61 protein-coding genes and 4 tRNA genes (1 of these 65 only partly in view) are annotated in these 56169 nt (G+C 57.9%); 52 read left to right on the forward strand and 13 right to left on the reverse strand.

Features of this window, described 5'->3' with window-relative positions; all coding sequences use genetic code 11:
• Positions 1-155 precede the first annotated feature (155 nt).
• The 50 genes from birA (at position 156) to bfr (ending at position 36729) form a co-directional block, all read left to right on the forward strand.
• Entirely contained in the window at positions 156-1115 is a 960-nt protein-coding gene (gene birA / locus CF161_RS16965; protein ID WP_020297842.1) for a bifunctional biotin--[acetyl-CoA-carboxylase] ligase/biotin operon repressor BirA, read from the forward strand.
• Positions 1105-1854 (forward strand): pantothenate kinase, encoded by a 750-nt coding sequence (locus CF161_RS16970; RefSeq protein ID WP_020297843.1) that lies wholly within the window; start codon positions 1105-1107, stop codon positions 1852-1854. The genes birA and CF161_RS16970 overlap by 11 nt, the downstream gene beginning before the upstream one ends.
• 7 nt (positions 1855-1861) lie before the next feature.
• Positions 1862-2308, forward strand: a complete 447-nt coding sequence (locus CF161_RS16975) for a hypothetical protein (protein WP_020297844.1) — start codon at positions 1862-1864, stop codon at positions 2306-2308.
• 142 nt (positions 2309-2450) lie between these two features.
• A tRNA-Tyr gene (locus CF161_RS16980) sits at positions 2451-2535 on the forward strand.
• A gap of 25 nt (positions 2536-2560) precedes the next feature.
• A tRNA-Gly gene (locus tag CF161_RS16985) sits at positions 2561-2634 on the forward strand.
• A gap of 26 nt (positions 2635-2660) precedes the next feature.
• Positions 2661-2736 (forward strand) — tRNA-Thr (locus tag CF161_RS16990).
• Positions 2737-2821: 85 nt separating this feature from the next.
• Positions 2822-4015, forward strand: coding sequence for an elongation factor Tu (gene tuf / locus CF161_RS16995; RefSeq protein WP_010467251.1), 1194 nt, complete (start codon positions 2822-2824; stop codon positions 4013-4015).
• A 54-nt stretch (positions 4016-4069) separates the two neighbouring features.
• Positions 4070-4145: transfer RNA gene (locus CF161_RS17000), tRNA-Trp, on the forward strand.
• A 45-nt stretch (positions 4146-4190) separates the two neighbouring features.
• Positions 4191-4559 carry a preprotein translocase subunit SecE gene (gene secE, locus CF161_RS17005; RefSeq protein ID WP_016968680.1) on the forward strand — a complete coding sequence of 123 codons (369 nt, stop codon included), beginning with the start codon at positions 4191-4193 and terminating at the stop codon, positions 4557-4559.
• A 9-nt stretch (positions 4560-4568) separates the two neighbouring features.
• On the forward strand, positions 4569-5102 hold the full coding sequence (gene nusG / locus CF161_RS17010; protein ID WP_003317113.1) for a transcription termination/antitermination protein NusG: 534 nt from the start codon (positions 4569-4571) through the stop codon (positions 5100-5102).
• Positions 5103-5220: 118 nt separating this feature from the next.
• Positions 5221-5652 carry a 50S ribosomal protein L11 gene (gene rplK / locus CF161_RS17015; protein WP_003210097.1) on the forward strand — a complete coding sequence of 144 codons (432 nt, stop codon included), beginning with the start codon at positions 5221-5223 and terminating at the stop codon, positions 5650-5652.
• A complete protein-coding gene (rplA, locus tag CF161_RS17020; protein ID WP_003176434.1) occupies positions 5652-6347 on the forward strand; it encodes a 50S ribosomal protein L1 in 696 nt (231 codons plus the stop codon). Before rplK ends, rplA begins: the two co-directional genes overlap by 1 nt.
• Positions 6348-6546: 199 nt before the next feature.
• Positions 6547-7047: a 50S ribosomal protein L10 gene (gene rplJ / locus CF161_RS17025; RefSeq protein ID WP_020297845.1), complete on the forward strand. Its 501-nt coding sequence runs from the start codon at positions 6547-6549 to the stop codon at positions 7045-7047.
• 79 nt (positions 7048-7126) lie between these two features.
• Positions 7127-7492 carry a 50S ribosomal protein L7/L12 gene (gene rplL, locus CF161_RS17030; protein ID WP_020297846.1) on the forward strand — a complete coding sequence of 122 codons (366 nt, stop codon included), beginning with the start codon at positions 7127-7129 and terminating at the stop codon, positions 7490-7492.
• 220 nt (positions 7493-7712) lie between these two features.
• Positions 7713-11786: a DNA-directed RNA polymerase subunit beta gene (rpoB, locus tag CF161_RS17035; RefSeq protein ID WP_020297847.1), complete on the forward strand. Its 4074-nt coding sequence runs from the start codon at positions 7713-7715 to the stop codon at positions 11784-11786.
• A 64-nt stretch (positions 11787-11850) separates the two neighbouring features.
• A complete protein-coding gene (gene rpoC / locus CF161_RS17040) occupies positions 11851-16050 on the forward strand; it encodes a DNA-directed RNA polymerase subunit beta' (RefSeq protein WP_020297848.1) in 4200 nt (1399 codons plus the stop codon).
• A gap of 202 nt (positions 16051-16252) precedes the next feature.
• On the forward strand, positions 16253-16624 hold the full coding sequence (rpsL, locus tag CF161_RS17045; protein ID WP_002555494.1) for a 30S ribosomal protein S12: 372 nt from the start codon (positions 16253-16255) through the stop codon (positions 16622-16624).
• Between the two features lie 119 nt (positions 16625-16743).
• Positions 16744-17214, forward strand: a complete 471-nt coding sequence (gene rpsG, locus CF161_RS17050; protein WP_002555493.1) for a 30S ribosomal protein S7 — start codon at positions 16744-16746, stop codon at positions 17212-17214.
• A gap of 30 nt (positions 17215-17244) precedes the next feature.
• The gene (fusA, locus tag CF161_RS17055; RefSeq protein ID WP_020297849.1) at positions 17245-19347 is read left to right on the forward strand and encodes an elongation factor G; all 2103 of its coding nucleotides are present in this window, start codon (positions 17245-17247) and stop codon (positions 19345-19347) included.
• A 30-nt stretch (positions 19348-19377) separates the two neighbouring features.
• Complete coding sequence (tuf, locus tag CF161_RS17060) at positions 19378-20571, forward strand: elongation factor Tu (RefSeq protein ID WP_008145495.1); 1194 nt, start codon at positions 19378-19380, stop codon at positions 20569-20571.
• Positions 20572-20722: 151 nt separating this feature from the next.
• The gene (rpsJ, locus tag CF161_RS17065; protein WP_003186070.1) at positions 20723-21034 is read left to right on the forward strand and encodes a 30S ribosomal protein S10; all 312 of its coding nucleotides are present in this window, start codon (positions 20723-20725) and stop codon (positions 21032-21034) included.
• An 80-nt stretch (positions 21035-21114) separates the two neighbouring features.
• On the forward strand, positions 21115-21750 hold the full coding sequence (rplC, locus tag CF161_RS17070; protein ID WP_007253310.1) for a 50S ribosomal protein L3: 636 nt from the start codon (positions 21115-21117) through the stop codon (positions 21748-21750).
• A 12-nt stretch (positions 21751-21762) separates the two neighbouring features.
• The gene (gene rplD / locus CF161_RS32320) at positions 21763-22365 is read left to right on the forward strand and encodes a 50S ribosomal protein L4 (protein WP_020297850.1); all 603 of its coding nucleotides are present in this window, start codon (positions 21763-21765) and stop codon (positions 22363-22365) included.
• Complete coding sequence (gene rplW / locus CF161_RS17080; protein WP_002555488.1) at positions 22362-22661, forward strand: 50S ribosomal protein L23; 300 nt, start codon at positions 22362-22364, stop codon at positions 22659-22661. The genes rplD and rplW overlap by 4 nt, the downstream gene beginning before the upstream one ends.
• A 14-nt stretch (positions 22662-22675) precedes the next feature.
• Complete coding sequence (rplB, locus tag CF161_RS17085; protein ID WP_003210080.1) at positions 22676-23500, forward strand: 50S ribosomal protein L2; 825 nt, start codon at positions 22676-22678, stop codon at positions 23498-23500.
• 16 nt (positions 23501-23516) lie between these two features.
• Positions 23517-23792 (forward strand): 30S ribosomal protein S19, encoded by a 276-nt coding sequence (gene rpsS, locus CF161_RS17090; RefSeq protein ID WP_002555486.1) that lies wholly within the window; start codon positions 23517-23519, stop codon positions 23790-23792.
• 13 nt (positions 23793-23805) lie between these two features.
• Positions 23806-24138, forward strand: coding sequence for a 50S ribosomal protein L22 (gene rplV, locus CF161_RS17095; RefSeq protein ID WP_003103908.1), 333 nt, complete (start codon positions 23806-23808; stop codon positions 24136-24138).
• A 13-nt stretch (positions 24139-24151) separates the two neighbouring features.
• On the forward strand, positions 24152-24838 hold the full coding sequence (rpsC, locus tag CF161_RS17100) for a 30S ribosomal protein S3 (RefSeq protein WP_003176422.1): 687 nt from the start codon (positions 24152-24154) through the stop codon (positions 24836-24838).
• A gap of 12 nt (positions 24839-24850) precedes the next feature.
• Positions 24851-25264: a 50S ribosomal protein L16 gene (gene rplP, locus CF161_RS17105; protein ID WP_019409905.1), complete on the forward strand. Its 414-nt coding sequence runs from the start codon at positions 24851-24853 to the stop codon at positions 25262-25264.
• Positions 25264-25455, forward strand: a complete 192-nt coding sequence (gene rpmC / locus CF161_RS17110; RefSeq protein ID WP_002555481.1) for a 50S ribosomal protein L29 — start codon at positions 25264-25266, stop codon at positions 25453-25455. Before rplP ends, rpmC begins: the two co-directional genes overlap by 1 nt.
• A 2-nt stretch (positions 25456-25457) precedes the next feature.
• Positions 25458-25724 carry a 30S ribosomal protein S17 gene (gene rpsQ / locus CF161_RS17115; protein ID WP_003176419.1) on the forward strand — a complete coding sequence of 89 codons (267 nt, stop codon included), beginning with the start codon at positions 25458-25460 and terminating at the stop codon, positions 25722-25724.
• Positions 25725-25747: 23 nt separating this feature from the next.
• Positions 25748-26116 carry a 50S ribosomal protein L14 gene (rplN, locus tag CF161_RS17120; protein WP_002555479.1) on the forward strand — a complete coding sequence of 123 codons (369 nt, stop codon included), beginning with the start codon at positions 25748-25750 and terminating at the stop codon, positions 26114-26116.
• A gap of 11 nt (positions 26117-26127) precedes the next feature.
• A complete protein-coding gene (rplX, locus tag CF161_RS17125; RefSeq protein ID WP_007896770.1) occupies positions 26128-26442 on the forward strand; it encodes a 50S ribosomal protein L24 in 315 nt (104 codons plus the stop codon).
• A gap of 20 nt (positions 26443-26462) precedes the next feature.
• Positions 26463-27002: a 50S ribosomal protein L5 gene (gene rplE / locus CF161_RS17130; protein WP_003210069.1), complete on the forward strand. Its 540-nt coding sequence runs from the start codon at positions 26463-26465 to the stop codon at positions 27000-27002.
• Between the two features lie 13 nt (positions 27003-27015).
• On the forward strand, positions 27016-27321 hold the full coding sequence (gene rpsN / locus CF161_RS17135) for a 30S ribosomal protein S14 (RefSeq protein ID WP_020297852.1): 306 nt from the start codon (positions 27016-27018) through the stop codon (positions 27319-27321).
• Positions 27322-27530: 209 nt separating this feature from the next.
• A complete protein-coding gene (gene rpsH / locus CF161_RS17140; RefSeq protein ID WP_017848802.1) occupies positions 27531-27923 on the forward strand; it encodes a 30S ribosomal protein S8 in 393 nt (130 codons plus the stop codon).
• Positions 27924-27935: 12 nt separating this feature from the next.
• Positions 27936-28469 carry a 50S ribosomal protein L6 gene (gene rplF / locus CF161_RS17145; RefSeq protein WP_007896774.1) on the forward strand — a complete coding sequence of 178 codons (534 nt, stop codon included), beginning with the start codon at positions 27936-27938 and terminating at the stop codon, positions 28467-28469.
• A 10-nt stretch (positions 28470-28479) separates the two neighbouring features.
• Positions 28480-28830 (forward strand): 50S ribosomal protein L18, encoded by a 351-nt coding sequence (rplR, locus tag CF161_RS17150; RefSeq protein ID WP_003186037.1) that lies wholly within the window; start codon positions 28480-28482, stop codon positions 28828-28830.
• A 3-nt stretch (positions 28831-28833) separates the two neighbouring features.
• Positions 28834-29334: a 30S ribosomal protein S5 gene (gene rpsE, locus CF161_RS17155; protein WP_003186035.1), complete on the forward strand. Its 501-nt coding sequence runs from the start codon at positions 28834-28836 to the stop codon at positions 29332-29334.
• A 2-nt stretch (positions 29335-29336) separates the two neighbouring features.
• Positions 29337-29513: a 50S ribosomal protein L30 gene (gene rpmD, locus CF161_RS17160; protein WP_003176408.1), complete on the forward strand. Its 177-nt coding sequence runs from the start codon at positions 29337-29339 to the stop codon at positions 29511-29513.
• Between the two features lie 3 nt (positions 29514-29516).
• Positions 29517-29954, forward strand: coding sequence for a 50S ribosomal protein L15 (gene rplO, locus CF161_RS17165; RefSeq protein WP_020297853.1), 438 nt, complete (start codon positions 29517-29519; stop codon positions 29952-29954).
• A complete protein-coding gene (gene secY, locus CF161_RS17170) occupies positions 29955-31283 on the forward strand; it encodes a preprotein translocase subunit SecY (RefSeq protein WP_007924182.1) in 1329 nt (442 codons plus the stop codon).
• 24 nt (positions 31284-31307) lie between these two features.
• Complete coding sequence (gene rpmJ / locus CF161_RS32325; RefSeq protein ID WP_002555468.1) at positions 31308-31424, forward strand: 50S ribosomal protein L36; 117 nt, start codon at positions 31308-31310, stop codon at positions 31422-31424.
• Positions 31425-31554: 130 nt separating this feature from the next.
• Positions 31555-31911, forward strand: a complete 357-nt coding sequence (rpsM, locus tag CF161_RS17175; protein ID WP_020297854.1) for a 30S ribosomal protein S13 — start codon at positions 31555-31557, stop codon at positions 31909-31911.
• Between the two features lie 30 nt (positions 31912-31941).
• The gene (gene rpsK, locus CF161_RS17180; RefSeq protein WP_007924177.1) at positions 31942-32331 is read left to right on the forward strand and encodes a 30S ribosomal protein S11; all 390 of its coding nucleotides are present in this window, start codon (positions 31942-31944) and stop codon (positions 32329-32331) included.
• 18 nt (positions 32332-32349) lie between these two features.
• Positions 32350-32970, forward strand: a complete 621-nt coding sequence (rpsD, locus tag CF161_RS17185) for a 30S ribosomal protein S4 (RefSeq protein ID WP_003210056.1) — start codon at positions 32350-32352, stop codon at positions 32968-32970.
• A 22-nt stretch (positions 32971-32992) separates the two neighbouring features.
• The gene (rpoA, locus tag CF161_RS17190; protein ID WP_003176403.1) at positions 32993-33994 is read left to right on the forward strand and encodes a DNA-directed RNA polymerase subunit alpha; all 1002 of its coding nucleotides are present in this window, start codon (positions 32993-32995) and stop codon (positions 33992-33994) included.
• Between the two features lie 42 nt (positions 33995-34036).
• The gene (gene rplQ / locus CF161_RS17195; protein ID WP_020297855.1) at positions 34037-34423 is read left to right on the forward strand and encodes a 50S ribosomal protein L17; all 387 of its coding nucleotides are present in this window, start codon (positions 34037-34039) and stop codon (positions 34421-34423) included.
• A 237-nt stretch (positions 34424-34660) separates the two neighbouring features.
• On the forward strand, positions 34661-36109 hold the full coding sequence (locus tag CF161_RS17200; RefSeq protein WP_020297856.1) for a catalase: 1449 nt from the start codon (positions 34661-34663) through the stop codon (positions 36107-36109).
• Positions 36110-36264: 155 nt separating this feature from the next.
• Positions 36265-36729 carry a bacterioferritin gene (gene bfr, locus CF161_RS17205; protein WP_020297857.1) on the forward strand — a complete coding sequence of 155 codons (465 nt, stop codon included), beginning with the start codon at positions 36265-36267 and terminating at the stop codon, positions 36727-36729.
• 97 nt (positions 36730-36826) lie between these two features.
• Here bfr and uvrA read toward each other — a convergent pair whose 3' ends face one another.
• A complete protein-coding gene (uvrA, locus tag CF161_RS17210) occupies positions 36827-39661 on the reverse strand; it encodes an excinuclease ABC subunit UvrA (protein ID WP_020297858.1) in 2835 nt (944 codons plus the stop codon).
• 205 nt (positions 39662-39866) lie between these two features.
• Here uvrA and CF161_RS17215 point away from each other — a divergent pair, with 205 nt between their 5' ends.
• Together CF161_RS17215 and CF161_RS17220 are read left to right on the forward strand one after the other, a co-directional pair.
• The gene (locus CF161_RS17215) at positions 39867-41261 is read left to right on the forward strand and encodes an MFS transporter (protein WP_020297859.1); all 1395 of its coding nucleotides are present in this window, start codon (positions 39867-39869) and stop codon (positions 41259-41261) included.
• 9 nt (positions 41262-41270) lie between these two features.
• Positions 41271-41783 (forward strand): single-stranded DNA-binding protein, encoded by a 513-nt coding sequence (locus tag CF161_RS17220; RefSeq protein ID WP_020297860.1) that lies wholly within the window; start codon positions 41271-41273, stop codon positions 41781-41783.
• A gap of 81 nt (positions 41784-41864) precedes the next feature.
• Here CF161_RS17220 and CF161_RS17225 read toward each other — a convergent pair whose 3' ends face one another.
• The 12 genes from CF161_RS17225 to CF161_RS17280 form a co-directional block, all read right to left on the reverse strand.
• Positions 41865-42923: a hypothetical protein gene (locus tag CF161_RS17225; protein WP_020297861.1), complete on the reverse strand. Its 1059-nt coding sequence runs from the start codon at positions 42921-42923 to the stop codon at positions 41865-41867.
• A 34-nt stretch (positions 42924-42957) separates the two neighbouring features.
• Complete coding sequence (locus CF161_RS17230) at positions 42958-44778, reverse strand: hypothetical protein (protein ID WP_020297862.1); 1821 nt, start codon at positions 44776-44778, stop codon at positions 42958-42960.
• A 3-nt stretch (positions 44779-44781) separates the two neighbouring features.
• A complete protein-coding gene (locus CF161_RS17235; RefSeq protein ID WP_020297863.1) occupies positions 44782-46074 on the reverse strand; it encodes a hypothetical protein in 1293 nt (430 codons plus the stop codon).
• Positions 46075-46092: 18 nt separating this feature from the next.
• Positions 46093-47013 carry a hypothetical protein gene (locus CF161_RS17240; RefSeq protein WP_020297864.1) on the reverse strand — a complete coding sequence of 307 codons (921 nt, stop codon included), beginning with the start codon at positions 47011-47013 and terminating at the stop codon, positions 46093-46095.
• 66 nt (positions 47014-47079) lie between these two features.
• On the reverse strand, positions 47080-49473 hold the full coding sequence (locus CF161_RS17245) for a hypothetical protein (RefSeq protein WP_020297865.1): 2394 nt from the start codon (positions 49471-49473) through the stop codon (positions 47080-47082).
• Positions 49474-49483: 10 nt separating this feature from the next.
• A complete protein-coding gene (locus CF161_RS17250) occupies positions 49484-50623 on the reverse strand; it encodes a hypothetical protein (RefSeq protein WP_020297866.1) in 1140 nt (379 codons plus the stop codon).
• The gene (locus CF161_RS17255; protein WP_020297867.1) at positions 50602-52047 is read right to left on the reverse strand and encodes an alkaline phosphatase family protein; all 1446 of its coding nucleotides are present in this window, start codon (positions 52045-52047) and stop codon (positions 50602-50604) included. Before CF161_RS17255 ends, CF161_RS17250 begins: the two co-directional genes overlap by 22 nt.
• A complete protein-coding gene (gene eboE / locus CF161_RS17260; protein WP_020297868.1) occupies positions 52037-53272 on the reverse strand; it encodes a metabolite traffic protein EboE in 1236 nt (411 codons plus the stop codon). The genes CF161_RS17255 and eboE overlap by 11 nt, the downstream gene beginning before the upstream one ends.
• A complete protein-coding gene (locus CF161_RS17265) occupies positions 53269-54153 on the reverse strand; it encodes a TatD family hydrolase (RefSeq protein WP_020297869.1) in 885 nt (294 codons plus the stop codon). Before CF161_RS17265 ends, eboE begins: the two co-directional genes overlap by 4 nt.
• 42 nt (positions 54154-54195) lie before the next feature.
• Entirely contained in the window at positions 54196-54963 is a 768-nt protein-coding gene (locus tag CF161_RS17270) for an EboA domain-containing protein (protein ID WP_020297870.1), read from the reverse strand.
• Positions 54960-55850: a UbiA family prenyltransferase gene (locus tag CF161_RS17275; protein ID WP_020297871.1), complete on the reverse strand. Its 891-nt coding sequence runs from the start codon at positions 55848-55850 to the stop codon at positions 54960-54962. The genes CF161_RS17270 and CF161_RS17275 overlap by 4 nt, the downstream gene beginning before the upstream one ends.
• Positions 55847-56169, reverse strand: the 3' end of a protein-coding gene (locus tag CF161_RS17280; protein WP_043229705.1) for a 3-dehydroquinate synthase. 1549 nt of this gene lie beyond the right edge of the window; only the last 323 of its 1872 coding nucleotides appear in the window; the start codon falls outside the window, past its right edge — the gene reads right to left on this strand; it ends in the stop codon at positions 55847-55849. The genes CF161_RS17275 and CF161_RS17280 overlap by 4 nt, the downstream gene beginning before the upstream one ends.

The raw sequence follows: 56169 nt of genomic DNA on the forward strand, positions 1-56169 counted from the left end.
TCAGGGGTTTTGTTTTTGCGCGCGGGAAAGTCAAGCGCCCACAAGTGGGGCTTGTCTTCCGTTACTTGCTTCAAGCGACGTTGCTTGCCGCTGTTTTCTATGCAACTCCCGTATGCATAGCTATCATGCCTGCCTCTTTGTGAGGCGAGACTTGCATGTTGATGTTGTTAGAGCTTCTTAAGGATGGGCGATTTCACTCGGGGCAGGCCCTGGGCGATGCGCTGGGTATCAGTCGTAGTGCCGTATGGAAGCAGCTGCAGCAGATGGAAGCCGAGCTGGGCCTCTCTATCCATAAGGTCAGGGGGCGCGGCTATCAGTTGGCGGCGCCTATAACGTCTCTCAGTTCCGCTGAGATTGGCCGGCAGGCAGCTGTTTGCCCTTGGGGCGTGCTGGTCTACGACTCGATAGACTCGACTAATGCGCAAGCTCTGCGCTTGATTGAGCGTGGGCAGCCTTCGCCGTTCCTAGTGTTGGCCGAGCGCCAGACTGCCGGGCGTGGGCGGAGAGGGCGTAAGTGGGTCAGCCCCTTTGCCGAGAACCTCTATTACAGCCTTGTCCTGCGTATTGAAGGTGGGATGCGTCAGCTAGAAGGGCTCAGTCTGGTCGTTGGCCTGGCGGTGATGCAAACCTTGCGTGAGCTAGGGGTCAGCTCCGCTGGCTTGAAGTGGCCAAACGACGTCTTGGTCGGGCAGAAAAAAATAGCTGGAATTCTATTGGAGCTGGTCGGAGATCCCGCGGATGTCTGTCATGTAGTCCTGGGGGTTGGAATAAATGCGAACATGCGCAGTGCCGACGAGGTTGACCAGGAGTGGACCTCGGTGAGGCTTGAGACCGGCAAGACCGTTGACCGTAATGAGCTGGCGGCCTGCCTGAGTCTCGTGCTCAAGTCCTATCTGGATCGGCATCAGATGTCTGGATTTTCGGCTATCCAGGAAGAATGGGAGCAAAACCACTTATGGCAAGGGCGGCCTGTCTCGCTCATTGCGGGTGTCAACAAGATCGACGGCGTTGTTGCAGGTATTGATCGCCAAGGTGCTTTGCGCTTGATGGTAGATGGTGCCGAGAGGGTTTACAGCGGTGGTGAGCTCAGCCTGAGGTTACGCGATGATTCTTGAGCTCGACTGTGGGAATAGCTTCATCAAGTGGCGTGTGCTGCATGCGGATGCGATCTTGGTTTTTGCCGAAGGCGTGGTCGATTCTGATCAGATGCTTTCAGAGAGTCTGCATGGGCTGTCCGGCCTTGCGCTGACGCATTGCCGATTGGTTAGTGTGCGTAGTGCAGAAGAAACCGCCAAGCTGGTCTCGCTATTGGTCGACGGGTTTTCTGTATCGATATCCTGTGCCGGTTCGGCTCGGGAGATGGCCGGCGTGCGCAATGGTTATGAGGATTTCGAAAAGCTCGGTCTGGATCGCTGGCTGGCCATGTTAGGCGGTTTTCGGTTGGCTAAAGGGGCTTGCCTGGTGCTCGATTTCGGAACGGCTGTGACGGCGGATTTTATTGCCGCTGACGGTGAGCATCTGGGGGGCTTTATTTGTCCGGGAATGCCCTTGATGCGCAACCAGTTGCGAACTCATACCCGGCGAATTCGTTACGATGACCTGTCTGCTGAGCGTGCGCTGGTCAATCTGCTTCCGGGGCGCACAACAGTCGAGGCTGTAGAGCGAGGCTGCTCGCTGATGCTGAGGGGGTTTGTGCTGACCCAATTAGAGCTCGCGCGCAGTTATTGGGGGGATGACTTCGTCGTCTTTCTCACTGGGGGTGATGCTGACCTGGTCTCGGGAATGGTGCCGCAAGGTCGGCTTGTGCCGGATCTTGTTTTTGTCGGGTTGGCCATGGCCTGCCCATTAACCTGAGGTTTTTATGCGTTGGTTGTTCCTGCTGCTCTTGGTTCTCAATGTGTTTTATTACGTCTGGCATCAGCAGGAAGCACCGTTGCGCGCAAAAGAAGTGACATCGCTCAGTTTATACAAGGGCTCGCAGCAGGATATCCGGTTGCTGAGCGAGTCGGCCGACGTTGTCGCTCGACGGGAGAAGAGCAAAGTTGGAGAGCTGGAGGCGGGTTGCCTGTATGTCGGCGGCTTTGCTCGCCGAGACCAGGCTCAGCAGCTCGAACGGAGTTTGATTGGCTTGAGTGTTGAATCTCAATTGCAATTTGTGAATCTGCCGAATGCCAGCGGTTATTGGCTGCGTGTTGCGCCCGAAAGCAGGCATTTGCTGGACGAATTGCAGTTGACGAACCTTGCCAAGGAATTCAATGAGTTAAAACATAAAATAATGCCGTGCGAAGGCATTGCAACTGTCGAATAGTTTGCATAGAATGGCGCCCGCTTCGCAGTGAAGACCTCTTGAGGTTGGAGTCGCGAAGCGAGGTCAACGCAGCTAACCTCAGGTTTTTAATGAGAAAATGCTTGACAGAAGGGCAGCTTAGTATAAAATGCTGCCTCGCTTAGGAGGGGTTCCCGAGCGGCCAAAGGGATCAGACTGTAAATCTGACGTCTACGACTTCGAAGGTTCGAATCCTTCCCCCTCCACCATTTTTAGCGTGAGCTGCAAGCTTACGCGGGTATAGTTTAGTGGTAGAACCTCAGCCTTCCAAGCTGATGATGCGGGTTCGATTCCCGCTACCCGCTCCAAGTTTTCAGGTTGTGCAAAGTGTTTTGCTCTTGTAGCTCAGTTGGTAGAGCACACCCTTGGTAAGGGTGAGGTCAGCGGTTCAAATCCGCTCAAGAGCTCCATAATAACGAGGCAGATATGAAAATATCTGCCTTTGTTTTAATGGCTGGTGTGACTTGTTTAATTCTTCTCCTGAGGGTGATTTCGATGGCTAAGGAAAAGTTCGAACGTAATAAGCCGCACGTCAACGTAGGTACTATCGGTCACGTAGACCACGGTAAAACTACCCTGACTGCTGCTCTGACTCGCGTCTGCTCCGAGGTTTTCGGTTCGGCAAAGGTTGACTTCGACAAGATCGATAGCGCCCCAGAAGAAAAAGCTCGTGGCATCACCATCAATACCGCTCACGTTGAGTATGATTCGGCTGTGCGCCATTACGCGCATGTTGATTGCCCGGGTCACGCTGACTATGTAAAAAACATGATCACCGGTGCTGCGCAGATGGACGGGGCTATCCTGGTCTGCTCGGCTGCTGATGGTCCGATGCCACAAACTCGTGAGCACATCTTGTTGTCTCGCCAGGTTGGCGTTCCGTACATCGTTGTCTTCCTGAACAAGGCTGACATGGTCGATGATGCTGAGCTGCTCGAGTTGGTTGAGATGGAAGTGCGCGATTTGCTGAGCACTTATGATTTCCCGGGTGATGATACGCCTATCATCATCGGTTCGGCTCTCATGGCTTTGAACGGCCAGGACGACAACGAGATGGGCACCACTGCCGTCAAGAAGTTGGTTGAGACGCTCGATACTTATATTCCGCAGCCTGAGCGTGCTATTGATAAGCCGTTCCTGATGCCGATCGAGGATGTGTTCTCGATCTCTGGTCGCGGTACTGTTGTAACTGGTCGTGTTGAACGTGGCATTGTTCGCATTCAGGAAGAGGTTGAGATTGTTGGTCTTCGTGACACGGTCAAAACCACTTGCACGGGTGTTGAAATGTTCCGCAAGCTGCTCGATGAGGGTCGTGCTGGTGAAAACTGCGGCGTTTTGCTGCGTGGTACCAAGCGTGATGATGTCGAGCGTGGTCAGGTCCTGGTGAAGCCGGGTACTGTCAAGCCGCACACCAAGTTCACTGCAGAGGTTTATGTCCTGAGTAAGGAGGAGGGTGGTCGTCACACTCCGTTCTTCAAAGGCTACCGTCCACAGTTCTACTTCCGGACCACTGACGTGACCGGTAACTGCGAGCTGCCGGAAGGTGTTGAGATGGTAATGCCGGGTGACAACATTCAGATGACTGTCACTTTGATCAAAACCATCGCAATGGAAGATGGTTTGCGGTTCGCTATTCGTGAGGGCGGTCGTACCGTCGGCGCGGGTGTTGTGGCTAAAGTCATCGAGTAAGTTGTTGATATATCTTCATCAGGCCGGCATAATGGTCGGCCTGATTTTGTTTTTAGGTCAGTAGCTCAATTGGCAGAGCGACGGTCTCCAAAACCGTAGGTTGGGGGTTCGATTCCCTCCTGACCTGCCAGATTCACTCAGTGTGTCTGGCTTTCTTTTCACAGGATCTTCATAGATGACTCCTAAGGCTGAAGCTCAAGGCTCTCGCTTCGATCTGCTCAAGTGGCTTGTAGTAGTCGCTCTTGTGATCGTTGGCGTTGTTGGCAATCAGTATTACTCTGCTTCGCCGATCCTGTACCGTGTACTTGCTTTGCTTGCTATTGCTGCTGTAGCTGCCTTTGTAGGCCTGCAGACTGCCAAGGGCAAGTCTTTCTTTGTACTGGTTAAGGAAGCTCGCACCGAGATTCGTAAAGTCGTGTGGCCAACCCGCCAAGAAACCACGCAGACCACATTGATTGTTGTGGCTGTTGTTCTGGTTATGGCGTTGCTGTTGTGGGGGCTAGATTCCCTGCTCGGTTGGCTTGTTTCCTTGATTGTTGGCTAAGGGTGTCCCGTGGCTAAGCGTTGGTACGTTGTGCATGCTTACTCGGGTTACGAGAAGCATGTAATGCGCTCGTTGGTAGAGCGCGTAAAGCTGGCTGGCATGGAAGATGGCTTCGGCGAAATTCTGGTTCCCACTGAAGAAGTGGTTGAAATGCGTAATGGCCAGAAGCGCAAAAGCGAGCGTAAATTCTTCCCAGGTTACGTGCTGGTACAGATGGACATGAATGAGGGTACTTGGCACTTGGTCAAGGACACTCCTCGCGTGATGGGCTTTATTGGTGGTACTGCCGACAAGCCTGCGCCGATCACCGACAAGGAAGCGGAAGCTATCCTGCGTCGCGTCGCTGACGGTAGCGACAAGCCCAAGCCTAAAACACTGTTCGAGCCAGGTGAAGTTGTTCGTGTCACCGATGGTCCGTTCGCTGATTTTAATGGCACGGTCGAAGAAGTTAACTACGAAAAGAGTCGCATCCAAGTGGCTGTGCTCATTTTCGGTCGCTCTACCCCGGTAGAGCTAGAGTTCAGTCAGGTCGAAAAGGCATAACTGAACGAGAATCCCATACCCCGCAGCCCCAGGCTGTGGGGTTTTTTCGTCACTGGGATAAACGCGCAAGTAACCGGGGAGCCTTTCCAGGCGTCTGAACCCGTAATTGGAGTGCCTCATGGCCAAGAAGATTACCGCTTACATCAAGCTGCAAGTGAAGGCCGCTCAGGCCAACCCAAGCCCACCCGTCGGTCCAGCTCTGGGTCAGCACGGCGTGAACATCATGGAGTTCTGCAAGGCTTTCAACGCCCGTACTCAGGGTATTGAGCCAGGTCTGCCGACTCCAGTGATCATCACTGTATACAGCGACCGTAGCTTCACCTTCGAAACCAAGTCGACCCCGGCTTCGGTTCTGTTGAAAAAAGCTGCTGGTCTGACTAGCGGTTCCGCTCGTCCTAACACCGTTAAGGTTGGCACCGTGACCCGTGCTCAGCTGGAAGAAATCGCGAAAACCAAAAACGCGGATCTGACTGCAGCTGATATGGATGCAGCCGTGCGTACCATCGCCGGTTCTGCTCGTAGCATGGGCCTTAACGTGGAGGGTGTGTAATGGCTAAGCTGACCAAGCGCCAAAAGGCTATCGCCGGCAAAATCGAAGCGGGCAAGTCCTACAACTTTGTAGACGCTGCTGCTCTGCTGACCGAGCTGTCGACTGTCAAGTTCAGCGAGTCCGTTGACGTTGCTGTAAACCTGGGTGTTGACCCGCGTAAATCCGACCAGGTCGTTCGTAGCGCTACTGTGCTGCCACACGGCACTGGCAAGACCGTTCGCGTTGCTGTGTTCACCCAGGGCCCAGCTGCTGAAGCAGCTTTGGCTGCCGGCGCAGATCGCGTTGGCATGGACGACCTGGCTGCCGAAATGAAAGGCGGCGACCTGAACTATGACGTCGTAATTGCTTCCCCGGATGCAATGCGCGTTGTAGGTCAGTTGGGTCAGATCCTCGGCCCACGTGGCCTGATGCCTAACCCTAAAGTCGGCACCGTAACTCCAGACGTAGCTACCGCGGTTAAAAACGCCAAAGCTGGTCAGGTTCGTTATCGCACCGACAAAAACGGCATCATCCACACTTCCGTTGGCAAAGTCGGTTTCGACGCCGTCAAGCTGAAGGAAAACGTTGAAGCGCTGATCGCTGACCTGAAGCGTATCAAGCCAGCTTCTTCGAAAGGCATCTACGTCAAGCGCGTTACCCTGAGCACCACTATGGGCCCAGGTCTGGTCATCGACCAAGGCTCGCTGGACGTATAAGAACACAAGTTGGTGCAAGCGATTGCGCCAACTGAAAGATTGGGGTCCCTGCCTGGCGGGGGCTATCCAAGACCGTAGGCGACGCAAGTCTTAAACCTCAAGCCTACGCAGATGGTGCTCCCGGTTCCTTACCGAATCAGACACCAAAACGACATCCGGCCTCGGTTGGATGAAACGGTAACAAGCAGGAGTTAAACCCGTGGCAATTAAACTCGAAGACAAGAAGGCCATCGTCGCTGAAGTCAACGAGGCTGCCAAAGCTGCTCTGTCCGCTGTCGTGGCTGATGCCCGTGGTGTGACAGTAGGCGCTATGACCGGACTCCGTAAAGAGGCCCGTGAAGCTGGCGTTTACGTACGCGTTGTACGTAACACCCTGCTCAAGCGCGCTGTTGCTGGCACTCAATATGACGTGCTCAACGACGTGTTCACTGGCCCGACCTTGATCGCATTCTCCAAAGAACATCCGGGCGCTGCTGCTCGTATCTTCAAAGAGTTTGCCAAAGGTCAGGACAAGTTCGAGATCAAGGCAGCTGCGTTCGAGGGCAAGTTCCTCGCAGCTAATCAGATCGACGTACTGGCAAGCCTGCCGACCCGTGACGAAGCAATTTCTCAGCTGATGAGCGTGATTCAAGGCGCAACCAGCAAATTGGCTCGTACTCTGGCGGCTCTTCGCGACCAGAAAGAAGCTGCCGCAGCCTAAGGCTGAGCATCTCCTTTTGCGTTTATTGTTTATTTCGATGGCCGCTTAGGCCGTCACCCCAATACAGGAATTTATAGTCATGTCTCTGACTAACGACCAAATCATCGAAGCAATCGGCGAAAAATCCGTTCTGGAAATCGTTGAGCTGATCAAGGCCATGGAAGAGAAGTTCGGCGTTTCCGCTGCCGCTGCTTCCGCTGGTCCAGCTGCTGTTGCTGCCGTTGTTGAAGAACAAACTGAATTCAACGTCATGCTGCTCGAAGCTGGCGAGAAGAAAGTTAACGTGATCAAGGCTGTACGTGAACTGACCGGTCTGGGCCTGAAAGAAGCCAAGGCTGTAGTTGACGGCGCTCCTGCCCTGGTTCTGGAAGCTGTAGCTAAAGAAGCAGCTGACAAAGCCAAAGCAACTCTGGAAGAAGCAGGCGCTAAAGTCGAGCTGAAGTAAGCATCGACTTTGCGTTTCCAGCCCGAGCGTTAAGCGACAGGCTGATGGCTGGTGGCTCTTGCCACCGGCCTTTTTCCGTTATTGGCAGCCGACTGGGTCGGTGTCTCTAACGAGCTGTAACCACCCTGTGCGGTGGCGCAAACCATGGGGTTTGCACGATTTTCTGGCTGCTCCCGTCGGGAGGGGCCAAACAAGCAGGTGACCAAGCTGGGGAACGCTGATGGCTTACTCATATACTGAGAAAAAACGTATCCGCAAGGACTTTAGCAAGTTGCCGGACGTCATGGATGTGCCGTACCTCCTGGCCATCCAGCTGGATTCGTATCGTGAATTCTTGCAAGCGGGAGCGACTAAAGATCAGTTCCGCGACGTGGGCCTGCATGCGGCCTTCAAATCCGTTTTCCCGATCATCAGCTACTCCGGCAATGCTGCGTTGGAGTATGTCGGTTATCGTCTGGGCGAACCGGCGTTTGATGTCAAAGAATGCGTGTTGCGCGGTGTAACTTACGCCGTACCTTTGCGGGTAAAAGTGCGCCTGATCATTTTCGACAAAGAATCGTCGAACAAAGCGATCAAGGACATCAAAGAGCAAGAAGTCTACATGGGTGAAATCCCCCTGATGACTGAGAACGGTACCTTCGTAATTAACGGTACCGAGCGTGTAATCGTTTCCCAGCTGCACCGTTCCCCTGGCGTTTTCTTCGACCACGACCGTGGCAAGACGCACAGCTCCGGTAAGCTGCTGTACTCGGCGCGGATCATTCCTTACCGCGGTTCGTGGTTGGACTTCGAGTTCGATCCGAAAGATTGCGTATTCGTACGTATCGACCGTCGTCGCAAGCTGCCTGCATCGGTACTGCTGCGCGCGCTGGGCTACACCACAGAAGAAGTGCTGGACGCTTTCTATACCACCAACGTATTCCATGTGAAGGGTGAAAACCTGAGCCTGGAGCTGGTGCCTCAGCGCCTGCGTGGTGAAATTGCCGTCCTCGATATTCTGGATGACAAAGGCAAGGTTATTGTCGAGCAGGGCCGTCGTATCACCGCTCGCCACATCAACCAGCTGGAAAAAGCCGGGATCAAAGAGCTGGAAGTGCCTCTGGACTACGTCCTGGGTCGCACTACCGCCAAGGTCATCGTGCATCCGGCCACCGGCGAAATCCTGGCAGAGTGCAATACCGAGCTGAACACCGAGATCCTGGCAAAAATCGCCAAGTCTCAGGTCGTTCGTATCGAAACTCTGTACACCAACGATATCGACTGCGGTCCGTTCGTCTCCGACACGTTGAAGATCGACTCCACCAGCAACCAACTGGAAGCGCTGGTCGAGATCTATCGCATGATGCGTCCTGGCGAGCCGCCAACCAAAGACGCTGCCGAAACCCTGTTCAACAACCTGTTCTTTAGCCCTGAGCGTTACGACCTGTCTGCGGTCGGCCGGATGAAGTTCAACCGTCGTATCGGTCGTACCGAGATCGAAGGTTCGGGCGTGTTGTGCAAGGAAGACATCGTTGCGGTCCTGAAGACTCTGGTCGACATCCGTAACGGCAAGGGTATCGTCGATGACATCGACCACCTGGGTAACCGTCGTGTTCGCTGCGTAGGCGAAATGGCCGAGAACCAGTTCCGCGTTGGCCTGGTACGTGTTGAGCGTGCGGTCAAAGAGCGTCTGTCGATGGCTGAAAGCGAAGGCCTGATGCCGCAAGACCTGATCAACGCCAAGCCAGTGGCTGCGGCGGTGAAAGAGTTCTTCGGTTCCAGCCAGCTTTCCCAGTTCATGGACCAGAACAACCCGCTGTCCGAGATCACCCACAAGCGCCGTGTTTCTGCACTGGGCCCGGGCGGTCTGACCCGTGAGCGTGCTGGCTTTGAAGTTCGTGACGTACACCCGACTCACTACGGTCGTGTATGCCCGATCGAAACGCCGGAAGGTCCGAACATCGGTCTGATCAACTCCTTGGCAGCCTATGCGCGCACCAACCAGTACGGCTTCCTCGAGAGCCCGTACCGTGTGGTGAAAGACGCTCTGGTTACCGACGAGATCGTGTTCCTGTCCGCCATCGAAGAAGCTGATCACGTGATCGCTCAGGCTTCGGCCACGATGAACGACAAGAAGATGCTGATCGACGAGCTGGTAGCTGTTCGTCACTTGAACGAGTTCACCGTCAAGGCGCCAGAAGACGTCACCTTGATGGACGTATCGCCGAAGCAGGTAGTTTCGGTTGCAGCGTCGCTGATCCCGTTCCTCGAGCACGATGACGCCAACCGTGCGTTGATGGGTTCGAACATGCAGCGTCAAGCTGTACCCACCCTGCGTGCTGATAAGCCGCTGGTCGGTACCGGCATGGAGCGTAACGTAGCTCGTGACTCCGGCGTTTGCGTCGTGGCTCGTCGTGGCGGTGTTATCGATTCCGTTGATGCAAGCCGTATCGTGGTTCGTGTTGCTGATGACGAAGTTGAAACCGGTGAAGCCGGTGTCGACATCTACAACCTGACCAAATACACCCGCTCCAACCAGAACACCTGCATCAACCAGCGTCCGCTGGTGCGTAAAGGTGATCGTGTTCAGCGTAGCGACATCATGGCTGACGGCCCGTCCACCGATATGGGTGAGCTGGCGTTGGGTCAGAACATGCGCATCGCGTTCATGGCCTGGAACGGTTACAACTTCGAAGACTCCATCTGCTTGTCGGAACGAGTTGTTCAGGAAGACCGCTTTACCACGATCCACATTCAGGAACTGACCTGTGTGGCACGTGACACCAAGCTTGGGCCAGAGGAAATCACTGCAGACATCCCTAACGTGGGTGAGGCTGCACTGAACAAGCTGGACGAAGCCGGTATCGTTTACGTAGGTGCTGAAGTTGGCGCGGGCGACATCCTGGTGGGCAAGGTCACTCCGAAAGGCGAGACCCAGCTGACTCCGGAAGAGAAACTGCTGCGTGCAATCTTCGGTGAAAAAGCCAGCGACGTTAAAGACACCTCCCTGCGCGTACCTACCGGTACCAAAGGTACTGTCATCGACGTACAGGTCTTCACTCGTGACGGCGTTGAGCGTGATGCTCGTGCACTGTCGATCGAGAAGAGCCAGCTCGACGAGATCCGCAAGGATCTGAACGAAGAGTTCCGCATCGTTGAAGGCGCTACTTTCGAACGTCTGCGTTCCGCTCTGGTCGGCCATAAAGCCGAAGGCGGCGCCGGTCTGAAGAAAGGTCAGGACATCACCGACGAAGTACTCGACGGTCTTGAGCATGGTCAGTGGTTCAAACTGCGCATGGTTGAAGATGCTCTGAACGAGCAGCTCGAGAAGGCTCAGGCCTATATCGTTGATCGTCGCCGTCTGCTGGACGACAAGTTCGAAGACAAGAAGCGCAAACTGCAGCAGGGCGATGACCTGGCTCCAGGCGTGCTGAAAATCGTCAAGGTTTACCTGGCAATCCGTCGTCGCATCCAACCGGGCGACAAGATGGCCGGTCGTCACGGTAACAAAGGTGTGGTCTCCGTGATCATGCCTGTTGAAGACATGCCGCACGATGCCAATGGCACACCGGTCGACGTCGTTCTCAACCCGTTGGGCGTACCTTCGCGTATGAACGTTGGTCAGATTCTCGAAACCCACCTGGGCCTCGCGGCTAAAGGCTTGGGCGAGAAGATCAATCGCATGATCGAAGAGCAGCGTAAAGTTGCTGAACTGCGCAAGTTCCTGGACGAGATCTACAACCAGATCGGCGGTCGTAACGAAGATCTGGATAGCTTCTCCGACCAGGAAATCCTGGATCTGGCGAAAAACCTGCGCGGCGGCGTACCGATGGCCACTCCGGTGTTCGACGGTGCCAAGGAAATCGAAATCAAGGCCATGCTGAAACTGGCTGACCTGCCAGAAAGCGGCCAGATGCAGCTGACCGACGGCCGTACCGGCAACAAGTTCGAGCGCCCGGTTACTGTTGGCTACATGTACATGCTGAAGCTGAACCACTTGGTAGACGACAAGATGCACGCTCGTTCTACCGGTTCGTACAGCCTGGTTACCCAGCAGCCGCTGGGTGGTAAGGCGCAGTTCGGTGGTCAGCGTTTCGGGGAGATGGAGGTCTGGGCACTGGAAGCATACGGTGCTGCATACACTCTGCAAGAAATGCTCACAGTGAAGTCGGACGATGTGAACGGTCGGACCAAGATGTACAAAAACATCGTGGACGGCGATCACCGTATGGAGCCGGGCATGCCCGAGTCCTTCAACGTGTTGATCAAAGAAATTCGTTCCCTCGGCATCGATATCGATCTGGAAACCGAATAACACGTGACGCGAATCGAGAGCGGGGCTGGATTGCCCGCTCTCTGCTCCGCCAGGAGGAAAGGCCTTGAAAGACCTACTGAATTTGCTGAAAAACCAGGGTCAAGTCGAAGAGTTCGACGCCATCCGTATCGGATTGGCATCGCCTGAGATGATCCGTTCGTGGTCGTTCGGTGAAGTTAAAAAGCCGGAAACCATCAACTACCGTACGTTCAAACCTGAGCGTGACGGCCTGTTCTGCGCCAAGATCTTTGGCCCGGTTAAGGATTACGAGTGCCTGTGCGGTAAGTACAAGCGCCTGAAACACCGTGGTGTAATTTGCGAGAAGTGCGGCGTTGAAGTTGCACTGGCCAAGGTTCGTCGTGAGCGCATGGCGCACATCGAACTGGCTTCTCCGGTTGCCCACATCTGGTTCCTGAAATCGCTGCCGTCCCGTATCGGCTTGTTGATGGACATGACCCTGCGTGATATCGAACGCGTTCTCTACTTCGAGAGCTATGTCGTTATCGATCCAGGCATGACCACCCTTGAAAAAGGTCAGCTGCTGAACGACGAGCAGTACTTCGAAGCGCTGGAAGAGTTCGGTGACGATTTCGATGCCCGCATGGGTGCTGAAGCTGTTCGTGAACTGCTGCACGCTATCGACCTGGAGCACGAGATTGGTCGTCTGCGTGAAGAGATTCCGCAAACCAACTCCGAAACCAAAATCAAGAAGCTGTCCAAGCGTCTGAAGTTGATGGAAGCCTTCCAGGGTTCCGGCAACCTGCCAGAGTGGATGGTGCTGACCGTTCTGCCGGTTCTGCCGCCAGATCTGCGTCCACTGGTCCCGCTGGATGGCGGTCGCTTCGCGACTTCCGACCTCAACGATCTGTATCGTCGAGTGATCAACCGTAACAACCGTTTGAAGCGTCTGCTTGATCTGTCCGCTCCGGACATCATCGTGCGCAACGAAAAACGTATGTTGCAGGAAGCCGTCGACGCATTGCTCGACAACGGTCGTCGTGGCCGCGCTATCACGGGCTCCAACAAGCGTCCTCTGAAATCCCTGGCTGACATGATCAAGGGTAAGCAAGGTCGTTTCCGTCAGAACTTGCTCGGTAAGCGTGTTGACTACTCCGGTCGTTCGGTAATTACCGTAGGTCCGACCCTGCGTCTGCACCAGTGCGGTCTGCCGAAGAAGATGGCCCTCGAGCTGTTCAAGCCGTTCATTTTCGGCAAGCTGGAAATGCGTGGTCTCGCGACCACCATCAAAGCTGCTAAGAAGATGGTCGAGCGTGAGCTGCCAGAGGTTTGGGACGTACTCGCTGAAGTCATCCGCGAACACCCAGTGCTTCTCAACCGTGCACCGACCCTTCACCGTCTGGGTATCCAGGCGTTTGAACCGGTACTGATCGAAGGTAAGGCTATCCAGCTGCACCCGTTGGTCTGTGCTGCGTACAACGCCGACTTCGACGGCGACCAAATGGCCGTGCACGTACCGCTGACACTGGAAGCCCAGTTGGAAGCGCGTGCGTTGATGATGTCGACCAACAACATTCTGTCGCCAGCCAACGGTGAGCCAATCATCGTTCCGTCGCAGGACGTTGTATTGGGTCTGTATTACATGACCCGTGAGGCGATCAACGCCAAGGGCGAAGGTCGTATCTTCGCTGACCTGCAGGAAGTCGACCGCGTATTCCGCGCCGGCGAAGCTGCACTGCACGCCAAGATCAAGGTTCGTATCAACGAAACCGTTAACGATCGTGATGGCGGCAGCGTGAGCGGCACCCGTATTGTCGACACCACTGTCGGCCGTGCGCTGCTGTTCCAGGTTGTGCCTAAAGGTCTGTCCTTCGACGTCGTCAACCTGCCGATGAAGAAAAAGGCGATCTCCAAGCTGATCAACCAGTGCTACCGCGTGGTTGGTCTGAAAGAGACCGTGATCTTCGCTGACCAGTTGATGTACACCGGTTTTGCTTATTCGACCATTTCCGGCGTTTCCATCGGCGTTAACGACTTCGTTATCCCGGATGAAAAAGCCCGCATCATCGGTGCTGCTACCGACGAAGTGAAAGAGATCGAAAGCCAGTACGCCTCCGGCCTGGTAACTCAGGGCGAGAAGTACAACAAAGTGATCGACCTTTGGTCGAAAGCGAACGACGAAGTCTCCAAGGCGATGATGGCCAACCTCTCGAAAGAGAAAGTCATCGACCGCAATGGCGTCGAAGTCGAGCAAGAATCGTTCAACTCGATGTACATGATGGCCGACTCGGGCGCACGGGGTTCTGCTGCGCAGATCCGTCAGCTCGCCGGTATGCGTGGCCTTATGGCCAAGCCGGACGGTTCCATCATTGAAACGCCGATTACTGCGAACTTCCGTGAAGGTTTGAGCGTACTTCAGTACTTCATCTCGACTCACGGTGCTCGTAAAGGTCTGGCGGATACCGCGTTGAAAACTGCGAACTCCGGGTACCTGACTCGTCGTCTGGTAGACGTGGCGCAGGATCTGGTTGTAACCGAGATCGATTGCGGCACCGAGCACGGCCTGTTGATGACTCCGCACATTGAAGGCGGTGACGTTGTAGAGCCACTGGGTGAGCGCGTATTGGGTCGTGTTATTGCCCGTGACGTATTCAAGCCGGGTACCGAGGAAGTTATCGTTCCTGCCGGCACCCTGGTAGATGAGAAGTGGGTCGAGTTCATCGAGCTGAACAGCATCGACGAAGTGATCGTGCGTTCGCCGATCAGCTGCGAAACCCGCTACGGCATTTGCGCCAAGTGCTACGGCCGTGACTTGGCTCGTGGTCACCAGGTGAACATCGGTGAAGCTGTCGGCGTTATCGCTGCTCAGTCGATCGGTGAGCCAGGTACCCAGCTGACAATGCGTACGTTCCACATCGGTGGTGCGGCAAGCCGGACCTCCGCAGCCGACAGCGTTCAGGTGAAGAATGGCGGTACCGTCCGTCTGCACAACCTGAAGCACGTTGAGCGAGTGGACGGTCACCTGGTTGCTGTGTCCCGTTCCGGTGAGCTGGCAATCGCTGATGACTTCGGTCGTGAGCGCGAGCGTTACAAACTGCCGTACGGTGCTGTGATTTCGGTTAAAGAAGGTGACAAGGTCGACGCTGGCGCAATCGTGGCCAAGTGGGATCCGCACACTCACCCAATCGTTACCGAAATGAAAGGTACCGTGACCTACGTGGGCATGGAAGAAGGCATCACGATCAAGCGTCAGACTGACGAATTGACCGGTATGACCAACATTGAAGTACTCGACGCGAAAGATCGTCCAGCTGCCGGTAAGGACATTCGTCCTGCTGTGAAGATGGTCGACGACAACGGCAAGGATCTGTTGCTGCCAGGCACTGACGTTATCGCTCAGTACTTCCTGCCAGCCAACGCCCTGGTCGGTGTAGCGGATGGTGCGAAGATCGCGATCGGTGATGTTATCGCTCGTATCCCGCAAGAAACTTCGAAGACCCGTGACATCACCGGTGGTCTGCCGCGTGTTGCCGACTTGTTCGAAGCTCGTCGTCCGAAAGAAGCGTCGATTCTGGCTGAAGTCAGCGGCACCATCGCGTTCGGTAAAGAGACCAAAGGCAAGCGCCGTCTGGTTATCACCCCGAACGACGGTACCGATCCGTACGAAGAGCTGATTCCAAAGTGGCGTCACCTGAACGTCTTCGAAGGCGAGCAAGTGAACCGCGGCGAAGTTATCTCCGACGGTCCAAGCGATCCACACGACATCCTGCGTCTGCTGGGTGTGAGTGCGCTGGCCAAGTACATCGTTAACGAGATCCAGGACGTTTACCGTCTGCAAGGCGTGAAGATCAACGATAAGCACATCGAGACCATTCTGCGTCAGATGCTGCGTAAGGTTGAGATCGCTGAATCTGGCGATTCCACCTTCATCAAGGGCGACCAGATGGAGTTGACTCACGTACTGGTAGAAAACGAGCGTCTGGCAGGCGACGATAAATTTGTTTCCAAATTTACTCGTGTGCTGCTGGGTATCACCAAGGCGTCGTTGTCCACCGAATCGTTCATCTCGGCGGCCTCTTTCCAAGAGACCACTCGCGTACTGACCGAGGCGGCGGTAACCGGCAAGCGCGACTACCTGCGCGGCCTGAAAGAGAACGTGGTTGTGGGTCGTCTGATCCCAGCCGGTACCGGCCTGGCGTATCACAGCGAGCGTAAGCGTCGCCGTGAAGCCGACAAGCCGCTGCGCGTAAGCGCAAGTGAAGTTGAAGCTGCACTGACCGAAGCGCTGAACTCCAGCGGCAACTGAGGTCTGCAGTAGATTGAGATAGGGCCCTGGCCTTCATCGAGCAACCCGCCAAGGTGTTTTTACCCTGGCGAGTTGAGCGATGAGGTCGGGGCCTTGCCTTGACTGGGGACAAGATCCTCTTTAGACTCTTGTACCCCTAAATTTGGTGGAGCTTGTGCTCTGCCATTTTGTTTATGTCGAAAGACAACAGTGGAGCTAGTAGATGGCAACTATCAACCAGCTGGTACGTCAGCCGCGTAAGCGTATCGTCGAGAAATCCGACGTGCCTGCGCTGCAGAACTGCCCGCAACGTCGTGGCGTGTGCACTCGCGTGTATACCACTACGCCGAAAAAACCTAACTCGGCACTGCGTAAAGTATGCCGTGTGCGTCTGACCAACGGTTTCGAGGTTTCCTCGTACATCGGCGGTGAAGGCCACAACCTGCAAGAGCACAGCGTGGTACTGATCCGCGGCGGTCGTGTAAAAGACTTGCCAGGTGTTCGTTACCACACCGTTCGCGGCTCCCTGGATACCTCCGGCGTTAAAGGTCGTAACCAAGGTCGTTCGAAGTACGGTACCAAGAAGCCTAAGTAGTAGCGGCTTTTTGTAAAAACTGAATCATCTTATTTTCTGAGTCGATAAGAGTAAGGTCGGAGGCGTCCCGAAAGGGCAATGATTCCGAGCGAACCTGAAGACCGTTTGAGGGCTTATCCATGCCAAGAAGACGCGTAGCAGCCAAGCGCGAAGTGCTTGACGATCCAAAATACGGAAGCCAAATTCTGGCCAAGTTCATGAACCACGTAATGGAAAGCGGCAAGAAAGCCGTTGCCGAGCGTATCGTTTATGGCGCGCTGGAAAAGGTTAAAGAACGCAAGAACAGCGACCCCCTGGAAATCTTCGAGAAAGCTCTCGACGCCATCGCTCCGCTGGTCGAAGTGAAGTCGCGCCGTGTAGGCGGTGCTACTTACCAGGTTCCGGTCGAAGTTCGTCCGTCCCGTCGTAACGCCCTGGCAATGCGCTGGTTGGTAGACTTCGCCCGTAAGCGCGGCGAGAAGTCTATGGCTCTGCGTTTGGCTGGCGAACTGTTGGATGCTGCTGAAGGTAAAGGTGCTGCTGTTAAGAAGCGTGAAGACGTGCACCGTATGGCCGAAGCTAACAAAGCTTTCTCGCACTACCGCTTCTAATTTCAGCGTCACTAATTTTGCGAGGGCTTTATGGCTCGTACTACTCCGATTAACCGCTACCGTAACATTGGTATCGTTGCTCACGTGGATGCTGGTAAAACCACCACTACCGAGCGCGTCCTTTTTTACACTGGCGTAAACCACAAGATGGGCGAGGTGCATGACGGCGCCGCGACCACCGACTGGATGGTGCAGGAGCAGGAGCGTGGTATTACCATTACTTCTGCTGCAATCACCACCTTCTGGCAGGGTTCTGCCAAGCAGTTCGACAAATATCGTTTCAACGTAATCGATACCCCGGGCCACGTAGACTTCACTATTGAAGTTGAGCGTTCCCTGCGCGTACTCGACGGCGCGGTAGTTGTGTTCTGCGGTACCTCGGGTGTTGAGCCTCAGTCGGAAACCGTATGGCGTCAAGCCAACAAGTACGGCGTTCCACGTCTTGTTTACGTAAACAAGATGGACCGTGCTGGTGCCAACTTCCTGCGTGTAGTTGCTCAGATCAAACAGCGTCTGGGTCACACTCCGGTGCCTATCCAGTTGGCTATCGGTTCCGAAGACAACTTCCGTGGTCAGATCGATCTGATGAGCATGGAAGCGGTTTACTGGGACGATGCTGACAAAGGCATGGTGCCACGTCGCGAAGCTATTCCTGCAGATATGCTGGAGCTGGCTGAAGAGTGGCGCAGCAACATGGTTGAGGCTGCTGCCGAAGCCAACGAAGACCTGATGAACAAGTACCTCGAGGGTGAAGAGCTCACCGTCGAAGAAATCAAGGCTGCTCTGCGTCAGCGTACTATCGCTGGCGAAATCGTCTTGGCTGTTTGCGGTTCTTCCTTCAAGAACAAGGGTGTTCCCCTGGTTCTCGACGCCGTTATCGACTACCTGCCTGCACCAGTCGACATTCCTGCCATCAAGGGTACTGACCCGGATGACGAGACTATCGAGCTGGAGCGTCATGCAGACGACAGCGAGCCGTTCTCGGCTCTGGCGTTCAAGATCGCTACTGACCCATTCGTGGGTACTTTGACCTTCGTTCGAGTTTACTCGGGCGTGTTGAGCTCCGGCGACGGCGTTATCAACTCGGTTAAAGGCAAGAAAGAGCGCGTGGGTCGTATGGTGCAGATGCACGCAAACGCCCGTGAAGAAATCAAGGAAGTGCGCGCTGGTGACATCGCGGCCTTGATCGGCATGAAGGACGTCACCACTGGTGAAACCTTGTGCACCGCTGACAAGCCAATCATCCTGGTTCGCATGGACTTCCCGGAGCCGGTTATTTCGGTTGCCGTTGAGCCTAAGACCAAGGATGACCAGGAAAAAATGGGTATCGCTCTGGGCAAACTTGCTCAGGAAGATCCATCTTTCCGCGTCAAAACTGATGAAGAGACTGGTCAAACGATCATCTCCGGCATGGGCGAGCTGCACCTGGACATCCTGGTTGACCGGATGCGCCGTGAGTTCAACGTCGAAGCCAACATCGGTAAGCCTCAGGTTTCCTATCGTGAGCGCATCACGAAGAGCTGTGAAATCGAAGGTAAGTTCGTTCGTCAGTCCGGCGGTCGTGGCCAGTTCGGTCATTGCTGGATTCGTTTTGCTCCTGCTGACGAAGGTCAGGAAGGTCTGCAATTCCTGAACGAAGTTGTTGGTGGTGTGGTTCCTAAGGAATACATCCCGGCGATCCAGAAGGGTATCGAAGAGCAGATGAAGAACGGCGTTGTTGCCGGCTATCCGCTGATCGGCCTGAAGGCTACCGTGTTCGATGGTTCTTACCATGACGTCGACTCCAACGAGATGGCGTTTAAGGTTGCTGCTTCCATGGCTACCAAGCAATTGGCTACCAAAGGTGGTGGTGAGCTGCTTGAGCCGATCATGGCGGTAGAGGTTGTTACGCCTGAAGACTATATGGGTGATGTGATGGGCGACCTTAACCGTCGTCGTGGCATGATCCAGGGTATGGAAGACACGGTATCCGGCAAGGTTATTCGCGCCGAGGTTCCGCTGGGTGAGATGTTCGGTTATGCGACCGACGTCCGTTCCATGTCCCAGGGTCGCGCAAGCTACTCTATGGAATTCAAAAAATACGATACAGCTCCGGCGCACATCGTCGAAACTGTCACCAAAAAACAAGGCTGATTCAGTCCTTTAGGCAAGGAGTTAATTGTCGTGGCTAAAGAAAAATTTGACCGTACCCTCCCGCACGTCAACGTTGGCACCATTGGTCACGTTGACCACGGTAAAACCACGCTGACCGCTGCTCTGACTCGCGTCTGCTCCGAAGTTTTCGGCTCGGCTGTTGTTGCTTTCGACAAGATCGACAGCGCTCCAGAAGAGAAGGCTCGTGGTATCACCATCAACACCGCGCACGTTGAATACAACTCGCTGATCCGTCACTACGCTCACGTTGACTGCCCAGGTCACGCTGACTATGTGAAGAACATGATCACCGGTGCTGCTCAGATGGACGGCGCTATCCTGGTTTGCTCGGCCGCTGATGGTCCGATGCCACAAACCCGTGAGCACATCCTGCTGTCCCGTCAGGTTGGCGTTCCGTACATCGTTGTCTTCCTGAACAAGGCTGACATGGTTGACGACGCTGAGCTGCTGGAGCTGGTTGAGATGGAAGTGCGCGATCTGCTGAGCACTTACGACTTCCCAGGTGACGACACTCCGATCATCATCGGTTCTGCTCTGATGGCCCTGAACGGCCAAGACGACAACGAAATGGGCACCACTGCCGTTCGTAAACTGGTTGAGACTCTGGACAGCTACATTCCAGATCCAGTTCGTGTTATCGACAAGCCGTTCCTGATGCCAATCGAAGACGTATTCTCGATCTCCGGTCGCGGTACTGTTGTAACTGGTCGTATCGAGCGCGGTATCGTCAAGGTTCAAGATCCACTGGAAATCGTTGGTCTGCGTGACACTACTGTCACCACCTGCACCGGTGTTGAAATGTTCCGTAAGCTGCTCGACGAAGGTCGTGCTGGCGAGAACTGCGGCGTGCTGCTGCGCGGCACCAAGCGTGACGACGTAGAGCGTGGCCAGGTTCTGGTCAAGCCAGGTTCGGTTAAGCCGCACACTACCTTCGAAGCTGAAGTGTACGTGCTGAGCAAAGAAGAAGGCGGTCGTCACACTCCGTTCTTCAAAGGCTACCGTCCACAGTTCTACTTCCGGACCACTGACGTGACCGGTAACTGCGAACTGCCGGAAGGCGTTGAAATGGTAATGCCAGGCGACAACATCAAAATGGTTGTCACCCTGATCAAAACCATCGCAATGGAAGATGGTCTGCGTTTCGCTATTCGTGAAGGCGGTCGTACCGTCGGCGCTGGCGTCGTAGCCAAAATCATCGCCTAAGCGTTGATTGATTAAAAAGCCCCCGCTAGCGGTCTCCGCTGGCGGGGGTTTTTTATTGGGTTGACACTCTGTTGGCCCGTCTATAGAATTGCGCCTCCTTTTAACGGGCGTATTGCGCTCGGTGGGAATAGCAGCCGGAGTCTGAAATCCAATGCAAAATCAGCAAATCCGTATCAGGTTGAAGGCTTTTGACCATCGCCTGATCGACCAATCCACCCAGGAAATCGTGGAAACCGCGAAACGTACTGGTGCTCAAGTGCGTGGTCCAATTCCACTGCCTACCCGTAAAGAGCGGTTCACCGTTCTGGTCTCCCCGCACGTCAACAAAGACGCGCGTGACCAGTACGAGATCCGTACTCATAAGCGCGTTCTGGACATCGTCCAGCCAACGGATAAAACCGTTGATGCTCTTATGAAGCTTGATCTTGCGGCCGGTGTGGAAGTGCAGATCAGCCTCGGCTAAGACTCGGTCTTAGTCGTGTAACGCTCTGAAATGGGCGGCCATAGCGGGTGAAAGCCCCGTACACTCATGAGGTTTACAACATGACTATTGGTGTAGTCGGTCGTAAATGCGGTATGACCCGTATTTTCACCGAAGAAGGTGTCTCCATTCCGGTCACGGTCATTGAGATCGAGCCGAATCGCGTCACCCAGTTCAAAACTGAAGAGACCGATGGCTATCGTGCAGTGCAAGTCACTGTAGGCGAGCGTCGTGCTTCGCGTGTTACAGCTGCTCAAGCTGGCCACTTCGCCAAGGCGAACGTTGCCGCTGGTCGTACCGTAATGGAATTCCGCCTTGAAGAAGGCGACTACCAGGCCGGCGATCTGATCAACGCTGAAATCTTCGCTGCTGGTCAACTGGTTGATGTAACCGGTCAGTCCAAAGGTAAAGGCTTCCAGGGTACGATCAAGCGTTGGAACTTCCGTGGGCAAGATAATACCCACGGTAACTCCGTGTCCCACCGCGTTCCAGGCTCTATCGGCCAGTGCCAGACTCCTGGTCGTGTATTCAAGGGCAAGAAAATGTCCGGTCATATGGGCGCTGAGCGCGTGACCGTGCAGTCCCTTGAAGTAGTGCGCGTGGACGCTGAACGCAATCTGTTGTTGGTCAAGGGCGCTGTTCCTGGCGCTACTGGCGGCAACTTGGTTGTACGTCCAGCAGCCAAGGCTCGCGGTTAAGGGGAAGCTGACATGCAATTAAATGTAAATGACGCTCAAGCGATCGAAGTTTCCGAACTGACATTTGGCGGCGAATTCAACGAGACGCTGGTTCACCAAGCAGTCGTGGCCTACATGGCCGGCGGCCGTCAAGGTAGCAAGCAGCAAAAGACCCGTTCCGACGTTCGTGGTGGCGGTAAGCGCCCATGGCGTCAGAAAGGTACTGGCCGTGCTCGTGCCGGTACTATCCGTAGCCCAATCTGGCGTGGCGGCGGTACCACTTTCGCAGCTCGTCCACAGGATCACACTCAGAAGCTCAACAAGAAGATGTACCGCGCAGCACTGCGCTCCATCCTTGCTGAACTCGTGCGTACTGATCGTCTGGTTGTGGTTCAGGACTTCGCTGTTGATGCACCGAAGACCAAAGATCTGCTGAACAAACTGACCGGCATGGGCCTGACTGACGTCTTGATCGTGTCTGAAGTAGTTGATCAGAACCTGTACCTGGCTGCTCGTAACCTGCCACACGTTGATGTTCGTGACGTGCAAGGTTCCGATCCAGTTAGTCTGATCGCATACGACAAGGTGTTGATCACCGTGTCGGCCGTGAAGAAATTCGAGGAGCTGCTGGGATGAACCAGGAACGCGTATTTAAAGTTCTGCTTGGCCCGCACGTTTCCGAGAAGGCTACGGTTCTGGCTGACAAGAAAGGCCAGTTCGTTTTCAAGGTTGCAACTGACGCAACCAAGCTGGAAATCAAGAAGGCCGTCGAAAGCCTGTTCAGCGTGAAAGTAGAGCGTGTTACTACCCTGAACGTTCTGGGTAAGAGCAAGCGCACTGCTCGCGGTCTGGGCAAGCGTAATGACTGGAAGAAGGCAGTTATCTCCCTTCAGCCAGGCCAAGATCTCGATTTCAGCAGCAGTGCTGAGTAAGGAAGGGGTGCATCATGGCAATCGTTAAATGCAAACCGACTTCCCCTGGCCGCCGTTTTGTGGTCAAGGTGGTCAACCAGGAGCTGCATAAAGGCGCTCCTCACGCACCGCTGCTCGAGAAAAAATCGAAGACTGGTGGTCGTAACAACAATGGTCGTATTACCACTCGTCACATCGGTGGTGGCCATAAGCAGCATTATCGTTTGGTCGATTTCCGTCGCAACGACAAAGATGGCATCGCTGCCACTGTCGAGCGTATTGAATACGATCCAAACCGTACTGCTCACATCGCTTTGCTGCTGTACGCAGACGGCGAGCGCCGCTACATCATCGCCCCTAAAGGCGTGAGTGCTGGCGACCAGCTGATCGCAGGTGCCTTGGCGCCGATCAAGCCGGGCAACGCTCTGCAACTGCGTAACATTCCAGTTGGTAGCACCGTACACGGCATCGAACTGAAGCCAGGTAAAGGCGCGCAAATCGCTCGTTCGGCAGGTGCTTCGGCCCAGCTGATCGCTCGTGAAGGTGTCTACGTGACCCTGCGTCTGCGCTCTGGTGAAATGCGTAAAGTCCTGGCTGAATGCCGTGCGACCCTGGGTGAAGTCTCGAACTCCGAGCACAGCCTGCGTTCGCTGGGTAAAGCTGGTGCCAAACGCTGGCGTGGCGTTCGCCCAACCGTTCGTGGTGTTGCCATGAACCCGGTTGACCACCCACACGGTGGTGGTGAAGGTCGTACCTCTGGTGGTCGTCATCCGGTATCGCCATGGGGCTTCCCGACTAAGGGCGCGAAGACTCGTGGTAATAAGCGTACCGACAAAATGATCGTCCGTCGTCGCAAGTAAATAGAGGGATACGACAGTGCCACGTTCTCTGAAAAAAGGTCCTTTTATTGATCTTCACCTACTGAAGAAGATCGAAGTGGCGGCGGAAAAGAACGATCGCAAACCAGTTAAGACCTGGTCGCGCCGTTCCATGATCCTGCCACAAATGGTCGGTCTGACCATCGCAGTACACAACGGTCGTCAACATGTTCCAGTTCTCGTGAACGAAGACATGGTCGGCCACAAACTGGGCGAGTTTGCCGGTACCCGCACTTATCGTGGGCACGTGGCAGACAAGAAAGCCAAGCGTTAAGGGGTAAGGAACGATGGAAGTAGCCGCTAAGTTGTCGGGCGCTCGAATCTCCGCCCAGAAAGCCCGCTTGGTCGCCGACCAGATCCGCGGGAAGAAGGTGGGCGAAGCGCTCAACCTGTTGGCTTTCAGCAGTAAGAAAGCCGCCGAGATCATGAAGAAAGTGCTGGAGTCGGCCGTAGCCAACGCCGAGCATAACGAAGGCGCAGACGTTGATGACCTTAAAGTCAGCACCGTTTTCGTCAACGAAGGGCGTTCGCTGAAGCGCATCATGCCACGTGCCAAAGGCCGTGCTGATCGCATCGTCAAGCGGTCTTGCCATATCACTGTCAAGGTTGCTGACAAGTAACGGAGTCGAAGAGATGGGTCAGAAAGTACATCCCATTGGCATTCGCCTGGGAATCGTCAAGGAGCACACCTCCGTCTGGTACGCAGACGGTCGGACTTATGCGGACTATTTGTTCGCTGATCTGAAGGTGCGTGAGTATCTCCAAGACAAACTAAAAAGCGCGTCCGTAAGCCGTATCGATATCCATCGTCCGGCTCAGACTGCACGTATCACCATCCACACCGCTCGTCCAGGTATCGTTATCGGGAAGAAAGGTGAAGATGTTGAGAAACTGCGTCAGGACCTGACCAAGCAAATGGGTGTGCCTGTGCACATCAATATCGAAGAGATCCGTAAGCCGGAACTCGACGGTATGCTGGTTGCGCAGAGCGTAGCTCAGCAGCTGGAGCGCCGTGTAATGTTCCGTCGCGCTATGAAGCGCGCTGTACAGAACGCCATGCGCATTGGTGCCAAAGGCATCAAAATCCAAGTGAGCGGTCGTCTCGGCGGTGCTGAAATCGCACGTACTGAATGGTATCGCGAAGGTCGTGTGCCACTGCACACCCTGCGTGCCGACATCGACTATGCCAACTACGAAGCTCACACCACTTACGGTGTGATCGGTGTAAAGGTTTGGATCTTCAAAGGCGAAGTAATTGGTGGTCGCCAAGAAGAGCTGAAGCCACAAGCACCAGCGCCTCGTAAAAAAGCTGCTAAGTAAGGGGTACGCCAAATGTTGCAACCTAAGCGTACGAAGTTCCGCAAGCAGATGACCGGCCACAACCGTGGCTTGGCATTGCGCGGTAGCAAAGTCAGCTTCGGCGAATATGCGCTGAAGTCTGTAGCTCGTGGTCGTCTCACCGCTCGTCAGATCGAATCAGCGCGTCGTGCACTGACCCGTCACGTTAAACGTGGCGGCAAGATCTGGATCCGTGTATTCCCGGACAAGCCTATTTCCAAGAAGCCACTCGAAGTTCGGATGGGTAAAGGTAAGGGTAACGTCGAATACTGGGTTGCCCAGATTCAGCCAGGCAAAGTCCTGTATGAAATCGAGGGTGTTTCTGAAGAGCTGGCGCGTGAGGCTTTCGCCCTGGCTGCTGCAAAGCTGCCGCTCGCCACCTCCTTTGTTAAACGGACGGTGATGTGATGAAAGCGAATGAACTTCGTGAAAAATCCGCACAGCAGCTGAACGAGCAACTGCTCGGCCTGCTGCGCGACCAGTTCAATCTGCGTATGCAGAAAGCAACTGGCCAGTTGGGGCAGTCTCATCTGCTCTCGCAAGTTAAGCGTGACATCGCTCGCGTGAAGACTGTGCTCAACCAGCAGGCAGGTAAGTGATCATGGCTGAAGCCGAAAAGACTGTCCGTACGCTGACTGGCCGTGTTGTCAGCGACAAGATGGACAAAACCATCACCGTTTTGATCGAGCGTCGCGTTAAGCACCCGATCTACGGTAAATACGTTAAGCGTTCGACTAAGCTGCACGCGCACGACGAAACCAATCAGTGCCACATCGGCGACAAAGTCACTATTCGTGAAACTCGTCCGCTGGCCAAGACCAAGTCTTGGGCGCTGGTTGATGTTCTCGAACGCGCTGTGGAAGTCTAAGGACTAGGGGTCGGAGAAATTATATGATTCAGACTCAATCCATGCTCGATGTGGCCGATAACAGCGGCGCTCGCCGCGTTATGTGCATCAAGGTGCTGGGTGGCTCCCATCGTCGTTACGCTGGTATCGGTGACATCATCAAAGTTACCGTGAAGGAAGCAATTCCTCGCGGTAAAGTGAAAAAAGGCCAAGTGATGACTGCTGTTGTAGTCCGCACTCGTCACGGCGTTCGCCGTGCAGATGGCTCCATTATCCGCTTTGATGGCAACGCTGCTGTTCTTCTGAACAACAAGCAAGAGCCGATCGGCACCCGTATCTTTGGGCCAGTGACCCGTGAACTTCGTACTGAGAAGTTCATGAAGATCGTCTCGCTCGCCCCAGAAGTGCTGTAAGGAGATCCGACATGCAAAAGATTCGTCGTGACGACGAGATCATCGTGATCGCCGGCAAAGACAAAGGTAAGCGCGGTAAGGTGCTGAAGGTTCTTGCTGATGACCGTCTGGTCGTTGGTGGTCTGAACCTGGTCAAGCGTCATACCAAGCCTAACCCGATGTCGGGCGTACAAGGCGGTATCGTCGAGAAAGAAGCGCCACTGCACGCTTCTAACGTCGCCATCTTCAACGGCGAAACCAACAAGGCTGACCGCGTTGGTTTCAAAGTAGAAGACGGTAAGAAAATTCGTGTCTTCAAGTCGACCCAAAAAGCGGTTGATGCTTGAACACTGCTAGGTAGAAGACCATGGCACGACTAAAAGAGATTTACCGGAAGGAAATCGCACCGAAACTTAAGGAAGAACTTAAGCTTTCGAACGTGATGGAAGTTCCGCGCGTTACCAAAATCACCCTGAACATGGGTCTGGGCGAAGCGATCGGCGACAAAAAAGTCATCGAGCACGCTGTTGCTGACCTGGAAAAGATCACCGGCCAGAAAGTCGTTGTGACCTACGCTCGGAAATCCATCGCTGGCTTTAAAGTCCGTGAAGGTTGGCCGATCGGCGTCAAAGTGACCCTGCGCCGTGAGCGTATGTACGAGTTCCTGGATCGTCTGCTGTCGATCTCCCTGCCTCGGGTTCGCGACTTCCGCGGCCTGAATGCCAAGTCCTTCGATGGTCGTGGCAACTACAGCATGGGCGTTAAAGAGCAGATCATTTTCCCGGAAATCGACTACGACAAGATCGATGCTCTCCGCGGTCTGGACATCACCCTGACCACCACTGCTAAGAACGATGATGAAGGCCGCGCTCTGCTGCGTGCATTCAAATTCCCGTTCCGCAACTGATTGGAGTAGGAAAATGGCCAAGAAGAGCATGAAAAACCGCGAGCTGAAGCGTCAGCTCACGGTTGCCAAGTACGCCAAAAAGCGTGCAGCGCTGAAAGCTATCATCGTTGATCTGAACGCAAGTCCAGAAGCGCGTTGGGAAGCTACAGTTGCCCTGCAGAAGCAGCCACGTGACGCAAGCGCTGCGCGCATGCGTAACCGCTGCCGCCTGACCGGTCGTCCACACGGCGTTTACCGCAAGTTCGGCCTCGGTCGTAACAAACTGCGTGAAGCGGCAATGCGTGGTGACGTACCAGGTCTGGTTAAAGCCAGCTGGTAAGTACTGTCAAAGTCTCGGTGCTCAGGTTCGCAAGATCCTGACCGCCGGTGGCCTTGAATCTGGATCAAGCCCCTATTGGGGCTTGTTTCATTTCTGGAATATGTCTAAGATACGCGGCTCGCCTGAGCCCGTGTTTTTTATGCCCGGAGATTCTCGGCGACACGTAGTAGCCGCAAGGCTAATTTTTTTGTATTAGGAGCGTCTAGCCCATGAGTATGCAGGACCCGTTAGCGGACATGCTAACTCGAATCCGTAATGCCCAGATGGCTGAAAAGTCCGTCGTAAGCATGCCATCTTCCACGTTGAAGGTAGCTGTTGCCAAAGTCCTGAAAGACGAAGGCTACATTGCGGGTTATCAGATCAGCAGCGAAATCAAACCACTGCTGTCCATCGAGCTGAAGTACTTCGAAGGCCGTCCGGTCATCGAGGAAGTGAAGCGCGTTAGCCGTCCAGGCCTGCGTCAGTACAAGTCCGTTGAAGATCTGCCGAAAGTTCGTGGCGGTCTCGGCGTGTCTATCGTCTCCACCAACAAAGGTGTGATGACGGATCGTGCTGCGCGCGCTGCCGGTGTCGGCGGCGAAGTTCTTTGCACTGTGTTCTAAGGGGGGATAAGCATGTCACGCGTCGCTAAGAACCCCGTTAAGCTGCCAGCCGGTGTCGAAGTCAAATTCGCAGGCCAACAGCTTTCGGTGAAGGGTGCCAAGGGTACTCTCGAACTGAACATCCATTCGTCCGTTGAGATTGTTGAAGAAGCTGGTGAGCTGCGTTTCGCTGCTCGCAATGGCGATCAACAAACTCGCGCAATGGCCGGTACCACTCGTGCGTTGGTAAACAACATGGTCCAAGGCGTAAGCCAAGGCTTCGAGCGCAAGCTCCAGCTGGTCGGTGTTGGTTACAAAGCGCAAGCAAAAGGCACGGTGCTGAACCTGGCCCTTGGCTTCTCGCACCCAGTGGATTACGAGCTGCCGGAAGGCATCACCGCTGAGACTCCTAGCCAGACCGATATCCTGATCCGGGGCATCGATAAGCAGCTGGTAGGTCAAGTGGCCGCTGAGATCCGCGACTTCCGTCCACCAGAGCCGTACAAAGGCAAAGGTGTGCGCTACGCGGACGAAGTCGTCCGTCGTAAAGAAGCCAAGAAGAAGTAGGGCATAGCAAATGACCGACAAAAAAGTTACTCGACTGCGTCGCGCTCGCAAAGCACGCCTGAAAATGCACGAACTCGAAGTCGTGCGTCTCTGCGTGTTCCGCTCGTCGCAGCACATCTACGCCCAGGTCATCTCGGCCGACGGCAACAAAGTCCTGGCAAGCGCCTCGACTTTGGATAAAGAACTGCGTGATGGGGCCACTGGCAACATCGACGCGGCCACTAAGGTTGGCCAGCTGGTCGCTACGCGTGCAAAAGCCGCTGGCGTCTCGCAGGTGGCTTTCGACCGCTCTGGCTTCAAGTACCACGGCCGCGTCAAGGCGCTGGCTGATGCTGCTCGTGAAGCTGGGCTGGAGTTCTAAGTTATGTCAAATAACGACCAAAAGCGCGACGAAGGCTACATTGAGAAGCTGGTTCAAGTTAACCGCGTAGCCAAAACCGTTAAAGGCGGCCGTATCTTCACTTTCACCGCGTTGACCGTGGTTGGTGATGGTAAGGGCCGTGTTGGCTTCGGCCGTGGCAAGTCGCGTGAAGTGCCTGCTGCGATCCAGAAGGCAATGGAAGCTGCTCGCCGCAACATGATCCAAGTTGATCTGAACGGCACCACTCTGCAGTACGCAATGAAGTCCGCTCACGGCGCTTCGAAGGTGTACATGCAGCCTGCTTCTGAAGGTACCGGTATCATCGCTGGCGGCGCTATGCGTGCTGTCCTCGAAGTTGCTGGCGTTCAGAACGTTCTGGCCAAGTGCTACGGCTCGACTAACCCGGTAAACGTGGTTCACGCCACTTTCAAAGGTTTGAAAGCAATGCAGTCTCCTGAATCCATTGCTGCCAAGCGCGGCAAAAGTGTCAAGGAGATCTTCTGATCATGGCTACCGTAAAAGTAACGCTGATCAAAAGCATGACCGGCCGCATCCCTAACCACAAACTGTGCGTTAAGGGTTTGGGTCTGCGTCGCATCGGTCACACTGTAGAAGTCCAGGATACTCCCGAGAATCGCGGGATGATCAACAAGGCTTACTACATGCTGCGTGTAGAGGGTTAATCGATGAAACTCAATGATCTGAGTCCAGCGCCGGGTTCCCGTCGCGAAAAGCATCGTCCGGGCCGTGGTATCGGTAGTGGTTTGGGTAAGACTGGTGGCCGTGGCCACAAAGGTCAAAGCTCCCGCTCCGGTGGCACTATCGCTCCAGGCTTTGAAGGCGGCCAACAGCCGCTGCATCGTCGCCTGCCGAAATTCGGTTTCGTTTCCCTGAAAGCCATGGATCGCGCAGAAGTGCGTTTGTCCGAACTGGCTAAAGTGGATGGCGACATCGTCACCGTGCAGTCCCTGAAAGATGCCAACGTGATCAACGTCAACGTTCAGCGTGTGAAAATCATGCTGTCCGGCGAAGTTACTCGCGCTGTCACCATCGGAAAGGGAATCGGCGCCACCAAAGGTGCGCGTGCGGCTATCGAAGCAGCTGGCGGCAAGTTCGAGGAATAAATGGCTAAGCAAGGTGCTCTCTCTGCGCTCGGCAAAGGCGGTATGTCTGAACTCTGGGCTCGTCTGCGTTTTCTGTTCCTGGCGATTATCGTCTACCGAATAGGCGCACACATCCCGGTTCCAGGTATCAACCCGGACCGACTCGCGGACCTGTTTCGACAGAATGAGGGGACCATTCTTAGCTTGTTCAACATGTTTTCCGGCGGCGCGCTGGAACGGATGAGCATCTTTGCACTGGGGATCATGCCGTACATTTCGGCATCGATCATCATGCAGCTGATGACCGCCGTCAGCCCGCAGCTGGAGCAGTTGAAGAAGGAAGGTGAAGCTGGCCGTCGCAAGATTAGCCAGTACACCCGCTACGGCACCGTCGTCCTCGCTCTGGTTCAGGCTATCGGCATGTCCGTTGGTCTGGCCGGGCAGGGCGTTGCGTTCACTGGTGACTTTGGCTTCCATTTCGTCGCGGTATCCACTTTTGTGGCTGGTGCGATGTTCATGATGTGGCTGGGTGAGCAGATTACTGAGCGTGGTGTTGGTAACGGTATCTCGATGTTGATTTTCGCAGGTATCGTTGCCGGTCTTCCGAGGGCAATTGGGCAGTCTTTCGAGTCTGCACGTCAGGGTGATATCAACATCTTCGCCCTGGTTGCTATCGGTTTGCTGGCAGTAGCGATTATCGGTTTTGTGGTGTTCATTGAGCGTGGTCAGCGTCGTATTGCTGTTCACTACGCCAAGCGTCAGCAGGGCCGCAAGGTTTTTGCTGCGCAGACTAGCCACTTGCCGCTGAAAGTGAATATGGCCGGTGTTATTCCTGCTATCTTCGCGAGCAGCATTTTGCTGTTCCCGGCTTCGTTGGGTGCCTGGTTCGGTCAGTCTGAAGGTATGGGCTGGTTGCAGGACATCTCGCAGTCGATCGCTCCTGGTCAGCCGTTGAATATTCTGCTGTTTAGTGCAGGGATTATTTTCTTCTGCTTCTTCTATACGGCGTTGATGTTCAATCCGAAAGACGTAGCGGAAAACCTGAAGAAGTCCGGTGCCTTTATTCCGGGTATCCGTCCAGGTGAGCAGTCTGCGCGCTATATTGATGGCGTTTTGACTCGCTTGACCATGTTCGGTGCTCTATATATGACGGCCGTCTGCCTGTTGCCCCAGTTCTTGGTGGTTGCAGCAAACGTTCCGTTCTACCTTGGCGGGACCTCGTTGCTGATCGTGGTCGTGGTTGTTATGGACTTCATGTCCCAAGTACAATCGCACCTCGTTTCGCACCAGTACGAATCCCTGATGAAGAAAGCCAACCTGAAGGGTTACGGCAGCGGCATGCTGCGCTGACCCATAAGGTTCGAGGAGTTGGTGATGAAAGTTCGTGCATCGGTGAAAAAGCTGTGCCGTAACTGCAAGATTATTCGCCGCGAAGGTGTTGTTCGAGTAATTTGCAGCGCGGAACCGCGTCACAAACAGCGCCAAGGCTGAGTGTGATTGTGCTTCAAGCCCAGCAGCTAGTGCGCTGCTGGGTTGATTATTTGTTATTACAGCGATATTATCTCGCGCCCTATTTCTTGGCTTCCGGGGCGTAGGTAGCTGTCAATTGGAGTCCCACTGAATGGCCCGTATTGCAGGCGTTAACATTCCAGATAACAAGCATACTGTTATCTCGCTGACCTACATCTATGGTGTTGGTCGCACTACTGCGCAGAAAATCTGTGCAGTGACTGGGGTAAACCCAGCGGCAAAGATCAAAGATCTGAGCGACGAGCAAATTGAACAGCTGCGTGGCGAAGTGTCGAAGTTCACCACTGAAGGTGACCTGCGTCGCGAAATCAACATGAAAATCAAACGCTTGATGGATCTGGGCTGCTACCGCGGTCTGCGCCATCGTCGTGGTCTTCCAGTGCGCGGTCAGCGTACCAAGACCAACGCGCGTACTCGCAAAGGTCCGCGTAAGCCGATCCGCAAGTAATCGCACCAGCGAATCGACAGGAATTTAGTCATGGCAAAACCTGCTGCTCGTCCTCGTAAAAAGATTAAAAAGACAGTGGTTGATGGCATCGCCCACATCCACGCGTCTTTCAACAACACCATCGTGACCATCACCGACCGTCAAGGTAACGCTCTTTCCTGGGCAACCTCCGGTGGTTCGGGTTTCCGCGGTTCTCGCAAGTCCACCCCGTTCGCTGCTCAAGTAGCTGCTGAGCGTGCTGGTCAAGCTGCGCTGGAATACGGCCTGAAAAACCTCGACGTTAACGTCAAGGGTCCAGGTCCAGGTCGTGAATCTGCAGTCCGCGCTTTGAACGGCTGTGGCTACAAGATCGCCAGCATCACCGACGTGACGCCAATCCCGCACAACGGGTGCCGTCCGCCGAAGAAGCGCCGCGTGTAATCCAGGAGATTGTAAAGAATGGCTCGTTACATTGGTCCAAAATGCAAACTGGCTCGTCGCGAAGGCACCGATCTCTTCCTGAAGAGCGGCGTGCGCGCTATCGAATCTAAGTGCAACATCGAAGCAGCACCTGGTATCCACGGCCAACGCCGCGGTCGCCAGTCCGACTACGGCACCCAACTGCGTGAAAAGCAGAAGGTCCGTCGTATCTACGGCGTTCTCGAGCGTCAGTTCAGCGGCTACTACAAAGAAGCTGCTGGCAAGAAAGGTGCAACCGGTGAAAACCTGCTGCAACTGCTCGAATGCCGTCTGGACAACGTTGTATACCGTATGGGTTTTGGCTCTACTCGTGCCGAATCCCGTCAGCTGGTATCGCACAAATCCGTTAGCGTAAACGGCCAGACCGTTAACGTCCCGTCGTACCAGGTTCGTGCTGGTGACGTGGTCGCGATTCGCGAGAAAGCAAAGAACCAACTTCGCATTGTCCAAGCTCTCGATCTGTGTGCCCAACGTGGCCGCGTAGAATGGGTAGAAGTAGACACTGAGAAGAAGTCGGGCGTTTTCAAGAACGTTCCAGCTCGCAGTGATCTGTCCGCCGACATCAACGAAAGCCTGATTGTCGAGCTCTACTCCAAGTAAGGGCTAGAAAATAGGTGCATCCATGCAGATTTCGGTAAATGAGTTCCTGACACCCCGCCATATTGATGTGCAGGTTGTCAGTCCAACCCGCGCCAAGATCACTCTCGAGCCTCTCGAGCGTGGTTTTGGCCACACCCTGGGCAACGCGCTGCGCCGCATCCTGTTGTCCTCAATGCCCGGCTGTGCAGTAGTCGAGGCCGAGATTGACGGTGTGCTCCACGAGTACAGCGCCATCGAAGGTGTACAGGAAGACGTAATTGAAATCCTGTTGAACCTTAAAGGTCTGGCTATCAAGCTGCACGGCCGTGACGAAGTTACGCTGACCTTGTCGAAGAAGGGTTCGGGGGTGGTTACCGCTGCCGATATTCAGCTGGATCATGATGTCGAGATCGTTAACCCCGATCACGTAATCGCTAACCTGGCGTCTAACGGCGCCCTGAACATGAAGCTCACCGTAGCTCGTGGTCGTGGTTATGAACCGGCAGACTCGCGTCAGAGCGATGAAGACGAAAGCCGCAGCATCGGTCGCTTGCAGCTTGACTCTTCGTTCAGCCCGGTTCGCCGTATCGCATACGTGGTGGAAAACGCCCGTGTCGAGCAGCGTACTAACCTGGACAAGCTGGTTATTGATCTGGAAACCAACGGTACCCTGGATCCTGAAGAGGCTATCCGTCGTGCTGCAACCATCCTGCAACAGCAGTTGGCTGCGTTCGTCGACCTCAAAGGTGACAGTGAGCCAGTGGTAATCGAGCAAGAAGACGAGATCGATCCGATCCTGCTTCGCCCGGTTGACGATCTGGAACTGACTGTACGTTCGGCTAACTGCCTTAAGGCGGAAAACATTTACTACATCGGCGACCTGATTCAGCGTACCGAAGTAGAACTGTTGAAGACTCCGAACCTTGGCAAGAAATCCTTGACCGAAATCAAGGACGTTCTAGCCTCCCGCGGTCTGTCCCTCGGCATGCGCCTCGACAACTGGCCGCCTGCAAGTCTTAAGAAGGACGACAAGGCGACTGCCTGATCGTCGTAATCACCGAACGTTGTGTTTGGTAAGGAATGAACCATGCGTCATCGTAAAAGTGGTCGTCACCTGAGCCGCACCAGCTCGCACCGCAAGGCCATGTTTCAAAACATGGCGGTGTCGCTGTTCGAGCACGAGCTGATCAAAACTACACTGCCGAAAGCTAAAGAACTGCGTCGCGTTGCTGAGCCGCTGATCACTTTGGCCAAGACAGACAGCCTGGCTAACCGCCGTCTGGCTTTCGACCGTACTCGTTCGAAAGCTATCGTTGGTAAGCTCTTCAACGACCTGGGCAAGCGTTACGCTACCCGTGAGGGTGGCTACCTGCGCATCCTCAAGTGCGGTTTCCGCGCTGGCGACAACGCTCCTATGGCGTACGTCGAGTTGGTTGATCGTGCTGTCAGCGGCGAAGCTGTATCCGCTGAGTAAGACGTCAGTCTGAAACGAAGAACCGGGCCTAGTGCCCGGTTTTTTGTGTCTGCTGGAAAAGCCGGAATCACTCAATCCTTTCGGCAACGCTCGTTTTGGCTATTTAGCTTCCCGGCTAATTAGTAATTATCTATCGAACATCATGAATTAATGAATTTGATGGTGTCATCTGGATGGTCAATACTCGATGTCAGCCGATTAGCCGGCAGTTTCAAGACTGACAGAGGAAGATTGAGCATGAGCCAGAACAAAACGCTTACCACCGCCAGTGGCGCTCCGGTCGCCGATAACCAGAATTCCCGCTCCGCCGGTCCTCGTGGCCCATTGCTGCTCGACGACTTTCATTTGATCGAGAAGCTTGCCCACTTCAACCGTGAAAACATCCCTGAGCGGCGCGTGCACGCCAAGGGTTCAGGTGCCTACGGTACCTTCACCGTCACCCGCGACATCACTCAGTACACCAGCGCCAAGCTGTTCGAGTCCGTGGGTAAGCAAACACCGACTTTCCTGCGCTTCTCCACGGTAGGTGGTGAGCGTGGCTCGGCTGATACCGAACGCGATCCCCGTGGTTTCGCCTTGAAGTTCTATACCGAGGAAGGTAACTGGGACATCGTCGGCAACAACACCCCGGTGTTTTTCATCCGCGACCCGCTGAAGTTCCCCGATTTTATCCACACCCAAAAGCGTCTGCCGCAGAGCAATCTGAAGAGCGCTCAGATGATGTGGGATTTCTGGTCGCATTCGCCCGAGGCATTGCACCAGGTCACCATCCTGTTCTCGGATCGGGGTATCCCTGATGGCTACCGTCACATGCACGGGTTCGGCAGTCACACTTACAGCTTGATCAGCGCCACAGGCGAGCGGCACTGGGTGAAGTGGCACTACAAGACCCGGCAAGGGATCAAGAACCTCGCTCCGGCGGATGCTGCAAGACTGGCGGGGACTGACCCGGATTACGCCCAGCGCGACCTGTTTGGCGCGATTGAGCGCGGCGACTTCCCAAAATGGCGCGTGTGCATCCAGATCATGAGCGAAGCCCAGGCCGCAGCTCATTACGAGAACCCGTTTGACGTGACCAAGACCTGGTCGCAGAAGGAGTTCCCGCTGATTGAAGTGGGCGAGCTGGAGCTGAACCGCAACCCGCAGAACTACTTCGCTGAAGTCGAACAGGCGGCGTTTGGTCCAAGCAACATGGTGCCGGGGGTAGGTCTGTCGCCGGACCGCATGCTGCAAGGTCGAGTCTTTGCGTATGCCGACGCTCATCGCTACCGCGTGGGTACCAACCACCAGCAACTGCCGGTCAACGCCCCGCGCAGCCCGGTGAACAGCTACCAGCGCGACGGCTCCATGGCCTTCGGCAGCAACGGTGGAGCGGCGCCTAACTATGAGCCCAACAGCTATGCAGATGCGCCCAAACAGGCGCCTCGGTACGCCGAGCCCGCATTGGCGCTCAGCGGTGCGGCGGATCGTTATGATCACCGTGAAGACACCGACTACTACAGCCATGCCGGCGCGCTTTTCCGTCTGATGAATGAGGATCAGAAGGCGTTGCTGATCAGCAACATTGCCGGCGCCATGTCTGGTGTTTCGGCGGACGTGGTCCAGCGTCAACTGCAGCATTTCTTCAAGGCCGACCCGGCTTATGGAGAAGGAATCGCAAAGGCGTTGGGCGTACAGCTTAACTAAGTCTAAACGAGAAGCAGAACCGCCCTCATTCGGGCGGTTTTTGCGTTATTTAAGCTACTTTTCTCAGAATATCTTCACTTTGTTAGCGTTTTTACAGTGACCTGCAAGTCAGCTTGGTTCAAACTATCCACTTTCAAGCAGGGAGATGTAGGGCGATGCAAGGTCACCCGGACGTAATCGATTACCTCAACACGTTGCTGACGGGCGAGCTGGCAGCACGTGACCAATATTTCATCCATTCGCGGATGTACGAAGACTGGGGCTTCAGCAAGCTCTTCGAACGTATCAATCACGAGATGGAAGAAGAGGCACAACATGCTGACGCCCTGATGCGTCGCATCTTGATGCTCGAAGGCACGCCGCGCATGCGTCCAGATGATCTGGATACCGGCACCACAGTGCCCGAGATGCTCGCCAGCGATCTGCGTCTGGAATACAAGGTGCGTGCCGCGCTGTGCAAAGGCATCGAGCTTTGCGAGTTGCACAAGGACTACGTCAGCCGTGACATCCTGCGCATTCAGTTGGCCGATACCGAAGAAGATCACACCTACTGGCTGGAGAAGCAGCTGGGCCTGATCAAGGTCATCGGACTGGAAAACTACCTGCAATCGCAGTTCTGATTTTCCGTCAGCGCCATACTGGATCGTTCGCAAGGCGATTTCAGTGACATAAAAAAGCCCCTGGCATCTCACAATGCCAGGGGCTTTTTAGTGGGGCTCAATCCCTGTCGCGAGCCAACAGAGGTTTGAGGTAGTACCCGGTGTGGGACTGCGCCATCTCGGCCACTTGCTCCGGTGTGCCGACCGCGATGATCTGCCCGCCCTTGGAGCCGCCTTCAGGGCCTAGGTCCACCAGCCAGTCAGCGGTCTTGATCACGTCCAGGTTGTGCTCGATCACCACCACGGTGTTGCCGTGGTCGCGCAGGCGATGCAAGACGTCGAGCAGTTGCTGGATATCGGCGAAGTGCAGGCCGGTAGTCGGCTCGTCGAGGATGTACAAGGTCTTGCCGGTATCGCGCTTGGACAACTCACGCGACAGCTTGACCCGCTGGGCCTCGCCACCGGACAGCGTAGTCGCCGACTGCCCGAGCTTGATGTAGGACAGGCCGACATCCATCAGGGTCTGCAGTTTGCGCGCCAGCGCTGGCACTGCATCGAAGAAGACCCGCGCTTCCTCGATCGTCATCTCCAGCACTTCGTGGATGCTCTTGCCCTTGTATTTGACCTCAAGGGTTTCGCGGTTGTAGCGCTTGCTCTTGCACACGTCGCAGGGCACGTAGATGTCCGGCAGGAAGTGCATCTCGACCTTGATCAGGCCGTCGCCCTGGCAAGCCTCGCAGCGTCCACCCTTGACGTTGAACGAGAAGCGCCCCGGCCCGTAACCGCGCGAGCGCGACTCGGGGACGCCGGCGAACAGCTCGCGAATCGGTGTGAACAGACCGGTGTAGGTCGCCGGGTTGGAACGCGGTGTCCGTCCAATCGGGCTCTGGTCGATATCGACCACCTTATCCAGATGCTGCAGGCCGTTGATGCTGTCGTGGGCAGCGGCTTCCAGGGTGGTTGCACCGTTCAGTGCCGTGGCGCTGAGAGGGAACAGGGTGTTGTTGATCAGGGTCGACTTGCCTGAGCCCGAGACCCCGGTCACGCAGGTCAGCAGGCCGATTGGAATCTCCAGGTCGACGTTGCGCAAGTTGTTGCCACGGGCGCCCTTGAGCGACAGGGTGAGCTTCTTATTACGCGGCGTGCGCTTGGCTGGCACCGCGATCTTCACCCGCCCCGACAGGTACTTGCCGGTCAGCGAATCAGGGTGGGCCATGACTTCGGCTGGCGTGCCTTCGGCAACGATGTGTCCACCGTGCACCCCGGCGCCTGGGCCGATATCCACCACGTAGTCGGCCAGGCGAATGGCGTCTTCGTCATGCTCAACCACGATCACCGTGTTGCCGATGTCGCGAAGGTGCTTGAGGGTGCCCAGCAGGCGATCGTTGTCCCGCTGGTGCAGGCCGATTGACGGTTCGTCGAGGATGTACAGCACCCCGACCAGGCCTGCGCCGATCTGGCTGGCCAGGCGAATCCGCTGTGCCTCGCCACCGGACAAGGTGTCCGCGCTGCGGTCCAGCGACAGGTAATCGAGACCGACATTGACCAGGAACTGCAGGCGCTCGCGAATCTCCTTGAGGATCTTGTCGGCAATTTCGCCGCGACGTCCGGTCAGCTTGAGCACGCCGAAGTATTCACAGGCGTCGCCGATCGGCAGGTTGGTCACCGCCGGCAGGGTTTTCTCGCCGACCCACACATGCCGCGCTTCGCGACGCAGGCGGGTGCCACGGCAATCCGGGCAGGGCTGGGTGCTGAGGAACTTCGCCAGCTCTTCGCGCACGGTGGCCGACTCGGTTTCGCGGTAGCGACGCTCGAGGTTCGGCACGATGCCTTCGAACGGGTGCGAGCGCTTGACGATATCGCCACGGTCGTTGAGGTACTTGAAGTCGACGTTCTGCGAACCGCTGCCGTTGAGGATGACCTTCTGCTGGTCGGCGGGCAGTTGGTTGAACGGCACTTCGAGGCTGAAACCGTAGTGCGACGCCAGGGAACCGAGCATCTGGAAGTAGTAGACGTTGCGCCGGTCCCAGCCGCGAATCGCACCTTCGGCCAGGGTCAGGTCACCGTTGACCAGGCGCTTGATATCGAAGAACTGTTTGACCCCCAACCCGTCACAGGTCGGGCAGGCGCCAGCCGGGTTGTTGAAGGAGAACAGCTTGGGTTCCAGCTCGCTGATGGCGTGTCCGCAGATCGGGCAGGCAAAGCGCGCGGAGAAGATGATTTCTTCACCAGGCTCATCATCCATCGGCGCCACCAGGGCGATGCCGTCCGCCAGTTTCAGGGCGGTTTCGAAGGATTCGGCCAGGCGCTGCTGCAGATCGGCCCGGACCTTGAAGCGGTCCACCACCACGTCGATCGAATGCTTCTTCTGTTTATCCAGCTTCGGCAGTTCGTCGAGTTCGCACAGCCTGCCGTTGACCCGTGCCCGGACAAAGCCCTGGGCCCGCAGTTCTTCGAAGACCGAGAGGTGCTCGCCCTTGCGCTCGCGAATCACCGGGGCCAGCAGCATCAGCTTGCTGCCTTCCGGCTGGGCCAGGACCAGGTCGACCATCTGGCTGACGGTCTGGGCTTCCAGCGGGATATCGTGATCGGGGCAGCGCGGAATACCGACGCGGGCATAAAGCAGGCGCAGGTAGTCGTAGATTTCAGTGATGGTGCCCACGGTGGAGCGCGGGTTGTGCGAGGTCGATTTCTGTTCGATGGAGATGGCTGGCGACAGACCTTCGATGGTGTCGACGTCAGGCTTTTCCATCATCGACAGGAACTGTCGGGCGTAGGCCGACAGCGACTCGACATAACGGCGCTGGCCTTCGGCGTACAGGGTGTCGAAGGCCAGGGACGACTTGCCGGATCCGGACAGGCCGGTGATGACGATCAGCTTGTCCCGCGGCAGGGTCAGGTCGATGTTCTTCAGGTTGTGGGTTCGGGCCCCACGAATCAGGATCTTGTCCAAAAGCGGCCTCGCTTGGCGGGCATCGAAAACGAAGGAGTATAAAGCCAAATACTGGATGGATGCACACTATCAACGTGCGGATTTCTGCAGCGGTCGAGGGGGTGTGACCCCAGGTCGCGGCACGGGTACGTGACAAAGAGTCGCCATGTACCCCGTCTATCGATGGGACTGGTAGAATCGCCGCCGGTTCACATGAGGTTTATCCATGCACGATCCCCACAGCGAACGCATGAGTGGCAGCGAGACCCGCGCAGCGAGCGGTCTGGCCCTGGTGTTCGCCTTCCGTATGCTTGGCATGTTTATGGTGTTGCCGGTCCTGGCGACCTATGGCATGGACCTGGCTGGCGCGACCCCGGCCCTGATCGGCCTGGCGATTGGCGCCTACGGCTTGACCCAGGCATTGTTCCAGATCCCGTTCGGCATCATCTCCGACCGCATTGGCCGGCGCCCGGTGATCTACTTCGGGCTGATCGTCTTTGCCCTGGGCAGTGTGCTGGCGGCCAATGCCGATTCGATCTGGGGCGTGATTGCCGGACGGGTCCTGCAGGGGGCGGGGGCGATTTCCGCAGCGGTCATGGCGCTGTTGTCGGACCTGACCCGCGAGCAACACCGGACCAAAGCCATGGCGATGATCGGTATGACCATCGGTCTGTCGTTTGCCGTGGCCATGGTGGTCGGTCCGTTGCTGACCCGCAGCTTTGGCCTGTCGGGGTTGTTCCTGGCGACCGGCGGCATGGCCCTGGTGGGGATTCTGATCATTGCCTTTATGGTGCCGCGCTCCACCGGGCCGTTGCAGCATCGTGAATCCGGTGTGGCCCGCCAGGCGCTGTTGCCGACCCTCAAGCATCCGGACCTGCTGCGCCTGGATCTTGGTATCTTCGTGTTGCATGCGATGCTGATGTCGAGCTTCGTTGCCCTGCCTCTGGCGCTGGTGGAAAAAGCCGGCCTGCCCAAGGAACAGCACTGGTGGGTCTACCTCACTGCGTTGTTGATCTCGTTCTTCGCCATGATCCCGTTCATCATCTACGGCGAGAAGAAACGCAAAATGAAACGAGTTCTGCTTGGTGCCGTCAGTACCCTGATGCTCACTGAGCTATTCTTCTGGCAGTTCGGCGACAGCTTGCGGGCGCTGGTGATTGGTACGGTGGTGTTCTTCACCGCGTTCAATCTGCTGGAAGCCTCCTTGCCATCGCTGATCAGCAAGGTTTCACCGGCCGGCGGCAAAGGCACGGCCATGGGGGTTTACTCCACCAGTCAGTTTCTCGGTTCGGCCTTGGGCGGTATCCTTGGCGGCTGGTTGTTCCAACATGGCGGTTTGTCGGTTGTGTTCCTGGGATGCGCAGGTCTGGCTGCACTCTGGCTGGTCTTTGCTGTTACCATGCGCGAGCCCCCGTATGTGACGAGCCTGCGCTTGCCGTTATCGCCCGAAGCGATCCGCGAAGCCGGTCTGGTCGAGCGCCTGAAGGCCGTTGTTGGGGTAACAGATGCAGTGGTGGTGGCCGAGGAGGCCGCCATTTACATCAAATTGGACACCGAATTATTGGATCGCACGACCCTCGAGCAGCTGGTCAATCCAGCGCCGGCGGCGAGCGAAGCCTAGGAGAACGTTATGGCCCGTGGGGTTAACAAAGTCATATTGGTCGGCACTTGCGGCCAGGATCCCGAAGTTCGCTACCTGCCTAACGGTAATGCCGTGACCAACCTGAGTCTGGCAACCAGCGAACAGTGGACCGACAAACAGACCGGCCAGAAAGTCGAGAAGACTGAATGGCACCGCGTCTCGATGTTCGGCAAAGTCGCGGAGATCGCTGGCGAGTACCTGCGTAAAGGTTCGCAGGTCTACATCGAAGGCAAACTGCAAACCCGCGAGTGGGAAAAAGACGGCATCAAGCGTTACACCACTGAAATCGTGGTCGACATGCAAGGCACCATGCAACTGTTGGGCGGCCGTCCACAGGGCGACCAGCAAGGCGGTGGCATGTCCAACTCGGCGCCACGTCCTCAGCAGTCCCGTCCGCAGCCAAGCCAGCAGCCACAGCGTGAGTCGCGTCCAGCGCCTCAGCAGGCGGCACCGCAGCCGGCTCCGGATTTCGACAGCTTCGATGACGATATTCCGTTCTGATCCAGCGCCGTCAAAAGCACTGAGCAAAGGCCCTTGGCGATTATCGCCAAGGGCCTTTTTCTTTGCCTGGCGATCAGCGCGCTAGGGCAGTTGCACCCTGCGAACCTGGCCGGACAGCGCGGCGAAGCCGTTGTCCGGCGTAGGCAGGGGGCGACCGGTGAGGCCCATGCCTTCGCTGATCAATACCGCCCCCGGCACCAGGCACAGGTTGGAAGGGGTATCCAGATGCTGGGCCAGCAGCGTGACCTGCCCGGTGTTCAGGCTGCAGCTGAGCAGCCGGCCACTGAAGCGGGCAAAACCGCCATGCAGGCACTCGCCGGCCCAACTTGGAAGCAGGGGTTGCAGCAGGCGGTCGCACAGCTCCAGGACCAACACCTGGCCGTCCTGGCTCAGGGCCAGGCCGGTGGGCAGTTGCAGGCCATCGATCAGCACCTCGATGCGCCCACTGTGCAGCCAGACCCGGATCACCTGGCCGGCACGCTCGGCGAAATCGATGCCGCGCCGCGCCGGATCGCTGTGCAGCTCACCCGAGAACAGGCTGATCAGCACGGCGGCGGTCGCCGGTTCATAGACCAGGGTCACCGGCACCGCTTCCTGGCCCAGGCCCAGGTCCGGCAAGTCGAACAGCACGCGCTCTTCCTTGTCGCCCTTGAACTCGACCAGTTGATTGGTATCGGGCTTGACCGCCAGCCAGCTGCGGCGCACCGGGTGATAGCACAGCGAGTTCAGGTTGCCGCGGCTGTTGAATACCGGCTCGGGCGGCCGGTATTGCAGGTCGAGGATTTTCGAGCCTTCGACATAGTTGGTCTGGCTGACCAGGCAGCGTCCGTCGCCACAGGCGATATCCGACAGCCCCATGATTTCATCGCGCAACATGCGCGCCTGCAGGTTCATGGAGCGAAAGCCCTCGGCCACGATTTCCGGTGGCAGGTACGCCCCCGGCACATCGGGATCGGGGCGCAGGCGGCTGATGCGCCCGCTGAAGCTTTGGTCGGGCAGGCCTGAACCGGCTTCGGCCATCAGCAGGCTGCCGTCGCTTTGCAGGCACAGGCCTCGCGGGTTCAGCAGCCCCTGGGCGACGATGCTGCTGGGGCGCAGGTTTGGCGCCGGGTGGGCGGGAATCAGGATCGGCATCGGCATGGCGGCTCTCCAGGGCAAAGGGGGCAGGGCGTCATCACAACTGGGGCTGCCAGGGCTCGCTGGTGAGCCAGGCCTTGAGCAGCGCCCGCTGGCTCGGTGACATGGAGTGCACCACCGGCATGTACAGCGTGGTGCCGTTATAGACCTGGGAGGTGCGCGCCAGGATCATCTGCCGCGCGTTCCACACCGCATCCTGCTGGTTGAGCGGGATGTAGCGCGACATGGCCGGGAACGCCAGGTAGTGAAAACGCAGCACGTGTTCGTAGACCTGATCCCAGGTAATGCTGGTGCCCGGGGCGATGCCGAAACTGGTCTGGGCGAACTTGCGAAAGTTGATGAAGTACGCCCCGTCGTCGCTGCCGACGACGCTGAAATTCAAGGTGGCAAACCCGGCCTGGGGTTCTGAACCTGGCTTGAGAGTCACCTTGAAGCTGACGCTGGCACTGCCTTGGCTCACGGTCAGTTGCGGTTCGAATACCAGGAAGTCCCAATATTCAGGGGCCAGGTACGGGGCGTGCTCGTCGTCGTTGGAAGGACCGGGGGTGATCTTGATCAGTGTGTCTTGCGTTACGGGCCCGCCCAGTTGGGTCACGTTCAGGGTGATCTGGACCCCGTCCGGGTGGTCGTCCAGGTAGATATTGCGCTGGTCGGCGCTCAGGCGATAAGCCTGCTCGGGGGCGTTCACCGTGGTCTTGGCGAGGGTCAGTGGGGCCTTGATGCCCAGTGGCTGGCTGGCGACCAACTGTTGCTGCTCGGCGCTCAGGGGCAAATCGACGATGCCGCCGTAGAGGTAGTAGTACTGCAGGTCTTTGCCGAAGGGGCTGAGGGTGGTCAGCCTGGTCGATCCAGCGGTGATGGACACCGGGCCGTAGTCCGCATTGGGCCCGATGGGGCTGGTGATATCGGTGCGCACACTGCGAAAGGCCTGCTTGGGAATGATGTTGAGCATGTCGATGCTCAGCAGTTCATCGCTGGTCAAGGTGGCGTAACCGGTGCCGCCGCTGGTCTGGTTGATCAACTGGCGGCCAGCCGGAACGATCAGCGGCTCCCCGGGGAACGCCGGGGCCAGGGTGCCGACCATGCGCCCGATGCTCGGGTTGGCGGTGAAGAGCTTGGCGGCGTAGTCGGCGTCGAGCTCGGCGGTGGTCATGCTCGGGCACATCTCGAACATGACGAAGCGCACCACAATCCCGCTGGCCCCCGGCGCTTCGATGATGGACTTCAGAATCGCGCTGTCCTGGTTGTAACTGACGATGTCCTTGAGCGGGAAGGTCAGCTGGAAGGTGCCGCTGATCCGGTTCGACCCGGGCGCATCGGGTTCACCTTCGAGGATCCGCAGGGCCACGTCGAAGCTGCTGCACACCGTGTTGCCGCGGATCAGCAACTGAGGGCTGTCACTGCTGCCGATCTGCAGGCCACCGACGAAAATCTGTGTGCTGATGGTCCCCGTCGGGTCGAGGTCGACCATCATCGGCCCGGTGACCGGCGGGTTCTGGGTGACTGGGTCCACCGAACCCATCAGGTACAACGGCTGGCCGATCAGGTCGCCATGGGTGCTGATGTTGCCGGGTTGGCCCTGGGAACTGATCAGCACGTTCTGCATGTCGACGGAGTGCTGGCCATAGTGGTTCCAGCCGCCGGCGGTGTACTTGACCCCGGTGGGGGCGTTGATGAACTGGTTCAGTTGATCATCGCTGTAGGCCTGGGCCGGGGGCGACACGGTCGAGGTGGTCAGGTCGAACAGGGCCAGGGTCTGGCCGTTGTCGATGGGGAGGGTTGCGGCGTTGTTCGGCACGCTGACGTTGGTGCGGATGCCGCCCCAGAAATTCAGCCGTGGGCCATTCAGAATACTCATGGTCTATTCCTCATCCTTGATGGAAGTGCCTGCGGGTGCCTTGGCGAATTTGAACAGGTAGGAGAAGTCCGCCTTGAAGCGGCTGTTGATCGGGGTGGCCTTGGAGTGGCAATCGGTGCAACTGCTGTTGGGCTGGATGTAGCTTTCCATGGTCACGTTGGCGGCCAGGGCCGGTGTCGGCGAACCCAGGGGGTTGCTGGGGTTGCTCGGGTCGCTGGGCCATTGAGTGGTCACCAGCTGGTAGTACTTGAACACCGTCGATTGCACCTGCGCAGCGGCCTGGAACTGACTGTTGAGGGCCGTGGTGGCCGGGGTCAGGGGCGTGAACCGATCCAGCGGATTGGGCGTGGTGAAGCTGGTCCCGGGCTTGGGCTGGCACACCTGGTGGCCATCCTGCAGGGTCCAGTTGCAAGGCGACTGGTTGAGGGTGTCGGCGGGGGCGCTGGGGTTGAAATAGGAGTACTTGACCCCCGGCGCCGGCTGATTGACCCATTTGCCCTCCACCAGGATCTTGGGCGGAACGTTGTCGACCTGCTCGAAGGTCGACCAGATCCACTGCGGGTAACCCGGCGCCTTGGTGATGATGTGCAGGCCGACCAGCCCCAGGTTGACCTGGGTGGTGCCGTCCGGAACGCCCTGGTCGTTGAACTGGGTGACCGTGGCGGGCATTTGCAGGTAGCGGCTGGCATCGTCCTGGGCGGTCAGGATGCGCCAGCTGGATTTGATCTCGCTGGTGGCACTGGGAAACTTGATGTTGTTGGCCTTGGACACGATGTCGGCGTTGTAGAAGTTGTTGGCGACGATGTAGTTGTAGGAGGCCTCGTTGGCGGCCAGTTCGTAATAGGTGGGGTTGCCGTTCTGGTCGATCAGCCAGCCGCCGACCGCCTGGTTGTCGGAGTGCACGACGGTGTTGTTCTTCAGCGCGGCAATGTTGATCAGCCGCAGGCGCTTGGCTTGCAACGCTGAGTTCCACGGTCCGGGTGGCTTGGCGCCGGGGAGGAAGATTTCATCGACGTTTTTGTAGGTCTGCCACACGGTCGGGCCGGGGGCGCCCAGGGCCGCCGAGCAATCGGGCTGGCCACGGGCTCCGGCCTCGGCGGGCCAGCTCAGGGCGACAAACATCTGCCAGCTGTAGCGATCGAACGCCTCCTGGCTGGCGTCGGCGATGGGCATGACGCTGGGGGGCTGGCATGAGAGGTCGGTGTTCGAGGTGGCCTGGGCCGGCTGCTCCCGGGCGACGGCGGGCAGGCTGAGCAGGCCGAGCAAGATCAGGCTAAAGCGCGGAAAAGTGTTCATGGCGATCCTTCGTCATTGTCAGGGTTGGCGTTGCATCAACTTGTTCCATTGCGCCGGCTTGCCGTTGCTTTGGCCGGCGGGTGGCTCGAACAGCTGGCACGGTGGCGGGTTGCTCGGACACATGGCCGCGACCTGGTCCCAGGTCTCGGCCGGCTTGGGTTTCTCTATGCGAAAGTTGACGTAGTTCTGGCTGACGATAGGGGCGTTGGCGACGCTGGCGTCCCCGGAGAAAAAGAACGACTGCGGCTTGCGGTAGGGCGGCGTGCCGGTCTGCGCCTTATTGAAGGCATAGCCGAACAGGATCGGACCCTGGGGCGAATCCAGGTCCAGAGCGTAGGCCTGGACACTGCCCTTGAGGTTCTGGCTGCGGCTGGGGCTGTAGGGCAGGTGCTGCACGAAGTCCTGGCGTGGCGGGTGGTTCATCGGCGAAAAGCTGCAGCAGGCCGGCATGTCCTTGGGGCGGTCGTCGTAGGTCAGGAAATACGCCTTGTTGCCCAGGGAGACGAAGGTGCAGCTGTAGTTGTTGTTCTTGATCGGGAAGATCGGCAGGCAGTACTTCTCGTAGTGCTCGAACATCGCGCCGTAACCGTCGCCATCGGGCGGCAGGTAGCTGGTGTCGTAGTAGCTGGTGCCCTTGGACACGGTGTAGTCCGAAGGTTTCAGGGTGCTGGGCGGCGAGCTGTAGGGCGGCGGGTTGTTCTGGTAGTTGGTCATCACCCGGTACATGGTCCAGTCGCTGATCCAGTAGGCCGGGAAGAAGGGATCGCTGGGATCGGTGGGCGCACGGGGGGCGATGCAGTTGCCGTTTTTGGCATTGCACCCCAGGGTGTTGTGCACCCCGTTGGTGAAGTAGACGGCGGGGCTGTCCTCCTGGGCGAACAGCGGCGAGCTGATAAGCAGGGTCGGCAACAGCAGCCGGGTAAAGAAGCTGGCGTTCATAAGACACTCCCTTGAAGTGCCGGGTGACGGTGTGTCCCCCGGCGTTCCTGCTTGACGCGTTAGCGGTTAGTTGGGGTTGTTGAAGTCACTCATGCTCAGGGGGATGGGCGGGTAATTGCGCTTGACCAGGGCCTGGGCCCACAGCTCGAGAATCGCCCGCCGGCTTTGCGACATGTCGCGGGTGATGGGCATCGAGAGCGTGCTTTCTTCCTGATACGGCTTGCTGATCAGCACGATCAACTGGTCGATGGCGCCTTCGACCCGGGTCTGGGAGTTGAGCGGCATGAACTTGTTCATGATCGGGTACAGGTAATAGAAGGGCTGCAGGATCCGCGCGTAGATGAAGTTGTTCCACAGCAGCTGGCTGGCGTTCTCGCTCTTGTAGATGGAGTTCCAGTAGTTGATGAAGTCTTGCTGCAACTGCGGCTCCATCGGCAGCACGCGCAAGGGCGCGAGGAAGTCGGTGTAGGCCTTGGTGTAATCGAAGCTGAAGGGGATCTGCGGCGAGATCACGCCTTCTTGCAGAAAGAAACGCAGGGTCGGGAACCCTGGCGCCACGGCGCGCATCCCCAGTTGCGCGATGCCTTTGGCGTCAGTGCGGATTTTAGTGATGGAGTAGTTGATCAGCCCGCCACCGGCGGTGTCGCTCAGGGTGCCGCTCTTGGCAATCGCGCCATCGAAGGCCAGGCACGGACGCAAGTTGATCGCGGTCGGTTTGCTCAGGTACTGCTGGTAGCCGATGGGCGTGCCCGGTGGCACCGCGTCGCTGGTGGCGGCCACCTCGTGCAGTGCGGTCAGGCGTCGCCCGCTGCCGGTGGCCAACTGACTGGCAATCGGTGGCGCGTCGGTGAACTGCGGCAGGCAGGGCTTGTTCTTGTCGCGATCGTTCGGGTTGTCATAGAACAGGGTGAAGTTGGCCGGGTTGCTGAACGCCAGGTAGTAGTTGCTGGTGGTCACCATGTAGGCATTGCCGTACTCGGCGACCCACAACTCGGTGCCGGCGGGGGCCGGGACACCATCCTGCTGCACCATGATCTGCAGGGTCTTGTGATCGCCCACATCAATGAAGCTGCCGCTCTCGATGACCTCGGCGGTCCATTTGCGTTGCGCGGCGGCGACCACGGGAGGATGGCTGAGCAGTTGCAGCTCCAGCGACCCGCTCTGCAAGGCGCTCTGTTGCCCGCTATTGAGTGGCAGGTCGAGCAGGCCCGAGCGTTTATCGAAGGCCGCCTGGTTGTATTGCTCGAAGCCGAACTGGGCCAGGGGCTGATATTTTCCGTTCAGCCGCACCCCCACGGAGTAGTTGCCGGCGTTGAAGCGTTCCGCCCTCGGGATCGGGGCATTGGGGTCGATCGGGTAGAACGGGAAGCCGCAGGACAGGTCCAGCGACAAGACCCCCGGGTTGACCTGGGCTGAAATCACCCCCAGATGGGTGCTTGGCGGATTGGTGTCGCCTGGGACTTTTTTGTACACCGACACCTCGCTGGCGGGCATCAGGCGCCGGCCGGCCGGGGCGGTGGGGTATTCATCGGCGAACCACAGCCCGAGGGTGCCGGCGGTGCGGCTGTAGGCCGGGTTGAAGAAGATATCGGCGACGTTGTCCAACCCCTTTTGATACATCGCCTGCACTTTTTCCATTTCTACCGGGTCGTGGGAGTGGGTGTTGATCTTCGGGAAGTCGTTGAAGATGCCGTTCTTGTCGTAGTAGGTCAGGTAGGTCGAGAAGCGGAACATCAGGCCCTTGGCGCCCTGCTGGGTCATTTGCTGCTGGAGGTTATTGAGCAGCACCGAGTTGCCGATGACCCATTGCAGGTTTTCCTTGGGAAAGCAGGTCTGCCAGGTGGTGGTCACGGTGCTCAATCTGCCGAAGGCGCCCCATTTGAAGTTGAGGAAGCGATCGAGCATCCGGTACTGGCGATTGAGCGTCAGGCCGCACTGGGCATCGCCCAGCACCAGCTTGTCGAAATACAAGGCGGTAAAGGTGTTCTGCCAGGGGCTGACATCGACAAAGCGCGCGGCACTGGGCGCGTTGCCGCCAAAGGGGTTGCCCTGCAACTGGTAGTTCTTGCTGATCAGGGCGTCCTGGAGGATGTAATTGTTGGCCTGCAACTCGCCGCCCACCACCACTGAGCGGGTGTCTTTGTGGGTCACTGTGCCGCAGGCGTTGTCGCCGAACAGGTCCCACTCGGCGGGCATGAAGGGGAAGATGTCCGGGTCGGCGTTGGTCGGCACCTGCTTTACGTAGTCCGGCACCTGATTGATCGCCAGCGGCCGGATCGACCACGGCATCAGCGCAGTCGGGGCGTTTTGCGGGGTGATGTCGTAGTACTTCAGGAACGGCCAGTTCATGTCCATCTTCACCGCGTCGTACAACGGGAACACATCGTTGTTGTTGGCGGTCGGCGGGTTCCAGAACATATGGCCATTGAGGTAGATGCGGGGGAAGTTCAATACGCTCATGTCATGCTCCTTAGCGTTGCCACTGGGCGCGTTTGAGCGACCAGACAAAATCCAGTTTTTTGTAACCGGCGTAAGCCGAGTCCGGCAGCGGGGTGGTCGGGTAGACGATGCCGCCCTGTTGTTTCAGGGCGAAATTGAAATAACCCTTCTGGTTCGAGTAGGCGGCGGTGCTGTGGCAGGCCAGGCACGACGAGGTGCTCTGGAACGCCGACTCCAACTGCGAGTTGGCCAGCACCTGGGTCACGGGCTGGTACTCGACGCCGATCAGCTCGTATTTCGCAAGCCCGGGGTAGGTGGCCTGGAAACTCAGGTTGACCGGCTTGGCGGCCGAGGTTGGGCCAGTGGTGTTGGTCATCGGCGTGGCCGGGACGGCATTGGTCACGGTGTACTTGCTGTTGTTGACGTTTTCGAAGGTGGTCCACACCCAGTTGGCGTTCAGCTTGTTGATGACGTGCATGCCGCTGAGGGCGGCGTACCCGACCTGGTACTGGTTCTTGTCCGGGTAGTAGGCCTGGATGATGTAGTAGCCATCGTTCTCCAGCTTCTGCTTGAAGGCGGCATCGGTGCCGATCCAGATCCACGAGGTTTTCAGCTCCCAGGCGGTGCTCGGGAAGTCCAGGTTGCCGGTCAGGGCGGCCTGGCCGTTCACGTTGTAGATCTTTTTATTGAGGATGTAGTTGAACGTGTCCTGGCCCATGAGGATGTGAAAGCGCACCGGCTGGCCGCGTTGTGCTGCCGGCACCTGGTTGCCCATTTGCAGGATCAGGCCGTCCACCTGTTGCGTGCTGTCCAGGTTCTGGAACACCCGGTTGGGGTTCATCCCCAGTTTTTGCGCCTGGGCCTGGATCGCCATGGGCGTGGGCTGCTGCGGCAGATAAGGCTTGGGCTGGGCGCCGTTGGCCAGGTACACCTGGTCCGACGGCTTGAACCCTTCCCAGACCCGGTTCGGGCTGCCCTGGGCCGAAGGCTGGTTGAGGCAGACAAACCAGTTCCAGGCCTGGGTTTCCGGGCTTTGCAAAAAGTTGGCCTTGGTCTGGCTGGGGTTGGCTCCGTACGTGAGGAAATTACCGCAGTCATAGGGAGTGGCGTTCTGTGCCTGCGCCAACCCGGCGAGTGCACTGAGAACGGTTATGGAGATGGCTCGCCGCATGGAAGCTCCTTGGCATTGGCCTTGTCGTGGTATGGGCGCCCCAGGAAGTACTGCAGGAGCAGTTGCTTGACTGCCGTGACCGGAAGTTGCTCCGGTAGCGCCAGGTCGCAATCGGTGATGAGCAGCGGGCTGCTCTGTGGGTTGTCGGGCAGGCGGCCATGGCTGCCGCGGACCATCCGCGTGTCCAGTGGGATCAGGTCCATGTAGTAGCGAAAGCCGAGTTTCTTCTGCAGCAGGCGGCGGGCGATTTTCAGCTTGGGCCAGCGGATGGCCGGGTCGATGAACATCTCCAGCGGGTCGTAGCCGGGCTTGCGGTGGATGTCCACGGTACGGGCGAAGTCCGGCGCCTGGCGGTCGTCCAGCCAGTAGTAGTAATCGAACCAGTAGCCGGCAGCGGCCACCGCTACCAGCTCGCCGCTGCGCGGGTGGTCCAGGTGCCAGGCCCGTTGTTCGGTTTTATCCAGCACCTGCTCGACCCCGGGCTGGCGCTGCAACAGGGCCTTGACCCGGGCCACGTCCTGGGCGCGGCGGATGTAGATATGCGCGACCTGATGGTCGGCCACGGCAAAGGCCGCGCTGGCGCCGGGGTCGAGCAGTTCCCAGGACAGTGACTGGCGGACCTGGAGCAAGCCTTCGGAACGCAGCAGCCGGTTCAGCGAGACCGATTGCTGCACCGGCTCGATGCCGTACTCGGACAACAGCATCACCGACGCGCCCTGTTGCTCGGCAAAGTCCAGCAGGCGCCCGACTTCGTGGTCGATGGCGCGCAATTCATCGGCCATGGCCGGGTGCTCCGGCCCCAGGCGTTGCAGGCCGTAATCCAGGTGGGGCAGGTAGACCAGTTGCAGGTCCGGACGGTTGATCTGGAACTCGGCCATGGCGCAGTCGACGATCCAGCGGCTGGAGGCAATGCCCGCCGCCGGCCCCCAGAAGCCATGGAACGGGAACTCGCCGATCTGCTGTTCGATGGCCTCGTGCAGCCCGGGCGGATCGGAGTACAGGCCGAACACCTTGCGCCCGTCGGCCGGGTAGTGCGGGCGCGGGGTGATGGCCGCCGAAACCTCGGCGTACATGTTGAACCACCAGAACAGCTGGCTGCAGCGAAACCCGGGGATCTCCCGTTGCAGCACCTGCCAGACTTTTTCCCCCTGGATCAGCCCGTTGGGCTGCAGCCAGAAACGCACCTCGGCCTGGTCGCGAAAGTACCAGCCGTTGCCGACAATCCCGTGCTCCGATGGCGTTGTCCCGGTGAGGATCGAGGCTTGCACCGTCGAGGTCACGGCCGGGAACACCGGCTGCAAACGGGTCATCTGCCCGCGCTGCAGCAGTTGATTGATGCGTGGCGTGGCAGCCCCGAGCAACCCCGGGGTCAGCCCGACCACGTTGATCAGCAGCAGCGGTTGGCGCGGAGCTTCAGCGGCCATGGGCCACCTCCAGCGGGCGTGGGTGGGTTTGCAGCAGTTGCCTGGCCCGCAGTTGCTCCTCGACCCATTGCAGCTCGCGGGCGATGCCCTGCAACTGCGCCGCGGCGCTGTCCGGGCGCAGGGGCTGCGGCAGCACGCCCCAGCTGTAGGTCTCGACCTCAAGCACCGGGCGCAGCGCTGGATGCTCGGCCAGGTAATCGAAGGTCTGGGCCAGCGCGTCCTGGCTGCCGCTGAGCTCCGGCAACAGCAATTGCTCACTGAACAGCGGCACGTGGAAGTGGATACGCAGTTCGGCTTCCAGGACCCGGCCCTGGGCGATGTCCTGCAATACGGCGGGCAGGTCGGGCCAGGACCGCAGCCGCCCCTGCACGTCGCGCGCCTTGACCTGATGCAGGTACACCACTTCGGCAAAGTCGCCGAGGGCCTGGACCACCGCCGCCCGACGTGGATGCTCCGCCGCGGGCAACTGGCAGACCATGGCGCTGGACAGCTGGATCTTGCCCACCGGGACGCCGGCCTGTTGCAGGCGGTGCAGGGACTGGTAGCAATCCTCGAACAGCACCGCCTGATGGCAGACGTCGAAGCACAGCGCCAGGTACTCCTGATGCGGATCGGTGGCCTGCCAATGCTGGAAAAAGGCAATGGCCTGGCCGGTGTTTTCCAGCACGCAATCGGGCTCCATTTCCAGGCACAGGCGGATCTTCTTGCCGCTCTCCTGATACAGCCTGGCCAGGCCCGCCGTGAGGTGGCGCAGTTGCTGTTCGGCGCTGTGCTGCAAGGCCTGATTCCAGTGCGCGGCGTACCCCAGGGGCACGCTGGAAATCACCCCCTGGGTGCAACCGGGCGGCAGGGCATCGGCCAGCAGGCGCGCCAGTTGCAGGCTGTAGTCGAGGCGCTGCGGATCGGCCCAGTGCGGGCGGTAGACCTCGGCCTTCACCGCCCCCTCATGGAACCGACCATAGGGGAAGCCATTGAGCGAGGTCAGGCGCAGGCCGCTGCGCTGCAACAGCTCGAAAAACTGCCGGCGGGCCGTCGGCTGTTGCAGCTCGGCGACCGCCCGCGCGCTGATCCACAGACCGCTGTCCTGCTGGCCCAGCCCGCGCAGCCGGCGCACCCCCTGGAAGTCGGACTCGATCGAGGCCCGCAGTTCGGCCAGTTCCGGGGTGGGGTGCACGTTGCCGCAATAGCCGATCTGGGTGGGCGTCCATTCCCTGGGCTGGTTCATTTGATCACCGGCTCCTGGCCGCGCAGGGCCGAGTTTTCCTGCCACTGCTTGCGCTGGTCGATGGGCAGCGGGGTGCTGACCAGTGCCTTGTCCAGCTGCCCGCTCTGGGCGAAGAAATCCACCGGGTTGTGAAACAGCACCTGTTCCACCTGGGCTTCGCTGAAACCGGCGGCGAGCATCGCCTGGCCGGTTTTCGGCACTTTCAGCGGGTCGCTGATGCCCCAGTCGGCGGCGCTGTTGACCACCATTTTCTCGGTGCCGTACTCCTGCAGCAGGGCGACCATGCGCTGCTCCGACATCTTGGTGTTGGGGTAGATCGAATGGCCGCGCCAGCAATCGCTGTCGAGCACCAGGGGCAGGGTCAGTTCGTTGAGGTGGTCGATGATCACCAGGTTCTCGGCGATGCCCACCTCGCGGATCACCGCCAGGGTGCGCTTGGTGCCGCCGATCTTGTCGCGGTGCGGGGTGTGCACCAGCACCGGCAGGTTGAATTCCTTGGCCAGTTGCAGCTGGGCGGCGAGAAAGCGGTCTTCCTCGGGTGTGATGTCGTCGTAGCCGATCTCGCCGACGGCCACCACGCCGTCCTTGAGCAGGTAGCGCGGCAGGATCTCCAGCACCTCGTTGGCCACCGAGAGGTCATTGGCCTCTTTGGGGTTGAGGCCGATGGTGCAGAAGTGATGGATGCCGAACATGCTGGCGCGAAAGCGCTCCCAACCCAGCAGGGTGTCGAAATAATCGATGAAGCTGCCGACGCTGGTCCGGGCCTGGCCCTGCCAGAAGGCCGGTTCGATGACCCCGGTGATGCCGGCGGCGGCCATGTTCTGGTAGTCGTCGGTGGTGCGGCTGACCATATGGATGTGCGGGTCGAAGTACTTGAGCATGGTGAATCCTCGTCGAGGGGGAGTCGGTAGGCGTGGGTTCGATCAGGACGCCGGCGGCGGCAGGTGCTCGCGCCATTCGTCCGGCAAACGTTGCTGCTGGCTCAGGCCCTGCAGGCGCTGGCGTTGCGCCGGGCTCAGCAGCTCGAAGGCGATTGCCAGGGGCAGCCCGGGAGACACCGGGCGTGCAGCGGCGAGCTGCTCGTCCAGCAGGTCCAGGGCCAACTGGTTGAGGCCGACGCTGTGGCGTTGCGCCAGGCCTTGCAGGCGGCGCACGTCGAGCCCCATGCCCAGGGTCTTCAGGAGCAATTGGTGGAAGGCCCGTTCGCTGTAGTGACGGGCCGGGTAGGGGGTGTCCAGGGCCAGGGCGGCGAACACCTGGCTGTTGCTGGTGCGCCCGGCCTGCAACGCCAGTTCCAGGCCGAGCCCCTGGCGGTCGAGCCAGTCCAGGGCCTTGAGGGTGGCGATTTTTTCCTGATCGTCGCCCCACAGAAACAGCTGGCGCAGAACGGGCAGTTGTTCGCTGGCCGGCTGCTGCTCCAGGGCCTGGGCCAGCAGCAGTGCGCGCGCCAGCTGGACCAGGCTCCAGCCGCTGCCGGGCAGGGCCCGCTCCTTGAGGTGGCGCTTGCACTGGCTGCTCAGCAGCGCCGCAGTGCTGGCGTCGGCAGCTTGCGCCAGTTGCTCCAGGGCCTGGCGCCACCAGCGCTGCTCGTTGTCATCAAGCTGTTGGGCGAGCAGCTGGCGCTGGGCGTCGAGGCAGTCCTGGCGCATGTCCAGGGCCGCCGATGGCTGTGGTTTCAGGTCGGTGTTCATGTGGGTTTGATCCAGCGCTGGAAGTGTGGGAGCAGGAAAAACACCAGGACGCATAACAGGCTGCCCAGAGGCTGGTTGGCCACCGCCAGCACCAGCGCATCGAACAGGGGCAGGGCCGCGAGGCCAGCCCCGATAAAAGCCCGGACCTGGCGTTGCCGGGGGTTGGCCAGGTGGCGCCAGTAATGCCAGCCCAACCAGCCGAGCCAAAGCAGCAGCACCGCCCAGAACCAGGCGTTGACCGCGTAGACCGCCAGTGCCAGGGGGCTCAGCATCAACAACAGCGGCAGGCGGCTGATCAACTGGTTGCGATGCTCCTGGCGGGCCAGGTAGGTCAGGCCGCTGATGTACACGCCAAGCAACAGCGCACACAGCCAGATCGGCTCCGGCGGCACCGCGAGGCTGGCCGCAGCGGTGAGGTACAGGGCCGAGCGGCATGCGCCCATCAGCCACACGCTGTGGGCGTACTTCTTGTGCAGCAGGTTGTAGCCCAGGATGCAGCCCACCAGCAGGGTGGCGCTGCCCAGCAGCCAGTGCGGCTCGTCGATCAACTGGCTCAGGCCCAGCACCGATGCCGCGGCCAGGGCCAGCAGCAACGCGGTGGCCAGGCCCACTTGCTGGCGGCTGACCAGCCCCAGGGTGATCGGGCGCGGGTTGTGGTGCTGCTGGTCCCAGTTGGCGTCCAGCAGGTCGTTGAGCAGCATGCCGGCCAGGTACAGCAGGGACAGGGCCGCCAACAGCAGAATCCACACCAGCGACGAGGGCGGGGCGAGGGCGCTGGTGCTGCTGGCCAGCAGGGCGGCAGCCAGGGTGTTGGTCCACACCGTCGGCAGGTTGGACACCCGGCCCAGAGTCATCCAGGTCTTGAGGTTGTGCGGCGCCAGGTTCATTGCGCGCAGCCCTCGCTCAAGCTCAACAGTGGGCCGCTGCCGGTGGCCAGCCGCAGCAGCGCCTGTTCCATCAGCGGCGCGTCGATTTCATGCAAGTCCACCGACCCCCCGATGCGGTTGAGCATGGGGATCGACAGTTGCCCGCCCAGGTGCTGGCGGAATTCTTCAAGGCCGACCAGCACCTGGGCGCGGCCCTGGGCATCCTTGAGCAGCAGCTCCGCCGGGCACAGGTTGAAGCCGAGTTGGACCAGCAGCCGCAGCACCCGCTCGCTGTCGGCATCGCTCAACAGGCCCAGGGCATTGGCGTACAGCCCGTCGA

Origin of the sequence: Pseudomonas sp. CF161, from assembly GCF_000416215.1 — a bacterium.
GTDB lineage: Bacteria > Pseudomonadota > Gammaproteobacteria > Pseudomonadales > Pseudomonadaceae > Aquipseudomonas.

Coding starts and splice junctions, on each gene's coding strand:
- birA (WP_020297842.1), top strand. CDS start 156: ATGTTGATGTTGTTAGAGCTTCTTAAGGATGGGCGATTTCACTCGGGG.
- CF161_RS16970 (WP_020297843.1), top strand. CDS start 1,105: ATGATTCTTGAGCTCGACTGTGGGAATAGCTTCATCAAGTGGCGTGTG.
- CF161_RS16975 (WP_020297844.1), top strand. CDS start 1,862: ATGCGTTGGTTGTTCCTGCTGCTCTTGGTTCTCAATGTGTTTTATTAC.
- tuf (WP_010467251.1), top strand. CDS start 2,822: ATGGCTAAGGAAAAGTTCGAACGTAATAAGCCGCACGTCAACGTAGGT.
- secE (WP_016968680.1), top strand. CDS start 4,191: ATGACTCCTAAGGCTGAAGCTCAAGGCTCTCGCTTCGATCTGCTCAAG.
- rplK (WP_003210097.1), top strand. CDS start 5,221: ATGGCCAAGAAGATTACCGCTTACATCAAGCTGCAAGTGAAGGCCGCT.
- rplA (WP_003176434.1), top strand. CDS start 5,652: ATGGCTAAGCTGACCAAGCGCCAAAAGGCTATCGCCGGCAAAATCGAA.
- rplL (WP_020297846.1), top strand. CDS start 7,127: ATGTCTCTGACTAACGACCAAATCATCGAAGCAATCGGCGAAAAATCC.
- rpoB (WP_020297847.1), top strand. CDS start 7,713: ATGGCTTACTCATATACTGAGAAAAAACGTATCCGCAAGGACTTTAGC.
- rpsL (WP_002555494.1), top strand. CDS start 16,253: ATGGCAACTATCAACCAGCTGGTACGTCAGCCGCGTAAGCGTATCGTC.
- rpsG (WP_002555493.1), top strand. CDS start 16,744: ATGCCAAGAAGACGCGTAGCAGCCAAGCGCGAAGTGCTTGACGATCCA.
- fusA (WP_020297849.1), top strand. CDS start 17,245: ATGGCTCGTACTACTCCGATTAACCGCTACCGTAACATTGGTATCGTT.
- rpsJ (WP_003186070.1), top strand. CDS start 20,723: ATGCAAAATCAGCAAATCCGTATCAGGTTGAAGGCTTTTGACCATCGC.
- rplC (WP_007253310.1), top strand. CDS start 21,115: ATGACTATTGGTGTAGTCGGTCGTAAATGCGGTATGACCCGTATTTTC.
- rplD (WP_020297850.1), top strand. CDS start 21,763: ATGCAATTAAATGTAAATGACGCTCAAGCGATCGAAGTTTCCGAACTG.
- rplW (WP_002555488.1), top strand. CDS start 22,362: ATGAACCAGGAACGCGTATTTAAAGTTCTGCTTGGCCCGCACGTTTCC.
- rplB (WP_003210080.1), top strand. CDS start 22,676: ATGGCAATCGTTAAATGCAAACCGACTTCCCCTGGCCGCCGTTTTGTG.
- rplV (WP_003103908.1), top strand. CDS start 23,806: ATGGAAGTAGCCGCTAAGTTGTCGGGCGCTCGAATCTCCGCCCAGAAA.
- rpsC (WP_003176422.1), top strand. CDS start 24,152: ATGGGTCAGAAAGTACATCCCATTGGCATTCGCCTGGGAATCGTCAAG.
- rplP (WP_019409905.1), top strand. CDS start 24,851: ATGTTGCAACCTAAGCGTACGAAGTTCCGCAAGCAGATGACCGGCCAC.
- rpmC (WP_002555481.1), top strand. CDS start 25,264: ATGAAAGCGAATGAACTTCGTGAAAAATCCGCACAGCAGCTGAACGAG.
- rpsQ (WP_003176419.1), top strand. CDS start 25,458: ATGGCTGAAGCCGAAAAGACTGTCCGTACGCTGACTGGCCGTGTTGTC.
- rplN (WP_002555479.1), top strand. CDS start 25,748: ATGATTCAGACTCAATCCATGCTCGATGTGGCCGATAACAGCGGCGCT.
- rplX (WP_007896770.1), top strand. CDS start 26,128: ATGCAAAAGATTCGTCGTGACGACGAGATCATCGTGATCGCCGGCAAA.
- rplE (WP_003210069.1), top strand. CDS start 26,463: ATGGCACGACTAAAAGAGATTTACCGGAAGGAAATCGCACCGAAACTT.
- rpsN (WP_020297852.1), top strand. CDS start 27,016: ATGGCCAAGAAGAGCATGAAAAACCGCGAGCTGAAGCGTCAGCTCACG.
- rpsH (WP_017848802.1), top strand. CDS start 27,531: ATGAGTATGCAGGACCCGTTAGCGGACATGCTAACTCGAATCCGTAAT.
- rplF (WP_007896774.1), top strand. CDS start 27,936: ATGTCACGCGTCGCTAAGAACCCCGTTAAGCTGCCAGCCGGTGTCGAA.
- rplR (WP_003186037.1), top strand. CDS start 28,480: ATGACCGACAAAAAAGTTACTCGACTGCGTCGCGCTCGCAAAGCACGC.
- rpsE (WP_003186035.1), top strand. CDS start 28,834: ATGTCAAATAACGACCAAAAGCGCGACGAAGGCTACATTGAGAAGCTG.
- rpmD (WP_003176408.1), top strand. CDS start 29,337: ATGGCTACCGTAAAAGTAACGCTGATCAAAAGCATGACCGGCCGCATC.
- rplO (WP_020297853.1), top strand. CDS start 29,517: ATGAAACTCAATGATCTGAGTCCAGCGCCGGGTTCCCGTCGCGAAAAG.
- secY (WP_007924182.1), top strand. CDS start 29,955: ATGGCTAAGCAAGGTGCTCTCTCTGCGCTCGGCAAAGGCGGTATGTCT.
- rpmJ (WP_002555468.1), top strand. CDS start 31,308: ATGAAAGTTCGTGCATCGGTGAAAAAGCTGTGCCGTAACTGCAAGATT.
- rpsM (WP_020297854.1), top strand. CDS start 31,555: ATGGCCCGTATTGCAGGCGTTAACATTCCAGATAACAAGCATACTGTT.
- rpsK (WP_007924177.1), top strand. CDS start 31,942: ATGGCAAAACCTGCTGCTCGTCCTCGTAAAAAGATTAAAAAGACAGTG.
- rpsD (WP_003210056.1), top strand. CDS start 32,350: ATGGCTCGTTACATTGGTCCAAAATGCAAACTGGCTCGTCGCGAAGGC.
- rpoA (WP_003176403.1), top strand. CDS start 32,993: ATGCAGATTTCGGTAAATGAGTTCCTGACACCCCGCCATATTGATGTG.
- rplQ (WP_020297855.1), top strand. CDS start 34,037: ATGCGTCATCGTAAAAGTGGTCGTCACCTGAGCCGCACCAGCTCGCAC.
- CF161_RS17200 (WP_020297856.1), top strand. CDS start 34,661: ATGAGCCAGAACAAAACGCTTACCACCGCCAGTGGCGCTCCGGTCGCC.
- bfr (WP_020297857.1), top strand. CDS start 36,265: ATGCAAGGTCACCCGGACGTAATCGATTACCTCAACACGTTGCTGACG.
- CF161_RS17215 (WP_020297859.1), top strand. CDS start 39,867: ATGCACGATCCCCACAGCGAACGCATGAGTGGCAGCGAGACCCGCGCA.
- CF161_RS17220 (WP_020297860.1), top strand. CDS start 41,271: ATGGCCCGTGGGGTTAACAAAGTCATATTGGTCGGCACTTGCGGCCAG.
- CF161_RS17225 (WP_020297861.1), bottom strand. CDS start 42,923: ATGCCGATGCCGATCCTGATTCCCGCCCACCCGGCGCCAAACCTGCGC.
- CF161_RS17230 (WP_020297862.1), bottom strand. CDS start 44,778: ATGAGTATTCTGAATGGCCCACGGCTGAATTTCTGGGGCGGCATCCGC.
- CF161_RS17235 (WP_020297863.1), bottom strand. CDS start 46,074: ATGAACACTTTTCCGCGCTTTAGCCTGATCTTGCTCGGCCTGCTCAGC.
- CF161_RS17240 (WP_020297864.1), bottom strand. CDS start 47,013: ATGAACGCCAGCTTCTTTACCCGGCTGCTGTTGCCGACCCTGCTTATC.
- CF161_RS17245 (WP_020297865.1), bottom strand. CDS start 49,473: ATGAGCGTATTGAACTTCCCCCGCATCTACCTCAATGGCCATATGTTC.
- CF161_RS17250 (WP_020297866.1), bottom strand. CDS start 50,623: ATGCGGCGAGCCATCTCCATAACCGTTCTCAGTGCACTCGCCGGGTTG.
- CF161_RS17255 (WP_020297867.1), bottom strand. CDS start 52,047: ATGGCCGCTGAAGCTCCGCGCCAACCGCTGCTGCTGATCAACGTGGTC.
- eboE (WP_020297868.1), bottom strand. CDS start 53,272: ATGAACCAGCCCAGGGAATGGACGCCCACCCAGATCGGCTATTGCGGC.
- CF161_RS17265 (WP_020297869.1), bottom strand. CDS start 54,153: ATGCTCAAGTACTTCGACCCGCACATCCATATGGTCAGCCGCACCACC.
- CF161_RS17270 (WP_020297870.1), bottom strand. CDS start 54,963: ATGAACACCGACCTGAAACCACAGCCATCGGCGGCCCTGGACATGCGC.
- CF161_RS17275 (WP_020297871.1), bottom strand. CDS start 55,850: ATGAACCTGGCGCCGCACAACCTCAAGACCTGGATGACTCTGGGCCGG.